We start from the raw sequence: 55620 nt of genomic DNA, 5'->3' as shown, positions 1-55620 counted from the left end.
ACGCCGCGGACGACCGGTACGGAGCGCTTGCCGGCGGCGTACGAGATCGCGAGGCGGTCGACCTGGACGATGCTCACGCGCTGACTCCCTTCGTCGCGCGGTCGACACCGAGCGACTTGCTCAGCCCGTCGGCCGCGAGGTTGAGGCCGACCACCAGGGTCGCGAGCGCCACGATGGGCGCGAGCGTGCCGAGGGGCACGACCGTGAGGGCGGTCCGGTTCTCCTGGACCATGAGCCCCCAGTCCGGTGTCGGCGGGTTCGCACCGAAGCCGAGGAACGACAGCGACGCCACGAGCAGCACGATCCAGGAGGCGCGCATCGCGTACTCGACGAGGACCACGTCGAGGACGTTCGGCAGGATCTCGCGGAACACGATGGACAGGGAGCGTTCGCCCCGGGCGCGCGCGGCCGTGACGTAGTCCTGCGTGATCACCGTCCGGGCCGCGCCGCGCACCACCCGGGTCACGGCGGGCGCGTAGACGATCGTCACGGCGAGGACGATCACCCAGAGCCCGGCGTCGAACACGGTGACGACGACGAGGAGCGCGAGGATCGACGGCACGCTGAGCAGGGCGTCCACGATCCGCATGACGACCTCGTCGAACCAGTTGTCGGCGTACGCCGTGACGCAGCCGAGGACGGTGCCGACCGCCACGGCGATCGTCGTCGCCAGGAAGGTCACGAGCAGGGCGTAGCGGCCGCCGTTGAGCGTCCGGGACAGGATGTCGCGGCCGTACTGGTCGGTGCCGAGCCAGTGCGTCCACGTCGGGCCGGCGAGCACGTCGGCGGAGTTCGTCGCGACCGGGTCGTGGCCGGCGATGACCGGGGCGAGGACGGCGAGCACGAGGTGCAGCGCGATCAGGCCGAGGCCGATGGCCAGCGCGGTGGAGCTGCGCAAGGGGGCGACGGCTGCGCCGATGACGTTCCGGGAACGCGGGGCGATGGCGGTCATGCTGCTGCCTTCCGGGTGGGGCGTGTGCCGGCGTGACTCCGGGTGCGCGCCCGTCGCTGTCGTGTTCGGAGCTTCGGGTCGAGCACCAGCGCGACGAGGTCGGCCGCGAGGTTGCACACGACGTAGACGAGGGCGCTGAGGAGCGCGATCGCCTCGATCGTCGGCAGGTCGCGGTTGAAGACGGACTCGAGCATGAGCTTGCCCATGCCCGGGTAGTTGAAGACGTTCTCGACGACGACCACCCCACCGAGCAGCCAGGCCACGTTGAGCGCGACGACGTTGAGCGTCGGCAGGAGCGCGCTCGGGACCGCGTGCTTCCAGACGACCCGGCGCATCGTCAGGCCCTTCAGCTCCGCGGTGGTCACGAACTCCGACGCCATCACGTCGATCGTCGAGGAACGGGCGGTCCGGACGATGTACGCGGCCATCGCCAGGGTCAGCACGATGATCGGCAGCCAGATCGTCGGCAGGAGCTCGCCGACCGTGGCGTCGCTGCCGCGCAGGACGACGGCGGGGAAGAGCGGCAGCCCGATCGCGAAGAGCAGCACGAGCACGGTGGCGACCATGAACTCCGGCACGCTCATCACGACGAGGCTGACGATCGAGATCACCCGGTCGGACGCACGGCCGCGGCGGACCCCGGCGATGACGCCGAGCGCGAGGGACAGCGTGACGCCCACGACCATCGCGGGGACGGCGATGAGCATGCTGTTGCGGAACGCCGTGAACAGCGTCGGGGCGACCGGCTCCCCGCTGACGAGCGAGGTGCCGAAGTCGCCGTGCACCGCTCCGGCGAGCCACTGCAGGTACCGGAGCCAGACGTTCTGGTCGAGGCCGAGCGACTCCCGGAGCTGCTTGACGGCGTCGGGTGTGGCGTTCTGCCCGAGCAGCTGCTGCGCGACGTCGCCGGGCAGCGCCTGCACGGCGAGGAACACGAACAGCGAGGCGAGCACCACCGTGAGCACGGCGATGCCGAGCCGACGGAGGACGGGGACGAGGACGTCCGACGGCTTGTTCGTGGTCGTCGTCATCGTCGCAGTCCGATCCGGAGGTAGTCGAACTCGAAGCCGTACTCCGAGTAGTTCACGACGTCGCGGGACAGCCCGACCAGGCGGTCGCCGAACATCGGGGTCATGTCCGCGCCGTCCTCGACCACGAGCCGCTGGGCGTCCTGGTACAGGGTCAGTCGCTTCGCGTCGTCCATCTCGGCGCGGGCGTCGTCGAGCAGCCCGTCGAACCGCTCGTTCGACCACGCGCTCTCGTTGTACGACGAACCGGACCGGAAGATCTGGTTGAGCAGCTGGTCGATCGGACGGCCGGTGAACCAGTAGCTCACCATGAGCGGCTTCTGCATCCAGATCTGCGTGTAGTACGAGTCCGAGCTGGCGTTCTTCACCGTCAGGCGGATGCCCGCGTCCGCGACGGCGTCGCGGTAGGCGACGGCCATCGGGGTGAAGACCGACTCGTAGCTCGACGTGTAGATCGACGCGCGGAGGTCCGACCGACCGGCGGCCTTGAGCAGCGCCTTCGCCTTGTCGGGGTCGTACTCGCGGTGGTCGTCCACGAAGGCGGCGAGCTGCGGCGGCACGGGGTTGTCCCAGCCCGGCGACCCGGTGCCCTGCAGGGCGGTGTCGACGATCGTGCGCGGGTCGTAGGCGAGCTTCATCGCCTGGCGGACCCGCGGGTCGCGGAACTCCTCGGAGGTGGCGAGCATCGGGATCGTGTACCACTGCGCGTTCTTCGAGCGGGCGATGGTCGCACGATCGGAGGCGGCGACGACCCGAGCCGTCGCGAAGTCGAGGTTCGTCTGCGAGATGAGGTCGATCTGCCCCGCGAGCAGGGCGTTCACCCGGGCGGTGGTGTCCTGGATCGAGTAGAAGTCGATGCCGTCCAACGCGGGGCGGCCGGCGAAGTGGTCGTCGAACGCCTCGACGCTGCCGGCACCCGCCGGGGTGAAGGACGACAGGCGGAACGGCCCGGTGCCGATGCCCGTCCGGCCGATGTCGGCGATCGCCCCGGCCGGCACGATGTAGCACTGGTACGCGGTGAGCAGCGACGGGAACTCCGCGTTCGGTTTCGTGAGGGCGAACCGCAGCGTGTACGGGTCGACGGCGGTCATCGAGCGGGCGTCCATCACCTCGCCGAGCACCCCGGCCTGCGGGCTGCCGGTCTTCTCGTCGAGGATGTGCCGGATGCTCGCGATCGCGTCGTCGGCCGAGAAGCGCGACCCGTCGTGGAAGCGCACGCCCCGGCGGAGGCGGAAGGTCCACTCCGTGCCGTCCTGGTTCGCCGACCACTCCTCGGCGAGGTCGGGCACGGTCCGGCCCTGCTGGTCGAGCTTGACGAGCCGGTTGTAGAGCGCGCCGAGGTACTCGTACGCGGACAGGGAGCTCGCGGAGTCGAGGGTCTCGGCGGCCGACGCGGCGGGTCGGGCGATCCGGAGTCGACCGCCGCTCCGGGCGGCGCCGGTGGCGGCGGCCTCGGGAAGGTCGGTGGTGCCGGCCGAGGCGCCGGAGCTGCACCCGGTGAGCGTCAGCAGGCCGAGGCCGGCGAGTCCGGCGGCGCCGGTGAGGAGCGCACGACGGCTCGGGCCGCGGGCGTTCCGGGGTTCGGGGACGATGGGCTGCATTCGGGGTGACCCCTCCTGGTAATCGTTCCGGTGAACGATAGAGGGCGGATCGTCCCCGGCCAAGCCCGACGAGACGGACGCCGGTCGCCCTCACGGGGCCCCGATCCGCACGGTGACCGCGATCGAGCGGTCTCCCGCAGCCGCACCCGAGGTACGGGAACGTTTACCAACCCGTTACACGAGCGCCTGCGCGAGGCGGGATGATCGACCAGAGCGGCGCCCGCGTGGTCGCCGGACACGCGACCGAGGAGCACCGATGGCGACGTTCACCCGAGGCTTCGGCGGTCGCCGTGACGACCGCGACGACCCGCGCATCCCACCGGGCCAGACACTCGTCCGCGACTGGCCCGTGCTGTCGGCCGGCGCCACCCCCGAGATCGAACCGTCCGACTGGAGCTTCTCGATCCGCACCGAGTCCGGCCTGCACAGCTGGACCTGGGACGAGGTGCAGGCGCTCGGCGTCGAGGACGTCACCGTCGACATCCACTGCGTGACGCACTGGACGAAGCTGGACATGCCGTGGCGCGGTGTCCCGCTCGACCGGCTGTTCGCCGACGTCGAGACCTCCCTGGACTACTGCATGGTGCACAGCTTCGGCGGCTACACGACGAACGTGCCGCTCGACGAGCTCCTCGACGGGCAGGCGTGGATCGCGTTCGAGGCCGACGGCGAACCGCTCACGCCCGAGCACGGCGGGCCCGCACGCCTGCTGGTCCCCCACCTGTACTTCTGGAAGAGCGCGAAGTGGGTGCGCGGCATCGTCATGCAGTCCGACGACGAACCCGGCTTCTGGGAGAACGCGGGCTACAACCTGCACGGCGACCCGTGGAAGGAAGAGCGGTACTGGTGAGCGCGGTGGAGGGCCTGGAGGAACGGATCACCCCGCCGACGTCGGCTGCCCTCCGGCGGCGGCCGGCCTGGCACGCCGCGACGGTCGCCGCCGTCTCCCCCGAGACCCCGAACGCCAGGCGGATCGTCCTGGACGTCCCGACGTGGCCGGGCAACGACCCGGGCCAGCACCTCGACCTGCGCCTCACCGCCGAGGACGGCTACCAGGCGTCACGCTCCTACTCGATCGCCTCGTCCGGCGCGACGACCTCGGTCGTGCTCGCGGTCGACCGGGTCGAGGACGGCGAGGTCTCGCCCTTCCTGGTTGACGCCGTCGAGGTCGGGGACGCACTCGAGGTGCACGGACCGCTCGGCGGGTGGTTCGTCTGGCGCCCGGGCGTGTCGGAGCGGCCCGTGCAGCTCATCGCCGGCGGCTCGGGGATCGTCCCGCTCGCTGCCGTCGCCGGCGCGCACGCCGACGCCGGTGACGCCGCCCCCTTCCGGCTCCTCTACGCCGTGCGCACGCCGGAGGACGTGTTCTTCCGCACCGAGCTCGCACGTGCCGAGGCCGCCGGGGTCGACACCACCGTCGTGTACAGCCGCCGTGCCCCGGACGGTGCCGCGGTCCCGGCCGGCCGACTCACCCGGGACGCCCTGGCAGCAGCGGTGTTCCCGCCGGACGCCGGCGCCCTCGTCTACGTCTGCGGATCGACGCCGTTCGTCGAACAGGTGCTGACGTGGCTCGGCGAGCTCGGGCACGACACGACCGACGTCCGCGCCGAGCGGTTCGGAGGCAGCGCATGACCGTGTTCGACGGCAACGCGTTGGCCGGGGTGCTCATCGGGTTCCTCGGCTCGGACCCCACGGTGGCCGCGCTCCGGTGCTCGGGGTGCAGGACGGTCGGGGCGCTCGCGGGCACCCGGGTGCACGCCAGCCCGATGGGCTTCGTCGCGCGGTGCCCGCACTGCGACGACGTGCTCGTCACGGTCGTCGATGCTCCGGGCGGACCGTGGGTCGGCATCCCTGGTGCACGGGTCGCGCTCGACGCCGACTGAGGACGCCCATCCGGGCGGAGTACGAGCGACACGCCGAGCACGTGCGAGGTGATGCGGGATCCGTGCGGGAAACCGCACGGTCCGGGGTCCGACCCATCCGGACGGGGCGCCGCTCCGGATCACCGGATGGGCGCCGACCGGACCACCCATCCGCCGGCGCTCGAGTGGGCACGGTGGCCCGCGCGTCCGAGGGGCGCGGGCACCCGAAGCCTGCGCCCCACGGACCGGATCGGGCCACCAGCCCGGACGACGAAGGCCCCGGTCGAGTGACCGGGGCCTTCGCAGTTCCGAGCGGATGACGAGATTCGAACTCGCGACCCTCACCTTGGCAAGGTGATGCGCTACCACTGCGCCACATCCGCGTACACGAGAACACTACCAGGCCGAGGGAGTTCGATCACACCATGAGCTACGTGCACGACAACCCCGGCGGTACCGAGGCCCACGGTGTGGACCTCGTCGACGGCGACGAACCAGCGGCGCGGATCCTCGTGCACGGCGACCTGCCGACGACGATCGAGCACGAGGGTCGGACCTGGCTGTCCTCCGGCGAGAGCCACGACGACGGTGACGACCAGGCGCCCCCGATCGCGATCTACCGGCCGGTCGGCTGAGCAGTGACCACCGCTCTGGAGGACGTCGTCGCCCTCTTCGAGTACGCCACCACGCGCCTCCTGGACCGCGTCGCGGGCCTGACGGACGACGAGTGGTCCTGGGAGCCGATCGGGGACGAACCGCGCGTGTCGATCCGCTGGCGGCTCGACCACATCGCCGAGACGCTCGACGAACCGCGCAACCGGGAGTTCCTCGGCGCCGGACCGTCCGGCGAGGCGACACCCGTCCTCGCGGCGTCGGCGGATGCGGCAGTCGCCGCCGTCCGCGACGCCGCCGCCCGCTTCGCCGCGCTGGCCCGTGGCCTCGGCGACTCGGCGTCCGAGCCCCTCGGTCCGGTCGCGGGTCCGTACGGCGCCGACAGTCGGCTCTCGTTCGTCCTGCACGTCGTCGACGAGCTGGTGCACCACGCCGCCGAGGTCGCGCTGCTCCGCGACCTCCACGCCGGCTGGGAGCGTGCACATCGGGTGGCCCCACACTGACGGCACGGTGTCACCAGGGTGGACCGCGGAACCCCTCGGCCACCCTGGGGAACCGCCGAGGGAGACCCCATGACGAACCCATCCGAGGCGGCCACGACACCCCTCGCACTCACGAGCGTGGTGGCCTCCGGCCTCCCCAGCGAACTCGGCAGCCCCGCGGCAGCGAAGTACTACGACGTCCCGGCCGTGTTCAACCGTCGACCAGACGCCACCGAGACCACGGCGCTGCGCGGTGCCGACGGACACGCCCGGCTCGCCGCCGCCGGGTACCCCGACGTGACACTCGACGTCCAGGACCGCCGCCTGGTGATCGGGCACACGAACCTCGGGCAGCTCGAACGCGGCCTCGCCACCGCCGTGGCGACGATCGTCGACACCGTCAGTCGCGCGTCGCTGGCCGAGAAGGAGGTCGCGCGGGACGCCGCACGGGCCGACTTCGACGACCGGACGGCCCGGGCGCAGGACGTGACACGGGCAGCGGAACGCATCCGCTTCGTCCCGGAGGCAGCACGGGTGCACTAGGGTCTCGGGAAACGGACAATGCATCGACGGCCGGATGGACCGTGCGACGGATCGCACGACGGCGGACGACCGAGAACGGTGTCACCCATGGATCACTTCGCTGCTGCAGCGGCCGCCATGCAGGCCGCGCCGGAGGGTACCGACCTGTGCCCGCCCTTCCTCGCCACCCTCCCCGTGACGAGCGTCGGGATCTCGACGCTCGGCGATCCGTTGGGTTCGGTGACGGTGTGCGCGAGTGACGCGATGGCGGAGCGCGTGGACGAGATCCAACTCGACCTCGGCGAGGGACCGTGCTGGCAGGCGCTCGAGACCCGGCGTCCGGTCCTCGAGGCCGATCTCACCGCCACGACGACCGCGACCTGGCCCGTCGCACTCGAGGAACTCCTCCGGGCCGGGGTCGGTGCGCTCTTCTCCTTCCCGATGCGCATCGGCACGATCCCCGTCGGCGCCGTCGACCTCACGGTCGGCGAGGAACGGACCCTGACCCGCGGGCAGGTCCAGGGGGCGATCGAGCTGAGCACGGTCGCCGCGCGGCGTGTCCTCCGGGACGCCCTGCTCGCCGCTGCCGCCGACGGGCGCGCGGACATGGAACCCGGACGATACTCGAGGCGGGAGGTGCACCAGGCCACCGGCATGGTCGCAGCCCAGCTCGGCGTCAGCGTCCAGGACGCCCTGCTCGTCCTGCAGGCCCACGCGTACGCCACCGAACGCACCGTCCGCGACGTCGCCGCGGACATCATCGAACGCCGACTCGACCTCGCCCGGCCGTACGGTTCCGAGACCTAGGGAGCACGCACCATGGCACCGACCCGCGAGCACCGACTCGTCGACACCTTCGTCGCGCTGACCGACATCCTCGTGGACGACTACGACGTGGTCGAACTCCTGCAGAACCTCGTCGACAGCGTCGTCGACATCTTCGACGCGTCCGCCGCCGGCATCCTGCTCGTCAACCAGTCGCAGGAGCTCGAGGTCCTCGCGTCCACGAGCGACCGGTCGAGCTTCCTCGGACTCCTGCAGCTCGACGCCGGCGAGGGCCCCTGCGTGGAGTGCTTCGCCACCGGGCGCCCGGTGTCGGTACGCGACCACGCCGAGATGGAACGCCGGTGGCCGACGTTCGCCGCGGCCTCGGCCGAGTCCGGCTACGCCTCGGTCCACGCCATCCCGATGCGCCTCCGCGACACCACGCTCGGGTCGCTCAACCTGTTCCGCGAGAGCGAGGGCGCCCTGAACCGCGACGACGCCCTCGCCGCCCAGGCGCTCACGGACGTGGCCACGATCAGCATCCTGCAGCAGCGGTCGCTCGAACACGCCAACCTGGCGCAGCAGCAGCTCCAGCGCGCGCTCGACAGCCGGATCGTCATCGAGCAGGCGAAGGGCTTCCTCGCCCAGACCCACCGGATCGACATGGATCAGGCCTTCGCGAAGCTGCGCACCCACGCGCGGTCCAACCAGGAGCTGCTCGCCGACGTCGCGCGCGCGGTCGTGGAGCGGCGACTCGTCATCCCCTGAGCCGCGCAGGTCGCTCCGCGTACCGTGCAGGACAGCACGTAGCCCCGGTCCCCGGTTACAGCGTCACCGCTGCACCCAGGAGGACACCATGGTCGACGACACGACCGCACCGGTCAGCTACCGGAAGACCACACCGCGCGACGGCCGCCCCGACACGACGTCGACCTACACCGCGCTGCTCGCCCAGGTCCGCACCGCCGGACTCCTCGGTCGTCGGACCGGCTGGTACTGGGGGCTCGTCGCCGTCCTCACGGCGCTGCTCGTCGCCACGGGCACCGCGTTCGCCGTGCTCGGCGGCTCGTGGTGGCAGCTCGTCGTCGCGGGGGTGCTCGGACTGCTCTTCACCCAGTTCGCCTTCCTCTCGCACGAGGCCGCACACCGGCAGGTCTTCGCCAGTCACGACTGGAACGACCGTGCCGCACGGTACGTCGGCACGTTCCTGACCGGCATCAGCTACGCCTGGTGGATGAACAAGCACACCCGGCACCACGCGAACCCGAACACGGTCGGCAAGGACCCGGACATCTCGTTCGACGCGATCTCCTTCCGGGCGGAGGACGCGCGGAGCCGCACCGGGTTCCTGCACGTCCTGGTCCGGGTGCAGGGGTGGGCGTTCTTCCCGATGCTCCTCGTCGAGGGCGCGAACCTGCACTGGCAGTCGATCCGCACCTACACGGGACGCGGAGCCGTCAAGCACCGCTGGGCCGAGGGGTCCGTCTTCGCCGGACGCTTCGTGCTCTACGTCGGAGCGGTCTTCTGGGTCCTGCCGATCGGCATCGCGTTCGCGTTCCTCGGCGTCCAGCTGGCGGTGTTCGGGTTCTGCATGGGGATCGCGTTCGCGCCGAACCACAAGGGCATGCCGATCATCGAGGCCGGACGCCGGGTCGACTTCCTTTCCCGCCAGGTGCTGACCTCCCGCGACATCAGCGGCGGGCGGTGGGTCGAGTTCTTCATGGGCGGGTTGAACCACCAGGTCGAACACCACCTCTTCCCGAGCATGGCCCGGCCGAACCTCCGTGCGGCGCGGGACCTCGTCCGCCGGTACTGCGACGAGCAGGGGGTGCCGTACACCGAGACCACCCTCGTGCACTCCTACGTGATCGTCGTCCGGTACCTCAACGAGGTCGGCCTGGCGGCGAGCGATCCGTTCGCCTGCCCGGTGGTCGAGCGCTTCCGGGCCCCGTGACCGTCGGCGGTCCCCGCTAGGGTCCGGGCGTGAGCACACGCACCACCGGTCAGGGCCGCCCGCTCGTCGCCGTGCACGGCTTCGGCATCGACCACCGCATCCTGCTCCCCCTCGAGCACGCCGTCGCGGACGCGCCGTGGCGGTGGGTGCACCTCGACCTGCCGTGGGTCCGGGAGTCGCCGGGGTACGACCCCTCGGCCTCGAGCGCGCAGGACGTCGCCGACGCCGTCCGGGAAGCGGTCCGTGCGCACCTGGGCGACGAGCCGTTCGCGATCGTCGGCAACTCGTTCGGCGGCATGGTCGCGCGCTCCGTCGCGCACGAGCTCCGCAGCCAGGTGCTCGGCCTCGCCACGATCGTCGGCGTCGTCGAACCGGACCACGCACGCCGACGAGTGCCCCCGCGACAGGTCGTCCTCCCCGATCCGGCCGTGGTCGCCGCGGCCGAGCCCGGTGCCGCCCGCGACGACTTCGCCGCGCTCAGCGTCGTCCAGACCACCGCGACGCTCGAGGCGTACGAACAGTCCGTGCTCCCCGGCCTGCGCGGCGCCGACCAGGCCGTGGTCGACCGGATCGCGACCGACTACGCGCTGCGCACCGAACCCGAGGCGCTCCACCCCGATCCGTTCACGGCGCCGACACTGCACCTCTTCGGCCGTCAGGACGACGTGGTCGGGTACGAGGACGGCTGGGCGCTGCGCGACCACTACCCCCGCGCGACGTACGCCGTGCTCGACGCGGCGGGGCACAACGCCCACCTGGAACGTCCGGCCGTCGCGGCGGCGCTGTTCCGCGACTGGCTCGACCGGATGGCCTGAGCCGGGGCGTCCGCCGCCCAGCCGCCGAGGACTACCGTCGAGCCAGGTGACCCCAGCCCACGGCCGCCGGAACGATCCCATCGTCCAGCGACCGGAAGCACCATGACCTCCCTCTCCAGCACCGAGCACGCCGAGACCGACGACGTCCGCTGGGCGGCGGTCGATCCGCGGACCTGGGAGGCGCGGTGCGGCTCCCACGTGATCGGCACGGTGGTCTTCGGGTCGCGGTACGTCGTGCGGCTGCGGGACGGCGACATGACCGGCTTCCACACCAGTCTCGAGAGCGCGAAGGCACAGCTCGAGGCGTGGGTCCGCTGGCAGTCGGGGCCTCCCGGCGAGCTCTGAGAGGCTGGGTCGGTGCACATCACACTCGACTCCACGACCGCGACCGACGTCGTCACCGACATCCGGTTCCCCGAGGGCAACCGCTGGCACGACGGCCGGCTCTGGTACTCCGACATGCACACGGGCGAGGTGTTCTCGCTGCGCCCCGGCCCGGCCGCGCAGCCCCGGCTCGAGACCACGGTGGACGGGCAGTCCTCGGGCCTCGGGTGGCTGCCGGACGGCCGGTTGATCGTCAGCGCGATGGAGTCCCGCACGGTCGTGGCCGTGGGCGAGGACGGCGCGGCCGAGGTGTTCGCCGACCTGTCCGGGGTCGAGTCCTCGCTGCTCAACGACCTGGTCGTCGACGACGCCACCGGCCGCACCTACATCGGCGCCTTCGGCTACGACCTCTACGGCGGTGAGGAGCTCCGCCCCGGCCCGCTCTGGGTGATCGACACCGACGGGTCGCACCGCCTCGCCGCGGACGGTCTCGTCTTCCCGAACAGTGCGAACGTCCTCCCGGGCACCCGCACGCTCGTGGTCAGTGAGACGTGGGGCGGTCGTCTGACGGCGTTCGACATCGAGCCCGACGGTTCCCTGACCGGACGACGCGAGTGGGCGGCGCTCCCCGCCGGCACCACGCCGGACGGCAGCACCGTCGACCGCGACGGCGCGGTCTGGGTCTGCTCCGTCGACACCGGCGAGTTCCTGCGGGTCGTCGAGGGCGGCACGGTGACGGACCGCATCGAGGCCCCGGGTCGGTGTGCGATCGACTGTGCGCTCGGCGGCGAGGACGGGCGCACGCTCTACCTCGCGACCGCCGACAGCTACGACCCCGCCGTGACGGCACGGACCCGGGCCGGTCGGATCAGTTCCGTGCGCGTCGAGGTCCCGGGGTGGTGACGGCGACCGGTCGGTCGTGACGCCGCGCGGAGATCGCTCCGTGCGGCCGCGGGGTCGCGTCGTCGGCGTCCCGGGTGACCGTCTCGACGACGTCGAAGCCCGCTGCGGAGACCGCTGTTGCCAGTCGGTCCACCGACCACCGGTGGGCGGTGGTGACCGCGTGGTCGAACGGCTCCACGTCCGGTCCGGTGGGGAACCCGACGAGCAGCCGGCCGCCGGGGCGGAGGACCCGCGCGAACTCCTCGAGCGGACGTCGCAGGGCAGCCGGGTCGTGGTGGATCAACGAGTACCAGGCCAGGACGCCTCCGAGGCTCTCCGGCTCGTCGGGGAGCGCGTCGACGTCCGCGACCGCGAACGGGACGCCCGGGTGCGCCTGCCGGGCGTGTGCGACGAACTCCGGGACACGGTCCACACCCCGTGCGTCGTGACCGAGCGAGGCGAGCTGTGCGGTCCAGTGTCCGGGGCCGCACCCGGCGTCGAGCAGGGCTCCGTCGACGGTCGACGCCCACGCCGTCACCAGCGCCTCGTCGGCCGCGTGGACGGACGTCATCGACCCCAGGTGCTCGATGTACTCGGCGGCGCGACGCGAGTACGCCGACGTGACGGGATCCGGGTCGCCGGGACGCACCATCACCACGTCGACGTCGTCCTCGTGGTCACGGACGAACCCGTGCCGCTCGTACAGGCGCCGCGCCGCACTCCCCTGCAGCACGATGAGTCGCGTGTCCCCGGCGTGCGGCTCGGCCAGCACGGTCCGCAGCACCGTCGACCCGATGCCGCGCCCCTGCAGGTGCGGCGCGAGGTAGAGGTGCTCGATCCACCGGTCGCTGCCGTCGACCCGGACCGTGACGGAGCCGACGTCGGCACCGTCGACCACGATGACCCGCGTGCTGTGGGGCAGGAACCCGCGCCGCAGCCGCTCCCGCACGCGCACGTCGTCGTACCGGCCGAGTCGGCGGAGATCGGCTCGGAGCACCTCGGCCCGGAGCTCCGCGACCCACTCCACGTCGTCGGGGGTACCGGGGCGCAGCGAGATGTCCATCCCCGCCATCGTACGGTCGCCGGGACACGTCGTAGCCTGGCCGCGTGGCACCTTCGCGAGCGGTCGGGTTCGACCTCGACGGGACCCTCTTCGACCACCGGGGCGCCGCCCGCACCGGCGCGGAGCAGTTCCTCACCGGGCTGGGCGTCACCGTCACCCCGTCGGTGCTCGACGCCTGGTCCGCCGCCGAGGACGAACATTTCGAGCGCTGGCGCTCCGGCGAGATCGGCTTCCAGGAGCAGCGGCGCGAGCGGCTCCGGACCGTCCTGCCCCCGCTCGGGATCGTGCTCCCCCACGACCCCGACGCTCTGGACAGCGTGTTCGAGCGGTACCTCGACGCCTACCGCGCCGCCTGGCGTGCGTTCCCGGACGTTGCGCCGCTGCTCCGCGAGCTCCGGACGCGCGGCTACCGCCTCGGGCTGCTGACGAACGGGTCCGCGGAACAGCAGTCCGAGAAGCTGGCCGCGACCGGACTCGACACCGCCCTCGACGTGGTGTGCATCTCGGAGCGCATCGGCGTGCAGAAGCCCGACGAGGGAGCCTTCCACGCGCTCGCCGACGCACTGGGGGTGCCCGCGTCGGCGTGCCTCTTCGTCGGCGACGACCCGGTCCGCGACGTCGCCGGGGCCCGGTCCGCAGGGATGCGCACCGTCCTCGTCGACCGGTACGCCCACGGTGCACCCGACGTCCGGCACCAGGTGCTGTCCGCGCTCGGCGAGTCCTGAACGACGCGGCGTCCCGGTCGGCTCGTGCCGTTCCCTAGGCTGGTGCGATGCGCTCCCTGACCCGGCTCGACGACTGGACGGCAGACGAGGTCGAGGAGGTCTTCGCCCTCGCGGACGCGTACCGCACCGGTCAGGGGCCGACGACCGACGGCTCTGCGGTGATGTTCTTCCCCGCGACCAGCCTGCGCACGCGGGTCACGTTCGAGCGCGGGGCCGCGACGATGGGACTGCAGCCGATCGTCTTCCCGGACACCACGCTCGACAAGCCCGAGGCGCTCTCGGACGTCGCCGGCTACCTGGCCTCGTGGGCGGACGTCCTCGTCGTCCGCCACCACGACCTCACCGTCGTCGAGGGCCTCGCGGCTGCCGGAGCACTCCCCGTCGTGAACGCGATGACCGACGAGAACCACCCGTGCGAGGTGCTGTCCGACCTGTACGCCCTGCGGCGGGAGCAGCGCGACCTCGGCACGCTGCGCTTCCGTTTCGTGGGCGCCGACGGCAACATCGCCCGGGCGTGGCAGGAGGCCGCCCGCGTCCTGCAGCTCGACCTGGTGCAGTGCTGCCCCGCCGACCTCGCGACCCCCGGAGCAGCGTGGACGGACGACCTCGCGACCGCCATCCGAACGGCCGACGTCGTCATCACCGACGGGCCCGGTCCGCATGCAGAGGCGCTCGAGCCGTTCCGGGTCACGGCGGACCTGCTCGACACCGCACCGACCGGTGTCCGCTTCGCCCCGTGTCCGCCGTTCGTGCGCGGGCGGGAGGTCAGCGCGGACGCCGTGGCACACCCGGCCTTCGTCGGGCACGGGTTCAAGCGGTCGCTGCTGCCGGTGCAGCAGGCCGTGCTGGCGCACTGCATCGGTCTCGCCTGATCCGGCCCACTCCCTACCGCTCGACTCGCACGGGAGCACGGCCCGACCGACCAGCCCGGACCCGGAGACATCGCACGGAGAGCGCGATGCCCACTCCGTCGAGCAGGACGAGGAGACCGAGCGCAGCGTGTGCGACCACCCAGAGCGCAGCATCGTGCGGCAGCAACTGCGACGGGTCGAACGCACCGGTCGACTCCGAACGGTCGACCGCCTGGTCGTGAGCCTCCGTGTACAACGCGAAGAAGGCGACGAACGCCGCGTTGAACACGGCCGCCAGCGCCCAGATCACCGAGACCGTCACCCGGGAGAGCGGCCGGGGCGCACCGACGTCGGACATGGGGCAACCGTAGACGGGAACGACCGGGCGACCGGCAGGGGAACCGCATCCTGGCGTGAGCGTCCTCGAAGGGACGGAACGACGAAAGCCCCCGGTTTCCCGGGGGCTTTCGTCTGTGGTGGGCGATACTGGGATCGAACCAGTGACCTCTTCCGTGTCAGGGAAGCGCGCTACCGCTGCGCCAATCGCCCAGAGGAGTGTGGAACTGGAGGTGGGGACGGGATTCGAACCCGCGTGGACGGCTTTGCAGGCCGCTGCCTAGCCTCTCGGCCACCCCACCATCGAGGTTCACGTCTCCGTGAGTACCCGAACGGTGGGATACCCTCTGGTGAGTCGTGACGTTCCGGAGAACACCACACTCGAGCGGATGACGAGATTCGAACTCGCGACCCTCACCTTGGCAAGGTGATGCGCTACCACTGCGCCACATCCGCATTTGTCTGACCCGCTGTCGCGGCGACGACGTAAACTCTATACGAACCCGGGGGCATCCACCAAAATCCTCCTCGTTCACCGGGCGTGTCCCCCGTGTTCATGCGGATCGGGCGGGTTCCACCGCCCGCGCCACACCCGGGACGCGCGCCGTGTTCGGCACCGGCCCCGGCATCCGCTACTATCGACTGGCACGCACAGTGCAGGGGGCGATTGGCGCAGTTGGTAGCGCGCTTCGTTCACACCGAAGAGGTCATCAGTTCGAGTCTGGTATCGCCCACCCACCCGCAAGAGCCCGGCGCAACAGCGTCGGGCTCTTCGCATCTGTTGAGACAGTCACCAGCCAGATCGGACGAAGGGGCGCATGACCGACGTCGACCTCGAGTTCGCCCGGGTCCGGGCAGTCCTCGACCGTCCGACCCTCCGGCTGATGTCCCGGCCGACCAGCGCCGTCGTCCTCGCGGTGTTCCGCACGGTGTTCGACCGCGACGTGCAGTACGTCCCCGCGGACCGGATGCACCTGCAGGTCGAGGAGCACGTCGCACGGCTCCAGGCCGCCGGCGCGCGCACCCCCGCGAGCGAGCAGGCGGAGCAGCCCGAGCAGGACGCCCGACCGAACGGCCGCGCCCTCTGCCGCGAGTGGGTCGCCGCGCAGTGGCTCGTCCGTTCGAACTCCCCCGACGGCGACGAGCAGTACTCCCTGACGAGCCACGCGCTCGAGGCCCTGTCCCTCGTCGACGCCCTGTCGTCCGACCGGGCGCTCATCAGCGAGAGCCGGCTCGCGATGATCGTCGACGCCGTGCACCGCTGGGCCGCCCGCGCCGAGCCCGACCCCGACGTGCAGATCCGGCGCATCGACGCGCAGATCGCCGAGCTCCAGGCCGAGCGGGCGCGACTCGAACAGGGTGACGTGGACACCGTGGACGACGCCCGGATGCGGGACGGCTACACGAACATCTCCGACCTGATCCGCCAGCTCCCGAGCGACTTCAAGCGTGTGGAGGAAGCGGTGGCGACGATGCACCGCTCGATCGTCGAGGACTTCCGGCAAGAGGTCCGTCCGATCGGCGAGATCCTCGACGACTACCTCGCCCGCACGGACAACCTCATGCAGGCCACCCCCGAGGGCCGTGCGTTCGAGGGGGCGTTCGAACTGCTCCGCGACGACGCCCTGCTGCTGCGGCTCCGAGACGACATCGCGACGATCCTGGCCCACCCCTTCGCGGACTCCCTCGGGGCGTCCGAGCGCCGGGCCTTCCGCAACACGGTCGTCATCCTCCGCCAGGGCATCGAGGACGTCCTCGCCCAGCGACGACAGCTCACGGCGACCCTGCGCGACCAGATCGTCGCGCACGACGTCGCCCGCGACCGTGAACTCGACGCCGTCATCCGGTCGATCGAGCGCGGGCTCGCGACCTGGATGGAGCAGGGGTCGGCGCGCGACCGGCTGCCCCTCGGCCTCCTGCCGGCGACGGCCGAGGTCGGCACGCTGCGCGAACGGTTCTACGACCCGGACGCCGAGTCCGTGCCGCCCGCGATCGAGGAGCCGGACGACGACGTCTTCGAGGAGCTCGACGTGGAGACGCTCCGGCGACACGGCGGACCGCTCCTCACCGAGCTCCGCGCGGCGCTGCGCTCCGCCGAGGCCGACTCCAGCGTCGACGCCTTCCACGGCCTGCCGCCGGAGCAGCGGCGCCCGGTCGAGCTCTTCGGGCTCGCGCACCTCCTCACCGGTCACGAGGACTTCGAGTCCGCCACGCACCTCGCGGAGCACCGGACGGTCCGTCCCGACGGCAGCCCGGTCACCTTCCACATGCCGACCGCGGCGCTCACCGACGAGCGCCACGACCGGACGCCAGACACGACGAACGACGAACACGCACAGGAGGCGCGGTGAGCGACACGACGCCGGCACCGGTCGACGAGACGGTCCCCTACGACGACCCCGCACCCGTCCTGCGGGACGACGAGCGCGACGAGACCAGCTTCGCCCTCTTCGAGGGCGACGAGGGTCGACTTGACGACCGGCAGCGCCGTGCCCTCGTGGCGCTGCTCCGCAACTCCTACGTCAGCGCACGGACGCACGCCGACGAGTGGCGCGCCGTGCTCGACGCGGAGTACCAGCTCCGCTCGCGCCTCAACGACCTGTTCCTCGAACTGCACGTGGACCGCGACCGCGAGGTCGCCTGGAAGCGTCAGGCCCGCTCCGAGAGCCAGCGCCGCGGCTTCCCCACGCTGCTGCGCGACGTCCCGTACACGCGCGAGGAGACGATCGTCCTCGTCTACCTGCGCATGCGCCTCCGCGCCGACACCCGCCCGGGCCCGGACCAGGTCGTCGTCGACCGCTCCGAGATCCTCGGGCACGTCGCCGGGTTCCGCCCCGCGACGGCGACCGACCGCACCCGTGACGAGGGGCGCGTGGCGAAGGCGGTCGAACGCCTCGTGACCGCCCGGATCCTGCTGAAGACCAGCGACCCGGACCGGTTCCGGGTCGCGAGCGTGGTCGAGGTGCTGCTCCCGCTGGAGCGGCTGCGCGACCTGGACACGTGGTTGGCGAGCACAGCGTCGCGGACCGCCGCCGCGCACGGGGACGCGACCACCCCGAACGGCGAGCCGACCGACGGGGACGACCCGTCCCTCCTGGCCGACGAGACCGACACCGACGACGAAGGCGAGACGGAAGCGTGACCGACACCTTCGAGATCCCGGCCCTGTTCGACACGGTCGCACAGTGGCGCGCCGAGTCGATGCAGGTCGTGAACTGGGGCGGCTTCCACGGCCACCGCCAGGTCGAGCTGTCCGGCACCGCGACGCTCATCTCGGGCGCGTCCGGCACCGGCAAGTCGACGCTGATGGACGCGTACCTCGCCGTGATGATGCCGTCGGACGTGCCGTTCAACGGCGCGTCGAACGACGCCACCACCGGGCGCGCGCGCAGTGCCGACCAGCGGAACCTGCTGACGTACCTGCGCGGCAAGGTGGACACCCGTCGCGACCCCGAGTCCGGTGCCCTGCGCGACGTGAACCTGCGCGGCGACGACCAGACCACGTGGGGTGCCGTCGCGGTGACGTTCCGGAACGACGACGAGCGGCGCTTCACGGTGCTGCGCGCGTACATCGTGCCGAAGCGTGCGCGGGGCGTCGGCGACATCCAGATGACCATGGCGACGGTGGACGACACGTTCGACCTGCGCCGGCTCGAGGAGTTCGTGCCGACGCGGTTCCACCACCTCGAGCTCACCGGACGCGTGCCGGGGCTCGTCATCCGCGACACCTACCAGGAGCTCGCCTACACGCTGCAGACCCGCCTCGGGATCGGCGACTCCGGCGGTGGCAACCGGGCGATGCGGCTCCTCGCGCGCATCCAGGCCGGGCAGCACCTGCCGACCGTCGACGCCCTGTACAAGTCGCTCGTGCTCGAGACGCCGGGCACGTACGAGGCCGCCGACCGTGCCCTCGCGCACTTCTCCGCCCTCGACGAGGCGTACGAGGCGATGGACACCGAGGAGCGCAAGGTCCGCATCCTCTCCCCCATCACCGAACTGCACGCCGAGATCGCGCGCTCGAGGGCCGCGGCCGAGGCGCTCGACGGGATCGCGACCGGCGCCGAGGTCTCCCCGTTCGCGCACTGGACCGCATCGCGCAAGCGAGCGCTCCTGGACGCCGAGGTGGACCGCAACGGGCGCGAACGCACGGCTGCCCGCGCCGAGGTCGCCGCGGCCGAGGCCCGGCACGCCGCGGTCGAGATCGAGCTGCGCGATGCCGAGGCCCGGCTCCGCGACCAGGGCGGGAACGCGCTGGCCCAGCTCGAGGACCGCATCGACCGTCGGACGCGCGAGCGCGACGCCGTCGTCCGCACCCGGGCGACGTTCGACGAGCGGACGGCCGTGCTCGGGTCGCCCGTGTCCACCGAGCAGTCCTTCACCGCCGTGCAGCGGGCGTCGCACGAGTTCCTCGGCACCTACGCCGCGTCGCGCGCGGAGCTCGACGAGCGCCGTGACGCCCTCACCCGCGAGGAGTACCCGCTCCTCGACCGCGAGCGGTCCCTCCGCCAGGAGCGTCAGTCGCTCGAGCACCGACAGGGCGCCATGCCGCTGCCGATGCACGAGGCCCGACTGGCGATGGCCCGCGCCGCCGGCATCGACCCGTCCGAGCTGCCCTTCGTCGCCGAACTGCTCGACGTGCTGCCCGGCGAGGAGCGCTGGCGCACGGCGATCGAGTCCGTCCTGGCGCCCGTCGCCCGCACGCTCCTGGTCGACCAGGACCGCCTCGCCGACTTCAGCGAGGCGATCGACGCGCTCCGCCTGCCGGTGCGCGTGCAGTTCGAGGGCGTCCCGACGGGGCCGCACATCGACGTCGACGGCGACCCGTCCATGGTGTCCGGCAAGCTCGCGATCAAGCAGTCGCCGTTCAGCACCTGGGTGCGCGAGCGCATCGAGTCCGACCGCACCGACGCCCGGTGCGTCGGGTCCGCCGCGGACCTCGGCGGCGGCGGTCGGCGCGTCACCGAGTCCGGGCAGCTCCGCGACGGTCGACGCGGTGCCCACGGCGACCGGCGTCAGGCGAACGTCATCGGCTTCACGAACGAGGCGCGGGTCGCCTCGGTGGAGCAGGAGCTGGCCGCGATCGCCGAGGACCTCGCCACGCTCGAGGCCCGGCGCACCGACGTCGCGCAGGACATCACGGCGCTCGACGTCCTCCGCGCCGCGCACCAGCACATCGTCGACGTCACATGGGAGGCGATCGACGTCGTCGGGCTCGAGGACTCGCTCGCCCGCCTCGACCAGGAACGCCAGGCACTCCTCGCCGCGGACGACGGCCTGCGCACCCTGCGTTCGGCCGTGGGTCGGCTCCGGGCGTCCCTCGACGAGGCGTCGGACCGTCGCGCTGCTGCCCGCCAGTCCGTCGCCCGGCTCGAGGAGCGGCACGCCGTGCTCGTGGACGGTCAGGACGCCGCGGCCGAGATCCTGTCGCGCTTCGAGGACACCCCTGACGCCCTGCCGGACGACCGACAGGCGCAGCTGCTGTCCGAGACGTTCGAGGAGATCGGAGCACCGGACGGCGTCGACGGCTTCGACGACGCCACCCGCCGACTGAAGCGCCGGCTCGAGGAACGCCTCGCGCAGGCGCTCGACGGCGCCGCGTCGGCCTCGACCGCGTTGACGCTGACCTTCCAGCGCTACCAGGACGCCTGGCCGGACCCGAACCTCGGGACCGGCGTCGCGTCCTACCCCGACTACCGCGCCATCCTCGACCAGATCGTCGCGACCGGCCTGCACTCCCGCCGGAGCGAGTGGCGCCGACGCCTGTCGCAGTGGAGCGGCGAGGACCTCGTCCCGCTCGCCGGTGCCTTCGACCGGGCCGTCGTCGAGATCGAGGAGCGGCTCGAACCGGTCAACGAGATCCTCCGCGAGTTGCCCTTCGGTGCGAACCGCGACCGGCTGAAGATCCAGATCCGCCGGGTCACGCGCGAAGAGGTCACGGCCTTCCGCCGGGAGCTGCGGGCACTGTCGGCGTCCGTCGACACCGAGCTGACGGACGACGTGCTCGAGACCCGGTTCCGCCGGCTCCGACGCTTCATGGCCGTCATCCGCCCCGACCCGTCCGTCCCGCGTGGCGGCCGGACCACGCAGCGCGACGCCGTGCTCGACGTCCGGCGGCACATGGAGATCACGGCCGTGCGGTACGACACCGAGGGCAACGACCTCGGCGTGTACTCGTCCCTCGGCGACAAGTCCGGCGGTGAGACGCAGGAGCTCGTGGCGTTCATCGTCGGTGCCGCGCTCCGGTACCAGCTCGGCGACGAGACCCGGCCGCGGCCGCGGTTCGCGCCGGTGTTCCTCGACGAGGCCTTCATCAAGGCGGACTCGGAGTTCGCGGGGCGTGCGGTGACGGCGTGGCTGCGGCTCGGGTTCCAGCTCGTCGTGAGTGCGCCGCTCGACAAGGTCACGGCGCTGGAGCCCTCGATGGAGCGGCTCCTGTCGATGCGCAAGCACCCGGACACCGGGCACTCGTCGATCACCGAGATCGCGCGGGCGGCCGTGGGGGCGTAGGCGCGCCGCCGGGGTCGCACGAACTGCCGCCCGGCGCCGGCAGCAGCGGCACCTCGTGCGACCTCAGCGACGGGCGCACGGCATGTCGTGCGACCGGCGCGAACGTCACCGCCACCCCCGGACTGGGGTGCCGGCAACAGCAGGCCGCCGGGCACTCCTTGACTACGATCGCCAGGAGCTCCACCGACTCCAGCAGGGACCGTACCGTGACCACTCGCACACGCACCGCAGGCGCGATCGTCACCGGGCTCCTCGTCGCCGGCACGCTCGCTGCGTGTGTCCCGTCCTCGACGGCACCGGGGTCGACAGCGGCACCGACCACCGCCACGGCGTCTCCGCTGGTCACACCGACGCCGACGCAGACGCCGACGCCCACACCCACCGCGACCGCGACCCCGACTCCGACCGCGACCCCGACCGCCGTGCCGACGACACTCCCGGTCGGCGACGTCACGGCGAACGGACGCACCTGGCGGCAGTCGTACGCCGAGGACTTCACGAAGCCCGCCGCACTCGGCACGGTGGCAGCCGTCTACCCCGGCATGGGCCTCTACGACGGATTCCAGGACACCAGCGGACTCGGCACGTACGCCCCTGCGAAGGTGCTGTCCGTCGCCGACGGCAACCTCGACTTCGACTTCCACTCCGAGGACGGCCGACCGCTCGTCGCCGCGGTCATGCCGGACGGGTACGCACCGCACACGACGGCACGGGTCAGCATCCGCTACAAGACCACGGTCACCGACGGGTACAAGTTCGTCGGCATGCTGTGGCCGTCCTCCGACGAGTGGAACGACGGCGAGATCGACTGGCCGGAGTCACTCACGCTCGGGGCATCGCCGCGCCCCGCGTCCGCGATCCCGGGAACGTACGCGAACCGTCACGTCAAGTACGACCGCTCAGTGCAGGTCCACGCGAAGACCGACACCACCGAGTACCACGTCGCCACCACCGAGTGGGACACGGGCATCGTCCGCTTCTACTGGGACGGGGAGCTCGTCTCCTCCACCACCGAGGCCGTGCCGACGAAGCCAATGCGCGTGACCCTGCAGGGCGAGACGTGGACCGATCACGGCGCCGTCCCGACGGACGCATCGGGCACCGTGTCCGTCGACTGGATCTCCATCTGGAACTGACCCGCGCGCGGTACGGTGGGCGCGTGTTCGGACGCCGCTCCCCCAGCCCCCGCCCCGACGACCGACCGGGCCTCGGCATCGGCGCCCTCGTGCAGGTCGTCGACACCGACCAGGGCGGCGAGGAGTGGGCCGACGAGCCGATCGGCGTCATCGTCGCACCGGGCGCCAGCCAGCTCGGCGGGACGCAGCGCACCTGGACGGTCGCGTTCGAGGAACCCGTCTACACGAAGGACGGCCGCGGCCCGTTCGAGCGCGCGACCGTCCTGAGTCGTCAGCTGGTGCCGGTCGAGCCGGCACCGGACACCGAGGGCTAGTACTCCTCGTTGCCGCTCTTCATCATGGCCGCGAAGGCCATGCAGACCCCCACGCCACCGAGCACGCCGATGCCGATGATGACGCCTGCGATGAGTTCGAGCATTGGTGACTCCTTGGTTCCGGGGCCGGTCTGGCTGCCCTCAGGTTAGCGGATGCCGCGCATGAGCTTCAGCACCGGCTTGGCGAGGACGAGCAGGACGACCCCGACCGCGACGGCGACGAGCCCGAGGACGGCGAAGTACGGCGCCTCGTCCGTCGGGTCGTAGTACTGCGAGAGCACCCCCGTGACGGCGGTGCCGAGCGACACCGACAGGAAGAACAGGGCCACCATCTGCGTCTGGAACTTCGGCGGTGCGAGCTTCGTGGCCACCGACTGCCCCACCGGCGACAGCAGGAGCTCGGCGATCGTGAAGACGAGCAGGATCCCGACGAGGGCGAGCAGCGGCGTGCCGTTCTGCCCGGTGCCGACGAAGGGCAGGAAGAGCAGGAACGCGACGCCCATGATGCCGGTGCCGAGCGCGAACTTCGTCGGGGTGGACGGCTGACGGTCGCCGAGCTTCGTCCAGATCGCCGCGAACACACCGGACAGCACGATGATGAAGACCGGGTTGATGGACTGCACCCACGAGACCGGCATCTCCCAGCCGAACAGGGACCGGTCGAGGCGCTCGTCGGAGTAGACGGTCACGACGGTGAACTGCTGCTGGTACAGCGACCAGAACACCGCACTGCCGATGAACAGCGGGATGAAGGCGAACACGCGCGACCGCTCCTGCGCGGTGATGCCGCTCGAGAGGATCACCACGAAGTACCCGATCGTGGCGAGGATGACGATGGCGACGACCACGGTGGGCAGGTTGTCGACGTTGAGGAGCCCGGTCAGCACGGCGACCACGATCACCGCGAGTGCCACGAGGACGAGCACGCCGATGAGCGGGAGCCGACGGCGGTCGACGGGGTTCGTGACGTGCCGCACGGACTCCGGCAGCTTGCGGCGGCGGATCGCGTACTGCACGAGCCCGGCAGCCATGCCGACCGCGGCCAGGCCGAAGCCGTAGTGGAAGCCGAGCGAGCTCTGCAGCAGGCCGGTCAGGAGCGGACCGAAGAACGCCCCGAGGTTCACGCCGAGGTAGTACAGGGAGAACCCGGCGTCTCGACGGGGGTCGTCCCGGCTGTAGAGCCCGCCGACGATCGTCGTCGCCGTGGCCTTGAGCCCGCCGGAGCCCAGCGCGATGAGCACGAGGCCGACGCCGACGCCCGCGACACCGGGGATGAGCGCGAGGGCGATGTGCCCGAGCATCACCACGATGGCACTGCCGAACAACGTCCGGTCCGCACCGAGCAGCCGGTCGGCGATCCACGCCCCGATGATCGTGAACAGGTACACGGCGCCGCCGTAGGCACCCATGATCCCGCTGGCGACGCCCTTGTCGATGCCCAGCCCGCCCTGCGAGAGCGTGTAGTACATGTAGATGAGGACGATGCCCTGCATCCCGTAGAACGAGAACCGCTCCCAGAGCTCGACGGCGAACGGCGTCGACAACTCGAACGGCTGCCCGAAGAAGGTCCGCCCGCGTGCGGGCGTGGTGGTACCTGACATGCCGCACATTCTGCCCCTCGGAGCCGGGCCGCGCCGAATCGCTGAACTCGCCTCAGGAACGCCGGGCGCGGTCGTTTGGAGGGTTCCCACGACCGCGGCCGACCCACGGGCCACCCGCGTTGTCAGCCCCGGACGGCGTTCACGCGACTCGCGGGTCCGATCAATAGCGTGGGTTCTGCAACACCGGACAGAGCAGTTCAGGAGGGCTCCGACCATGGTCGACACCGCACCCGTCCACAGCACGAACACGCCCAAGGCCGACGCCGCGGGCGACCCCGCCGCGGGCACGCCCGCCGGCGGGACGGACACCGACGTCCGGATCGACGTCGACCTGCTCGCCGAGCACCTGCTCGGCCGTTGGGCGGACGACCGCCGAGCCTCGCGCCGACTCGCACTCGACCCGGCGATGCACAAGGTCGAGGGCATGCCCTACGCCGACGCCCGCGCCCGGACGCTCGACCAGCTCCGCATCCTCGTCGACGCGGGTGCGATCCAGCGCCCCTACCCCGAGGAGTTCGGCGGCTCGAGCAACCACGGCGGCAACCTCGCCGCGTTCGAGGAGCTCACCACGGCCGACCCCTCGATGCAGATCAAGGCCGGCGTGCAGTGGGGGCTGTTCGGCTCGGCCGTGCACCACCTCGGCACCGAACGGAACCACCGCGAGTTCCTGCCGGGCATCGTCTCGTTCGAGGTCCCCGGCTGCTTCGCGATGACGGAGACCGGGCACGGCTCTGACGTCCAGAGCATCGCCACGCGGGCGACCTACGACCCGGCGACCCAGGAGTTCGAGATCCACACGCCCTTCCGCGGCGCGTGGAAGGACTACATCGGCAACGCCGCCCTGCACGGCAAGGCCGCCGTCGTCTTCGCGAAGCTCGTGACGCAGGGCGTCGACCACGGCGTCCACGCGTTCTACGTGCCGCTCCGCGACGCCGCGGGTGCGTTCCTGCCCGGTGTCGGCGGCGAGGACGACGGCTACAAGGGCGGCCTGAACGGCATCGACAACGGCCGGCTGCACTTCGACCACGTGCGCATCCCCCGCACCAACCTGCTGAACCGCTACGGCGACGTCGCCGAGGACGGCACCTACTCCTCGCCGATCGCCTCGCCCGGTCGCCGCTTCTTCACCATGCTCGGCACCCTCGTGCAGGGCCGCGTGTCGCTCGACGGCGCCGCGGTCGTCGCCCAGAAGATCGGCCTGGAGATCGCGCTGACGTACGCGGCACAGCGCCGCCAGTTCCCGACGGGCGACGGCACCGAGGGTGTCCTGCTCGACTACGGCCGGCACCAGCGCCGGTTGATCCCCCGCCTCGCCACGGTGTTCGCGCAGTCCTTCGCCCACGAGAAGCTCCTCCGCACCTTCGACGACGTGTTCAGCGGGCGTGAGGACACCCCGCAGCGTCGCGAGGACCTCGAGACCCAGGCGGCGGCCTTCAAGTCGATGTCCACGTGGTCGGCCCTCGACACGCTCCAGGAGTGCCGCGAAGCCTGCGGTGGTGCCGGGTTCCTCGCCGAGAACCGCCTCACCGGACTCCGCGCCGACCTCGACGTCTACGTGACGTTCGAGGGCGACAACACCGTGCTGCTCCAGCTCGTCGGCAAGCGCCTGCTCACCGACTTCCGCGCGAAGGCGCCGAAGGACCCGGCGTCGACCGCGAAGTTCGTCGCGGCCCAGGCGGCCACGAAGCTCGCCGACGCCACCGGTCTCCGGCGCCTCGGGCAGACCATGACCGACCGCGGCTCGCTCGCCGCGTCCGTCACGGACCTGCAGGACGCCAAGACGCAGCGCGACCTGCTCGCCGGCCGCGTCGACACGATGGTCACCGAGATCGGCATGCGCCTCGCGTCAGCCGGCAAGGACCGCGCACGCGGTGCCCGACTGCTCAACCGCTCGCAGCACGAGCTCATCGAGGCGGCCAAGGCCCACGCCGAGCTCATGCAGTGGGAGGCCTTCACCGAGGCCATCGACGAGGTCCCGCCGGGAGACACCCGCCGCGTGCTCGTCTGGCTCCGCGACCTGTTCGCCCTCGGCCTGCTGGAGCAGCACCTCGACTGGTACCTCATGCACGGGCGCATCACGGCGCAGCGGGCGCGGGCGGTCTCGGCGTACATCGACCGCCTCGTCGCCCGGGTCCGACCGGTCATCCCGCAGCTGCTCGACTCGTTCGGGTACGAGGCCGGCCACGTCCGCGCACCGATCGCGCTCGGTGCCGAGCAGGCCCGGCAGGACGAGGCGCAGGCCTGGTTCGCCGCCGAGGCGGCCGCGGGTCGCCTTCCCGAGCAGGAGAAGAAGCCCCGCGCCTAGCGCTGGACGTGGGGCGCGTCAGGCGTCGCCGGCGGGCCCGCGGTCCTCGAGGGCCCGGCGGAGCCGCGCCTCGGCGTCGTCCCCGGCGCCGGCGGCAGCGGCAGCGGCCTCGGCGTTGGCCTCGGTCACCGCGCGCACGACCTCTTCGCGCTGGATCTTCACCCCGCGAGGGGCGTCGATACCGATGCGGACGCCGTCCCCGCGGCTGTCGAGCACCGTGATGACGATGTCGTCACCGACGAGGATCCGCTCGCCGACCTTCCGCGTGAGTACCAGCACCCGTTCAGCCTAGCGACACGACGGGGACTCCCAGCAGGTGCACCGACTCCGGCGTGGCGGTCTCCCCCGCGCCGATCGCCACGACCCCGGCCACGTGGGCCCGGTCGGCGACGGCGGCGAGCATGCGGACCGAGTCCTCGTGCTTCCGACCGACGTCCACGACGACCCAGACCTGGTCGGGTGCGAGTCCGGCGGCCGTCGCGACGTCGTCCCAGGCGGCGACCGCGAGCAGCGCGTACCCGTCGCGGACGCCCTCGGCCCGGGCGAGGATCCCGCTCCGCCGGTCGGCCGCGTCGGTCGGCCGGAGTGCGTGCCGGGTCGCGAAGATCCCGGCGGCTGCGTCCACGTCGTTCGGACGCCCGACGAGCAGCACGAGGTCGCCGTCGGCGGACCGGACCGACGGGGCGGGCCGTGTGGGTGCGGTGGCGGCGACCAGCTGCTCGGCCACGACGTCGTCGACGAGCCGAGCCGTCCCTCCAGGAACGACCGACGGACCGGGCACGTCCAGGAGGCGCGACCCACCCTGCTCCTCCGCCCCCGCCTCCGGCAGTGCACGCGTCGGGCGCGGGGCGCTCCCCGTGATCCCGTCGGCGACGAAGCCGTCGAGCACCGACGCGAACGCGTCGGCCCGCGTGGACGCGGTGCCGTCGTGGCCGGCGATGCGCGCCTCCGCGGCTTCGGCGTCGGCCAGGAGCGCGGCGATGCCCACCCGCTGCACCGGAGAGTCGGCGATGGCGACGCGCGCCGTCGGGACGTCGTCGGGGCCGGGGACCTCGACGGTGGCCTCGACGTGCGCCTTGCGGAACAGCCCGCCGATGCCCGGTGTGGTGACGCGCTCGGCGGCGACGATGCGTGCGCCCGGTCCGAACTCCGAGCGGACGGCGTCCCGGAGCTCGTCGAGCGTGGCGCCGTTACGCTGCAATCGGGTCGGCGGCACGGACCACTCCCACGGTCTCGATGGTGGAGCCCGCGGCGGTGGCCTCTTGGTAGGAGAGCACCGGCAGGCCGTTCGACTGCGCGGAGACCATGCGGTGCACGGCCGGGCGGAGCTGCGGGGCGCAGACGAGGACGGCGGAGATCCCCTGGTCCTCGACGGAGCGGACGGCCTCCCGGAGCGACCCGAGCACCTGCTCGATGCGGTGGGCGTCGAGGACGATCTGGGTCCCCTGCTCGGACGGCCGGAGCCCCTCGAGCATCGACTGCTCGAGCAGCGGGTCGATCATGATGACCCGGAGCGTGCCGGCGTCGAGGTACCGGGCGGGCAGCGCGGGGCCGAGTGCGGCGCGGGCGGCCTCGACGAGCCCCTCCGGGTCGGTCGACACCTTGGCGCGGAGCGTGAGGCCCTCGCAGATCCGGCCGAGGTCGTTGATCGGGACCCGTTCGGCGAGCAGGCCCTGCAGGACCCGCTGCAGCTCGGCGAGCGAGAGCATCCCGGGGACGAGCTCCTCGACGGCCGCGGGGTTGACCTGCTTGACGCCCTCGGTGAGGACCTTGACGTCCTCGCGGGTGAGGAGCCGCGCGGCGTTGTCGCCGATGATCGCCTGCAGGTGCGTGACGAGCACGGAGACGCGGTCGATGACGGTCGCGCCGGTCATCTCGGCGGCGTGCCGGAGCTCGGCGGGGACCCACTTGCCGGCGAGGCCGAACACCGGTTCGACGGTGGTCTCCCCCGGGAGGCCCTCGAGGTGGTCGCCGAGCGCGAGCACGCTGCGCGACGGCGCGGTGCCCCGGCCGGCCTCGACACCGGCGATGCGGATGGCGTAGGTCGACGGCGGGAGCTCGATGCTGTCGCGGGTCCGGACGGGCGGGACGACGATCCCCATGTCGATCGCGATCTTCCGGCGGAGGGCACGGACGCGGCCGAGCAGGTCGTCCGACGCGCCGGACACCATGTCGACCAGGTCGGGCGCGAGCAGGATCTCGAGGGCGTGCACGCGCATCTGCTCGATGAGGTCCTCGGGGGTGTCGGCGCTCGGTGCGGCGGCCTCCATGGCCTGCTGCTGGGCGACGGCCGCCTCCTCGCGCTTGGTGTTCTGCCCGAGGCGCCACCCGATGACGAGCAGCGTGGCGCCGATGACCAGGAACGGGACGATCGGCATGCCGGGGATGAACCCCATCGCGATCGCCGCGACGCCCGCGATCGCGAGGGCGTTCCGCGACTGGGTGAGCTGCTGCGACGCCGAGGTGCCGATCTCGGTCTCGGCGCCGGAGCGGGTGACGATCATGCCCGTCGACACCGCCATGAGGAGCGCCGGGATCTGCGTGACCAGCCCGTCGCCGATGGTCAGGATGCCGTACTTCGACAGGGCGTCGGTGATCGACAGCCCGTTCTGCACCATGCCGATGGCGATGCCGCCGACGAGGTTGATGACGATGATGAGGATGCCGGCGATCGCGTCGCCCTTGACGAACTTCGACGCACCGTCCATGGCACCGTAGAAGTCGGCCTCGGCGGACACGGCGGCACGGCGTTCCTTCGCCTGGGCGTCGGTGATGAGCCCCGCGTTGAGGTCCGCGTCGATCGCCATCTGCTTGCCGGGCATCGCGTCCAGGGTGAACCGTGCCCCGACCTCGGCGACGCGCTCGGCGCCCTTCGTGACGACGACGAACTGGATGACGACGAGGATCAGGAAGATGACCGCGCCGATGATGATCGAGCCGGAGACCGCCACGTGGCCGAACGCCTGGATGACGTCGCCGGCGAACCCCTCGCCGAGGACGAGCCGCGTCGACGCGACGTTCAGGCCGAGCCGGAACAGCGTCGCGACGAGCAGCAGCGACGGGAACACCGAGAAGTCGAGCGGCTTCTTCACGAACAGCGTCGTGAGCAGGATCACCAGCGCCAGCAGGATGTTGCAGATGATGAGGAAGTCGAGCAGGAAGGACGGCACCGGCAGGATCAGCAGCAGGATGATGCCGACGATGAAGACCGGGACGACGAGCTTCGGCAGGTCCTTGCGGTTCATGCGGGCACCCCTTCGGGAGTCGAGTTCGGGCGGAGCTTCCGGGGCCGGAGGTCCCCGCTGATCGTGGCGGGGTCGATGACCGTGGCGACCTCGTCCGGGGTGGTCGGCCGCGGCGGCGCGTGCGTCCCGGCCGCCGCTCCCCTGGCCTTGAGCGCCATGACGAACGACAGCACGCGGGCGACCGGCGTGTAGAGGTCGACCGGCACCTCCTGCCCGAGCTCGCACGCGGCGTGCAGCGCACGGGTGAGCGGGACGTCCTGGACGATCGGCACCCGGGCCTCGAGCGCCTTGTCGCGGATCATCGCCGCGACCGGACCGGCGCCCTTCGCCACGACGCGCGGCGCGGACTTCCCCGGCTCGTACGACAGCGCGACGGCGTAGTGCGTCGGGTTCGTCATCACGACGTCCGCGGTGCCGATCGCCTGCACCATCCGGTTCCGGCTCATCGCGAGCTGTCGGGAGCGGCGCTGGGACTTCACGAGCGGGTCGCCCTCGGCGTGCTTGTTCTCGTCCTTGACCTCGCGCTTGGTCATCATCGTGCGCTTGCGGTTGCGGCGGATCACGACGAAGACGTCGAGCGCGGCGAGGACCAGGCCGGCGACGATCGCCGCCCGCAGCAGGGTGCCGGTCCCGGCGGCCGCGGCGTCGAGCACGGCGGACAGCGGCAGCGACCCGCTCGTCATGAGGACGGGGACGAGTGCCTGCACGGCCATCCAGAGGACGAGGCCGACGACGGCGGTCTTGAGGAGCGCCTTGCACCCGTTCCAGAGCGCCTGGGTACCGAACACCCGCTTCAGGCCCTGGATCGGGTCGAAGTGCTCGGGCTGCGGGGTCAGCTTCCGGACGTGCACGCCGCCCTGCGCGACCGCTGCGGCCAGCACGGCGACGGCGACGACCCCGAGCATCGGGCCGAGGGTCCCGCCGAGCGAGCCGAGGGCCTCGTCGAACACGGCGTTCATGGTGCCGATCGTCGGGTCGGCGATGACGCGCTGCACGGCTCGGAGCTGCTCGGAGCCCGCGGCGGCGGCGTTGCCGATCGCGGACGGCATCATGAGTGCCGCGACCGCGATCCCGATCCACGCACCGAGGTCCTGCGACCGCCCGATCTGGCCCTTCTGGTGGACCTCGCGCATCCGCTTCTGGGTCGCCTGCTCGGAGCGTTCTCCGCTGTCGGACACGTCGTCACCCCCGTCCCGTGATCGCGGCCACCGCGTCGCCGGTGAGGGACGAGACGACGGACGGCAGCGCCATGAAGAGCGCGCCGGCGAAGACGACGGTCAGCCCGATCTTGATCGGGAAGCCCATCTGGAAGGCGTTGAGCGCCGGGGCGACGCGCGTGAGCAGGCCCAGGCCGACGTCGGCGAGGAAGAGCACCACCACGAGGGGCCCGGCGATCTGCAGCGACGAGAGGAACATCTGCGTGAGCGCGGTGACGAGCACGGACGCCAGGCCGCCGAGGTCGAACGTGCCCGTCAGCGGCACCGCGTCGAAGGAGCGCACGAGGCCGGCGACGATGAGCTGGTACCCGCCCGAGGCGAACAGCAGCGCGAGCGCCGCCATCTGGAACAGCCGCGTGAACTGGGCGCCGTTCACCTGCGACTGCGGGTCGAAGGCCTGCGCCAGCGTGAACCCGCCGAACAGGTCGATGAGCGCACCGGCCGACTGCACGGCGGCGAACACGAGGAACACGAGGAACCCGAGGGCGAGCCCGACGAGGAGCTGCGTCAGGAGCGCGAGCAGGAACGGTCCGGTGTCGAGCGACTCGTACCCGACCGCGACGCGCGGGGCGACGCCGATCGCCAGCCCGATGCCGAGGATCACCTTCACCGTCGCGGGGAACGCGCGGTACGAGAACGGCGGCGCGATGACGAAGAACGCGACGAGGCGGACGCCGGCGAGCATCGTCGCCTCGAGGCGGTCGCCGTCGATCGACAGCTCCATCAGGCCGTTCCCAAGAGCTTCGGGATCATGTCGAACGCGACGTGCGTGAACCCGACCATCTCCGAGATCATCCAGTTGCCGCAGACGACCAGGGCGATCGCGACGGCGACGGCCTTCGGCACGAAGGAGAGCGTGACCTCCTGGATCTGCGTGACCGACTGGAACAGCGAGATCGCGAAGCCCACGACGAGCGACGTCACGAGCACGGGCGCGGCGAGCTTCGCCGACACCAGGAGCGCCTGGAGCGTGAGGTCGATGACGGCCTGCTGGTTCATCAGTGCACCACCTGGTAGCTCTCGATGAGGGACTTGATGATGAGCCCCCACCCGTCGACGAGGACGAACAGCAGGATCTTGAACGGGAGCGAGATCATGACCGGCGGGAGCATCATCATGCCCATCGACATGAGCGCCGCGGAGACGACGAGGTCGATGACCAGGAACGGGATGAAGATGACGAACCCGATGATGAAGGCGCTGCGGAGCTCGGAGATCACGAACGCGGGGATCACCGTCGTCATCGGCACGTCGGCCATCGACTTCGGGTTGTCCTGACCGGCGGCACGGGTGATGAGCGCCACGTCCTCCTCACGCGTCTGGTGCAGCATGAAGGTCCGCAGCGGCTTCGTCCCGATCTCGACCGCCTGGGTGAAGTCGAGGTGGCCGGCGAGGTACGGCTGCAGGGCGTCGTCGTTGATGTGCCCGAGGACCGGTGCCATCACGAAGAGCGACAGGAACAGCGCGAGGCCGGCCAGCACCTGGTTCGGCGGGATGGACTGCAGCGCGAGGGCGTTCCGCGTCATCGCGAGCACCACGAAGATCTTCGTGAACGACGTCATCATCAGCATGAGGGCCGGTGCGACGCTGAGCAGGGTGATCCCGATCAGGGTGACGACGGCGGACGACGGGGTGCCGTCCGGGCCGTTCACGCTGACGCTGAAGTCACCGGTCGACGGCGGCGTGGGCGTGGCGGGAGCGGTCGGCTGCACGACACCGGCCGCGTGGGCGCCGGTCGCCGTGAGCATGAGGAAGCCGGCGACGATCGTCACCCCCAGCAGGAGGAGGGCGATCAGGCGTCCGGTGCGGGCCGCGGTCACCCGGCCCGCCGGTTCCGGAGCGCCGAGGCTGCCTGCCGCCAGGTGTCGGCGGACAGGATCGACCCCTGCAGCTGCTGCGCCGTGGGCAGCGTGGTGCGCTGCGAGCGGCGGTTGCGGGGACGCATGGGCAGCGGCTGCGCCGCGTCGGACGGGAGGGACGGCTCAGCTGCCGTCTGCTGCTCCAGTTCCTGACGGAAGCGGTCGGCCGACGGGGTCGGACGCACCGGCAGCGTCACCGGCCCGGTCACGATCGTGAGTTCCGGCGCCGGCGCCTGCCCGCTGGTGAGCAGGGCGACACCGTGCTCGGAGACACCGAGCACGAGGCGCTCGCCCTCGACGTCGACGACGACGACGCTCGCCTTGCCGCCGATGCCCTGGCGGCCGACGACCTCGACCGACGCCGAGCGGCGGCCCTTGGCCTTGCCCGCACCCAGGCCGCTCTTCGCGACGCGACGGTGCAGCACCCACATCAGGGCGAGCACGACGCCGAGCGAGAGCGCGACGCGGAGGACGATGACGGCGGTGTCCACGTCGGGGCTCAGACGCTCTCGGCGACGTCGAGGATCTTCGTGATCCGGACGGCGTAGTCCTGGTCGACGACGACGACCTCGCCGTGGGCGATGAGCCGGCCGTTGAGCAGGACGTCGGCCGGGGCTCCGGCGCTGCGGTCGAGTTCGACGACCGCGCCGGGCTCCATGCCGAGCACGTCGCGCACGGACATCCGGGTGCGGCCGATCTCGACGGTCAGGGTCATCTCGACGTTGTTGATCCGGCCGAGGTTCCCGGCGGGCAGGCTCGTCGTCGGTGCCGCGGCGGCCGGTGCGGACACGGTGCCGTTCTCGCGGACGCGCAGCGCGAACCAGCCGCCGGGGACGCCACCGGCGGTCAGCTCGAACACGACCGCGTCCGGGTCGGCCAGGAGCGCCGAGGCCGACTCGCGCCGAGCCTCGCCGAGGACGCCGACGCCGAGGACACCGGCGGCGGCCTCGAGGGACGGACGGAGCACGTCGGTCACGTCGACGATCCCGTGGTCGGTGCCGCCCGCGGCGACGACGGCCTCGAGGTCGGTGAGCACGAGGACGAGGTCGGCCGACAGGCCGCCGACGAAGGACGCGACCACCGCGTCACCGGCCGCCTCGAGGGCGACGGGGGTCGCGCCTCCCGGGACCGCTGCCAGCGGAGCGGCCGTCGGGAGCTGCGCGGCGAGTGCCTCGGCCGCCTGCGTGTGGAGGGTGGTCGTGACGGTCATGCGGGCTGCTCCGATGTGGTGGTGACGACGATGCCGGCGAGGCGCGAGCCGTTCGCGCCGACGGCGGCGGTGCCGACGGGCTCGCCGTCGACCGCGATGGTGAGGGGGCGGTGCTGCGGGTGCGGCAGCGGCAGCACGTCGCCGACGGCGAGGCGCAGGACCTGCGACGGCAGCACGGTCGCCGGGGCGAACCGCAGGCTGACGCCGACCGGGACGCCGGCGAGTTGCGCGTCGACGAGGGCGCGGGCGTCGGCGGGGGTGACGTGGGCGGCGGCCTCGCCGAGCTGCGGCAGGACGGCGTCGGCCGGCAGCGCGAGCGTGCCGGGGGCGACGCGCTCCCCCACGCGGATCGTGAACGAGGCGACGATCATGAGGTCGCCCTTCTGGGCGGCCTGGGCGAACTGCGAGTTGAACTGGAAGCCGCCGGCGGTGACGTCGTGCGCGAGCAGGCCGCCGAACGAGTAGCGGAGGTCGTCGAGGGCGTCCTCGACGATCTTGCGGACGAGCGCCTGCTCGATCGGGGTGAACGTCCGGTCCGGCGTCGGCAGCGGCTTCGAGGCGCCGAGCGCGTGCGAGACCCAGGTGAGCGCGGCGTCGAGCGGGACCTGCAGCACGCCCTTCGGGACGACGTCCGCGATCGGGAGCAGCACCATGCCGGTGAGCGCGGGCAGCGAGGCGGCGTACTCGTCGTACGTCGTCATCTGGACCTGCTCGCACGTGACCTGGCTCACCGCGCGGACCTTGGCCGTCAGCTGGGTGCCCCACTGGCGCGCGAAGGTCTCGAAGGCGAGTTCGAGGACCCGGGCGTGCTCGCGGGCGAGCGTCGACGGGCGCGCGAAGTCGTACACCTCGGGCGCTGGCAGGGTCTCGGTCACGCGTGCGTCTATCGGTCCGCTGTGGAGCACCCGTCAGTACTGTGCCCCTTTCTGGGGCGGTGGTGCGCTCAGCCGGCTCGAGCCCCGTCCTGCGCCTTCGCCAGGGCCGGCATCAGCGCGCTGACGTCCTGGTCCTGGTTCGACAGCACCACGATGTCGACCCGCCGGTTCAGTGTGAGGTCGGCGTCCGTCCCGCCCTTCGCCAGCGGACGGCTCGACCCGAACCCGACGCTCTGGATGTGCTGGGCCGGCATCCCGCCGCGTTCCACGAGGTCGCGGAGCACCCCGGTCGCGCGGGCGGCGCTCAGCTCCCAGTTCGTGGCGTACGGCGCGGTGGAGTTCCGCTGGTCGGCGTGGCCCTCGACGCTGACGTCGTGGCCGCTGGTCTTCAGGACCGGGGCGATGGCGTCCATGATCCGCTTCGCCTGGTCGGACAGGTCGGCGCTGTTCGTGGTGAAGTACGTCTCGCTGCCGACGAGCCGGACCGTGAGCCCACGGGCGTCGACCGTGAACTGCACGTTCGACGTCTGCCCGGCCTTCGCGAGGTTCGCCTTGATCGCCTGCTCGATGGCCTGCAGGTCGTCGAGCTCCTTCTTCGCCGCGGCGACGTCGGCCTCCGTCGCGGTCGTCGGGACCACGGTGGAGGCCGGGTCGACGTTGGTGTCCTTCGTGCCGGACGACGCGGTCGAGTGGTCCGCCTGGGACTTGTCGACGGAGTACCCGGAGCCGTCCTCGACCTCGTCCTTCGTCACGACCGTGCCCGACGCCGTGTCGACCTTCTGCGACTTCACCTCACCGAAGCCCGTGGCGAGCGAGTTCTTCAGCTGGATGTACTTCTGCTGGTCGACCGTGGACATCGCGAAGAGCACGAGGAACATGCACATCAACACGGTGATCATGTCCATGTACGAGGCCATCCAGCGCTCGTCGGGGTGCTCGGCCTCGTCGTGCGACTTCTTCGACCGTCCACGACCGCGCCCGCGGGGGTTGGCGCTCATCGTCAGGCCGCCAGCTGCTGGTCGTCGGCGTCCGCGTCGCTGCCCTTGCCGGCCTTCGCCTTGCCGCCCTTGGCGTCCCCACCGCGCGCCGCGGGCGGGACCATGGCGGTCAGCCGCTCGCCGAGCAGGCGCGGCTGGCTGCCGGCCTGCACCGCGAGGAGCCCCTCCATGAGCAGCGTCTGCCGGTCGGCCTCGAGCTGCGCGAGCTTGCGGAGCTTCCCGCCGATCGGCAGCCACAGGAAGTTGGCGGTGAGCAGGCCCCAGAGCGTCGCGACGAACGCGCTCGCGATGAGCGGACCGAGCTCGTCGGGCTTGCCGAGGTTCGCGAGGACGTGGGTCAGCGACACCACGGTGCCGATGATGCCGACGGTGGGGGCGAAGCCGCCGAGGCCCATGAAGAACGAGCTGGCCGACCGGACCGGGGCGGCGTTCGACTCGATCTCGTCCTCGAGCAGGATCCGCAGCTCGTCGCCGTCCGTGCCGTCCGCGATGTTCTGCAGCGCCTTCTTCATGAACGGGTCGTCGTGCTTGTCGGCCTCCTGCTCGAGCGCGAGCAGACCGTTCGCACGGGCCGTCTCGGCGAGCCCGACCACGTCGTCGATGACCGACTGCGGCGGGGTGACCTTGCCGGTGAACGCCTTCGGCACGGCCTTGAAGCTGGCGATGGCGTCCTTGAGGGTCGTGCTCGCGATGCCGCAACCGATCGTGGCACCGAACACGAGCAGCATCGGTGCCGGCAGGAACAGCCCGGCGAGCTCGACGTGCTCCATCTCGACCATGCCGAACAGGGCGCCGAAGGCGAGCAGGATCCCGATGATCGTCGCGATGTCCACGTCAGCGACCCCCGTCCTGCGTGCGGGGTGCCCGGTCGGTGGACACGGCGTGGATCGGGGCGACCGGTGCCAGCGTCGGCTGCGGGCCGGTGGCGTTCCGCGCGGCGGTGTCCGTGCCGTAGGCCATGCCGACGATGCGTGCGCGGTACGCGGCGATCAGGTCGATGACGTCGGCCAGGGACTCGCGGACGATGTACTTGGCGCCGTCGACCATGATGAGCGTCGTGTCCGGCGTCTCCTGGATGCGCTCCACGAGATCGGGGTTGACAGCGAATCCGCTGCCGTTGAGTCGTGTGACGACGATCATGGCCCGTCCTGGTTCTCGATCGTCCCGCCGCCGTCCGTGGGGCGGGATGCTGCCCGTCCGTGGGCTGCACCGAGGACTATCGGCGGGCCGGGGCCGGTCGTTAGACGTGACCGGCGCGACCCGCGTGATCTGCCGACACCGGATTCCGGATCCACTGCATCCGATCGGCCCCGTCCGCCGGTAGTGCCGGTGTGACGTCGACGACGACGTCGTCCGTACCGGCCCGAAGGGGCCAGAAGGAGACCCGACATGCGCAAGACACTCGCCACCGGCCTCGCCGCCGGTGTGCTGCTCGCCGCTGCTGCGGCCGCGGTCCCGGCGGCCACCGCCTCCGCCGCCACCGGGGACGCGACGCTCTCCGTCCTGCACGCCGTCCCGGACGTCACGGTCGACGTCTACCTGGACGGGAAGCGCGCCCTCGACGACTTCACGCCGGGCACCCTGGCCGGCCCGATGATGGTCCCGGCGGGCGCGCACCAGCTCGCGATCACCGCCTCGGACGCAGCCGATGCGTCAGAGCCGGTCATCGGCCCCGTGGACGTCACGCTCGACGCCGGCGGGAACTACAGCGCCGTCGCGCACGACGACACCAGTGGGAAGCCCACCGCCACGCTCTTCACCAACGACGTCTCGGCGACCCCGGCCGGACAGGGACGCCTGATCGTCCGGCACGTCGCCGCCGCCCCCGCGGTCGACGTGCTCGCCGGTGGCGAGGCCGTCGTCAGCAACCTGTCGAACCCGGACGAGCAGGCACTCGAGCTCCCCGCCGGCACCGTCTCGGCATCCGTCGCCGCCACCGGCACGACCGACCCGGTGATCGGTCCGGCCGACGTCGCGGTCACCGCCGGCGCCGACACGATCGTGTACGCCTGGGGCAGCCTCGACGACCAGAACCTGGCGCTCGCCACCCAGACGATCTCGGACCTCGGCGGCACGCCGAACGGCGTCCCGGCCGGCAACGCCGGACTCGTCGCGACGAACCGGACCGACACCGCCGGGATCGTCGGCGGGACGGCAGCAGCCCTCGCGGCTGCGGTCGCGATCGGCGCGGTGGTGCTCCGGCGCCGCCGCACCGTGACCGGGGACCAGCGGCAGGACTCGGGTCACTGACCGTGCCGTCCCCGGTCCGGACCACCGCGGCGGCGCTCGTCGTCGCCGCGGTGGCCGCGACCATCCTGACCGGGTGCTCGTCGGGCGGCTCCCCCACCCCCGACGGGCACCCCTCGACCGCGATCGTCACCGGTCCGTCGTCGACGCCGACCCCGGTGCCGTCGGCGTTCTCGACCGCGGTGCCGCAGGTCCGCGCCACGGTCCCGCCGGCCGTCCGGGTCCCCGCTCCGTCCCGGATCGCCGTCGACTGGGCCGGGGTGCGGGCCGAGGTCCGTCCCGAGGGCGTCGACGACAAGGGCGCGATGTCCCTGCCGCCCGATCCGGCCGTCGCCGGCTGGTACCGGTACGGCGCAGCACCGGCGTCGACCACGGGGACCGTCGTGATCGCCGCCCACGTCGACGCCGTCGGCTACGGCGTCGGGCCGTTCGCCCACCTCCGGGACGTCCCCGCCGGTACGACCGTCACCCTGACCGACACGGCCGGTGAGCGGACCCGGTGGCGGATCGACTCGGTCGCCCTCGTCGCCAAACGCGGCCTCCCGTGGGCCTCGGTCTTCCGGACCGACGGGCCGCGACGGCTCGTCCTGGTCTCCTGCGGCGGCGTGTTCGACGAGTCCACCCACCACTACGAGAGCAACCTCATCATCAGCGCGACGCCCGCCTGACCGGACCGATCACGACCGCCGTACGATCGGGTCACGGTCGACGACGACCACGCCAGCGACAGGATCCAGTGACGACCACCCTCCCGGACGACAGCGAGCTCTCCGACGCGTTCAGCGCCGGGAGCGAGGACGCCCTGCGCGCCGTCTACGACCGGTGGTCCCCGCTCGTCTACTCGTTGGCGCTCCGCGCGCTGGGCGACCAGTCGGCGGCCGAGGACGTGACGCAACAGGTCTTCGTGAAGGCCTGGCGCCGGAGTGCCAGCTACGACCCGGAGCGGGCCCCACTCGGCGCCTGGCTCGTCGGGATCACCCGGAACTGCATCGCCGACGCCTTCGCGGAACGGACACGGCACGCCAGGACCACCGACCCGAGCGTCGTCGAGGAGACCGCGGCGGCACCGGAGTCCGAGTTCGACCTCGCCGAACGCGCGCTGGTCGCGGGCGAGCTCGACCGGCTCGACGACGTGCCACGCCGGGTCATGCGCTTGGCGTTCTACGACGAGCTGAGCCATCGTGAGATCGCCGAACGGCTCGGACTCCCCCTCGGCACCGTCAAGAGTCACATCCACCGAAGTCTGGCTCGGCTCCGAACACGTCTCGAGGTGATCGAATGAAGCACGTCGACGACGAGACGCTCGCCATGCTCGCGGTCTCCGGTGTCGTGGCCGACGACGCCGTGACGGAGCACCTCGCTGCCTGCGCCCGGTGCCGCGACGAGGTCGCGGACCTGCAGCGCGTGGCCGCCGTGACGCGGTCGTCCTCCCACGTTCGGCTCGACGCACCCCCGGAGGCGGTCTGGGACCGCATCGCTGCGGAGGTCCGGGACGGTCCGCCGCGCGACCTCCCGGCGGAGTCACCCGCACCGGTCGCGGTCTCCGGAACGGGCCGCCCAGGAGGAACGACCCGCCCCCGCGGACGGGTCACCCCCGGTGGGCCCCGCGTCCACCGCCGTCGGCGCGTCCTCCTGACCGTCGCGGCCGTCGTCGGGGCGTTCGCGATCGTGCTCGGGATCGGCGTGGCGACGGGTGCCATGCCCGGGCTCCCCGGCTCGGCGTCCGAGACCGTGCTCGCGCGGGCGGAGCTGGACGCCCTGCCCGGGTGGTCCGGGGCCGGTGGCACCGCCGAGCTGGAGCGGGACCGCGACGGGCGGCTCTCGCTCGTGGTCGACCTGCGCGGCGGGACCGGACGAACGGGTACCGGTGCCCTGCGCGAGGTGTGGATGATGCGCTCTGACCTCGACGGGCTCGTCAGCGTCGGGTTCCTCGACGGCGACCGCGGGCGGTTCACGGTCCCGTCGGGCATGGACACCGCACGCTTCCCGGTCGTCGACGTCTCGGCCGAGGCGGATGACGGCGACCCGGCGCACTCGGGCGACTCGATCGTGCGCGGCCGGCTCGCGCGCCCCTGACCGAGGACGTGCGCAGTAGCCTGACGCCGTGATCACCCCCGAGGACCTGCTCGTGGGCCCCCGAGGCCGACGCTTCTGCTTCGAGCTCCTCGGACACGCGGCCGACGAGTCGTCCGAGGTCGCCCACGCACTCGAGGCGGTCATCGACACGGTCGACCCGCGGTCGATCGACACCACGCAGGTCCTCCGGGCACTCGCGGACACGGCCGACACCGCGATGTCCTGGCAGGAGCCGGACGCGACCGACGTCTTGCTCGCCCGGTCCGAGTTCGCCCCGGCGCTCGCCCGGCTCGCGAGCACCTGGGCGTCCCTCCCCGCGGTGACCGCCGTCGTCGAACCGCCCGGAGCGGTGACGCAGTGGAGCACGGTCCCCGACGGCGAGCTCGGGCGACACCCCGACCGCGGCGCCGGTCCGGGAGCAGCGGCCCGGAGCCTCACTGCGTGGCACCGCGCACTGACGACCGAGGTGGCCGCCGTGCGGCCCCGCGATCGTCGTCGCCCGGCCGCGGCGAACGTGAGCGGCTCCTGGTGGTCGACTCCCCCGTCCGAGCTCCTCACCACCACCGCCGCCGTCGGGACCCTCGGCCCGATCGGGCTCTGGGCCGTGGAGGACGGGCTCGGCTGGGAGCGTGCCACCGTCGCGCCGATCCAGCCGGCACCGGACGTCAGCGTCCTGGTGGTCGACTCCGCGGAGGACTGGGGTGCGCTCTGCCGCCGGTGGTCCTTCGACGTGAGCGACACGACGCGCCGGCACGACTGGTACCGCACCACCGGCCGCGACGGACGGTGGCTGACACCGGACTGGTCCGCGCTCGCCGAGACCCACGACGCCGTCCACGTGACGGTCCGCGCGTGGCTCCGCGCAGCCGGCACCGCGGTCCCGGTCGGCCCCGACACCGCGAGCGTCATCGCCGGGTGGACGCCGGACACCACCGTGTGGCTGCGCGACCCGCAACCGGTGGTGGACGACGACGCCGCGACGGTCTGGACGTTCGACGGCGACGCGCTCCGCTGGACGACAGGTGACGACGAAGTTCTCACAGACGGTGTATTCCCGACCCGATCCTGAGAAGCCTGGGCGTTGTCCCCCGTGATTTATCTCATGAGCGTGTTAGCGTGCCCCTCATGACCGACACCACCATCGTCGCTCCCCCGACCACCCCGGCCCCGCTCCGCGAGGTCGGCGCCCTCATCCGGGGCGCCCGCAAGGGTCGCAGCATGACCCAGGCCCAGCTCGCCGAACGCGTCGGCACGAGCCAGAGCGCCATCAACCGCATCGAGCAGGGCGGGCAGAACCTGTCCCTCGAGATGCTCACCCGCATCAGCGACGCCCTCGACCAGCAGATCGTCTCGATCGGCGGCGCCCCGCAGCGCGCCCACCTCCGCGTGCAGGGCGGCCGCAAGCTCAGCGGCTCGATCGCGGTGAACTCGAGCAAGAACGCCGCCGTGGCGCTCCTGTGCGCCTCGCTGCTGAACCGTGGCGTGACCCGACTGCACAAGGTCGCGCGCATCGTCGAGGTCGACCGCATCATCGACGTGCTCCGCAGCCTCGGTGCGACGGTCACCTGGTCCGAGGACGGCGAGACCCTCGAGATCGTCGCCCCGTCCGACCTCCGCCTCGACGCGATCGACGCCGATGCCGCTCGCCGGACCCGCAGCGTCCTCATGTTCCTCGGTCCGCTCAGCGGCCGGTACGAGTCCTTCCGCCTGCCGTACGCCGGCGGCTGCGACCTCGGCACCCGCACGGTCGAGCCGCACCTCATCGCCCTGCGCCCGTTCGGCGTCGACGTCGAGGCGACGTCGGGCTGGTACGAGGTCGACGTGGCGAACACCGAGGTCCCGACGAAGTCGGTCGTCCTCACCGAGCGCGGCGACACCGTCACCGAGAACGCGATCCTGGCCGCGGCCGCCCGCGACGGCGAGACCGTCATCCGCAACGCCAGCCCGAACTACATGGTGCAGGACCTCTGCTTCTTCCTCGAGCTCCTCGGGGTGGAGATCGAGGGCATCGGCACCACCACGCTCCGGATCACCGGGAAGAGCCGCATCGACGAGGTCGTGGACTACTGGCCGAGCGAGGACCCGGTCGAGGCCATGAGCCTGCTGACCGCCGGCATCGTCACCGACTCCACGCTCACCGTCACGCGCGCACCGATCGAGTTCCTCGAGATCGAGCTCGCGACCCTGGCCGAGATGGGCCTGCGCTTCGACGTCACCGACGAGTACCCCGCCGCGAACGGTCGCACCCGCCTGGTCGACATCACGGTGCACCCGTCCGAGCTGCACGCGCCGATCGACAAGATCCACGCGATGCCGTTCCCCGGCCTGAACATCGACAACCTGCCGTTCTTCGTGGTCATCGCCGCGATGGCGGAGGGCACCACGCTCGTGCACGACTGGGTGTACGAGGGCCGCGCGATCCACCTGCTCGACCTCACCCGCCTGGGCGCGAGCGTGACCCTGCGCGATCCGCACCGGCTCGACGTGACCGGCCCGACGCACTTCTCGGGTGCCGAGGTCAGCTGCCCGCCGGCCCTCCGCCCCGCCGTGGTCATCCTGCTGGCGATGCTCGCGGCCAAGGGCGAGAGCGTCCTGCGCAACGTCGGCATCATCGCCCGCGGCTACGAGCAGCTGCAGGAACGGCTCAACTCGCTCGGCGCGTCCATCGAGACGTTCCACGACTGACGCACCGGAGGCCGCACCCGGCCGCCTGCCGACGTGACCCGACGGCCCGTCCCCGCAAGTGGGGACGGGCCGTCACCCGTCCCGGGCGAAACGAGCCGTTCCTCCAGGCCGATGCCCAGGAGCGCTCCACTGCCCACCCAGGCCGACGGTGCTGGATGGGCTGATGGCCACGAGATCGCTCCTGACCGTCCCCCTGCTCACCACCGTCGCAGCCGCCGCCCTGGCGTGGTTCGTGCTCGGTCCGGCCGCCGCGCTCGCGTTCGTCGCGCTCGCGCTCCTCGAGATCGCGATGGCGGCCGACTCGTCGGTCCCGATGGCCGGCATCGCGTCGCGCCTGCACTCCCCCGCACGGCGGCTGTTCCTGTCGCTCGGCATCGTCGCTGGTGTCCTCGCGATGCGGCTGCTGCTCCCACCGGCCGCGGTGGCGGTCGGCGACGCGACCGACCCGGCGAGCTCGGTGGGCGAGGCCGTGTTCGCACCGGGCTCGTTCTCGGCGCACCTCGCCGAGGTGCGGCCGGCCCTCGCCGCCTTCGGCGCCGCGTTCATCTGGCTCGTGTTCGCCGAGTACCTCTTCAACACGGACCGCGCGTCGCGTCGGTCCTGGCTGGGCCGACTGGAGGCGCGGCTCGCCCGGGTCGCCCGCCCTCGCGTCTGGTCGCTGGTCACCGCCGGCGCCGGGGTGCTGCTGACCTCGGTGCTCGTGGGGGTCGACGCCGGGTGGTCCCCGCCGACGCTGCTGCCGGTGGTCCTCGGCGGGACGATCGGCATCGGCGCGTACCTCGGGTCGAAGCGGATCGCGGCGTGGGCGCTCCGGAGCACGGACGGGACCGACACGGCGTCGATCGGGACCGGGAGCGGCGCCTGGCGGATCCACGCCTACGCCTCGACGGTCGTCTTCGAACGCGGGCTCGTGGTGTTCATGCTGTTCGAGATCCTCGACGGGGTCTACAGCCTGTCCGGCTCCGGTGTGCTCGGCGGTGACGGGCTCGGGGCGCTCGAACAGGCGGCCGTGGCGATCGCCGCGATCGGGGTCGGGGCGGTGTTCCTCGCGCGCCTGACCTCGCGGCTCGACGAGGCGTCGGGGCTGAAGCGGCTCCGGTACCTCAAGGCGGGGGCGGCGTACGTGCTGGGCATCCTCTCGGTGCTGCTGTGGACGAGCCTGCTCGTGCCGATCCCCGGCGTCGTCGTCGGGTGGTTCGGCAGCGTCGTGATCGGCCTGGCGCTCGCGACCTCGCTGCCGTGGGGTGCGTGGTGGCGCCGGGCGCGGCGGTCGTTGCCCGGTGGGGCGCGCGCCGCGCGGGGCTGAGCGGTCCGGTGTCAGCCGCGACCGACGAACGGCATGGCGGTCGGCATGACCGTCAGGTTCGGCACGTTCGTGCCGGCCGGCATCCCGGCCATGTACGCGACCGCTCGGCCCGTCTCGGCGACGTCCATCGTCGGTTCGGGGCGGATCGAGCCGTCCGCCTGCATCGTCCCGTCCGCCGCGCCCGACCCCATCGTGGTGGCGGCGTTGCCGATGTCGAGCTGCCCGCAGGCGATGCCGAACGCCCGACCGTCCAGCTGGAGCTGCTTGGTCAGGCCGGCCACCGCGTGCTTGGCGACCGTGTAGGGCGCGGAGAGCGGACGCGGTGCGTGCGCGGAGATCGAGCCGTTGTTGATGATGCGGCCGCCCTGCGGTGTCTGGGTCCGCATGATCCGGAACGCCTCGCGGGCGCAGAGGAACGAACCCGTGAGGGTCACGGCCAACACCTCGTCCCAGGTGTCGAGCGTGATCTCGTCGAACTGCGTCGCCGGCGCCCCGGTGCCGGCGTTGTTGAACAGGAGGTCGAGTCGGCCGAACCGCGCGACGGCCTCGTCGAAGAGCCGTCGGACGTCCGCCTCGACCGAGACGTCGGCGACGACCGGCACGATGCGCTCCGAGACGGCCGCGACCTCGTCGAGCGGGCCACGCCGCCGTCCGGCGATCACGACCGTCCACCCGTCGCCCGCCAGCGCGAGTGCGGCGGAGCGGCCGATCCCGCTGCCGCCGCCGGTCACGACGGCGATGCGGGAGTCACGCGCGGGGGCGGGGGTCGTGTCGTCGCTCATGGCGGCACGCTACCGCGGACGTCCGTCCCCGTGCGTCATGCGTCGACCACCCCGTCGGGCACCGGTGCGACCAGGCCCGCTCGCCGACGGAGGTCGAACGCGGCCGCGACCAGCTCCCGCGTGCGCGGGTGCCGTCCCGCGTCGAACAGCTGCTCGGCCGGACCGACGTCGACGATCCGCCCGGCGTCGAAGACCGCGATCCGGTCGGCGACGCGACGCACCACCGCGAGGTCGTGCGACACGAAGACGCACGTCGTCCCGGTGGTGCGCTGCAGGTCGAGGACGAGGTCGAGGATCCGCGCCTGCACGGACACGTCGAGCGCCGAGGTGGGCTCGTCGCACACGACCAACGGGACGGGACCGGCGAAGGCCCGGGCGATGGCGACGCGCTGCTTCTGTCCGCCGGAGAGCTGCGCCGGCCGGCGGTCGAGGACCTCGGCGTCGAGCCCGACCCGGGCGGCGAGGTCCTCGGCGCTGCCCTCGCCACCGAGCAGTCGGATCGCTCGGCCGAGCACCTGCCGGACGGTCCGCCTCGGGTTGAGCGACGCGTCGGCGTTCTGGAACACGACCTGCACGGGCGGGGTCCGTCGCCCGGGGCCGTCGCCCGCGGCGGAGGCAGCCGTGGTCACCGTGCCGTCGTAGCGGACGAGGCCGGCGAGGGCGCGTCCGAACGTGGTCTTGCCGGAGCCGGACTCCCCGACGACGCCGAGGACCTCGCCCCGGTGCAGGTCGAGGTCGATGCCGTCGAGGGCGACCGCACCGTCGTACTCCTTGCGGAGGCCGCGGACCGACACGAGCACGTCGTCCTCCGTGGTGCCGCGTGCGGCCTTGCCCGCGGTGATGTCCGGCAGCGCCTCGACGAGCTGCACCGTGTACGGCTCGGACGGCGCACCGAGCACCGTTCGAGCGGAGCCCTCCTCGACGAGCACGCCGTGCCGGAGTACACCGACCCGCTCGCAGTGCGCGGCGACGAGCGGCAGGTTGTGGCTGATGAGGAGCGTGGCGAAGCCGGTCTCCTCGCGCAGTTCGTCGATGAGCGCCATGATCCCCGCCTCGACGGTGCTGTCGAGGCCGGTCGTGGGCTCGTCGAGCACGAGCAGCCGCGGCCGGGAGACCAGGGCCATCGCGATCGCGACGCGCTGCTGCTGCCCGCCGGACAGCTCGTGCGGGTACCGGACGCCGATCGTGTCCGGGTCGGGCAGTCCGACGCGGGTGAACGCCTCGACCGTCCTCGACTCGGCCTCGGCCCGCCCGGACCCGGTGGCACGGAGCACCTCGGCGACCTGACGGCCGACGGGCATCGTCGGGTTCAGCGCGAGGCCCGGCTCCTGGTGCACGACCGCGACCACGTCACGCCGGAAGCGCCGGAGCCGTTCGCGGCGGAGCGTGGGGACGTCCGAACCGTCGACGACGATCGCCGCCGCCGAGACGTCGGCATCCGGACCGAGCGAGGCGGTGAGGGTCCCCGCCACCGTGCTCTTGCCGGAGCCGGACTCGCCGACGAGGCCGTACGACCCGCCCGCCTCGATCGTGAACGACACCCCGTCGACGACCCTGACACCGCGGTACGCGACGGTGAGTCCCTCGACGCGGACCAGCGGTTCGCTCACTCGGCGACCTCCTTGAGGTTGTCCGCGATGAGGTTCGCGGCGACGACGATCGACGCCACGGCGACGCCCGGGAAGACGACCGTCCACCAGGCGGCCTGCAGGTAGGCGCGGTTCGCGTTGATGTCGAGGCCCCAGTCGGCGGCCGGAGGTTGCGACCCGAGGCCGAGGAAGGACAGCGACGCGGTGATGAAGATGGCGGCACCGAGGCTCAGGACGGCCTGCACGACGAACACCCCGACGACGTTCGGCAGGAGCTCGGTGAGCATCGCCCGGAGCGCGCTCTCGCCCTGGAGCCGGGCCGCCTGCACGTAGGACTTGCCCATCTCGACGAGCACTGCGGCGCGGACGATGCGCGCGATGCCCGGAGCGAACAGCACGCCGACGATGAGCACGAGCGCCGGGGTCGAGACGCCGAACGCCCCCACGAGCACCACCAGGAAGATGAGGCTCGGCAGCGCGAGGAGCACGTCGAAGAACCGCATCAGGGCGGTGTCGACCCAGCCGCGGTGGAAGCCCGCGACGAGTCCGAGCGTGCCCCCGAGGACGGTCGCGAGCGCGGCGCCGAACGGGCCGATCACGAGCGCCGGGCGGGCTCCGGCCGCGACCCGGGCGAAGACGTCGCGCCCGAGCGAGTCGGTGCCGAACCAGTGCGCCGCACTCGGCGCCTGCAGGAGTTCCCCGGTCTTCGCGAACGGCTGCAACCCGAGCGCGTGCCACCCGACGGCGAGGACGACCCACCAGACGAGGATCGCGACCGAGACCAGGAAGGTCGGGCGACCCAGCAGCGCGCGCCAGCCACGACGGGCACGGCGCGATCCTGCGGTCTGCTCCGGCCCGGTGACGACCGGGGCGTCGGTGGCGAGGGCTCCGGGGACGACGGCGGTCATGCGGTGACCCGCCGTTCGAACCGGATCCGGGGGTCGACCACGACGAACAGGAGGTCGGTGAGCAGCAACGCGCCGAGGGACAGCGCTCCGGCGAGCATCACGCCGCTCTCGAGCAGGAGCGCGTCCTTCCGCTCGGCGGCCGACACGAGCAGCGCGCCCAGCCCCGGGTACGAGAAGAGCGTCTCGACGATCACGCTCCCGCCGAGCAGGGTGCCGAGGTAGATCCCGAGCACCGAGAACGTCGGGATGAGCGCGTTGCGGACGACGTGCCGCCGGACGATCTGACCGGTCGTCAGCCCCTTCAGCACCGCGGTCCGGTGGAACTGCGACCGGATCGTCTCGATGACCCCGGCCCGCACCATCCGGGTCAGCACGGCGAGGTACGCCAGGGCCAGCACGACGGCCGGCAGGGTGAGCACCCGGAGCCGCTCGCCGAACCCCGCGTCGAGCGCGCCGGACGCCTGCACGGGCACGACGCGGAGCCAGACCGCGAAGACCAGCAGCAGGACGATCCCGACCACGAACTCCGGGATCGCGGAGACGGTCAGCAGGCCCACCGTCACGGCACGGTCGGACCGGCGCCCCTGGCGGTAGGCCTGCACGGCGCCGAGGACGAGGGCGACCGGCACCATGATGACGAAGGCGTACGCGCCGAGCAGGAGCGAGTTACCGAGCCGTCCGAGCACCAGGTCCCGCACCGGCTCGGAGTACACGAAGCTCGTGCCCCAGTCGCCGGTCACGAACCCGCCGATCCAGTGCAGGTACCGGCTCACGAGGGAGCCGTCGAGTCCGTGGTCGACGTTCCAGGCCTGCACCTGCGCCGCCGTCGCGTACTGCCCGAGCGCGTTCCGACCGGGGTCCCCCGGGACGACCTGGACCAGCCAGAACGTGAGGATCGAGACCACGACCAGGACGAGCGGGATCTGGACGACCCGCTGGCCGACGAGGGACAGCAGACGACGGCGGCGCGCGGTGCTCATGACGAGGTGACCCCGATCCCGCGGAAGTCGAACCCGCCCGGGAAGTCCTGCCCGGACCGGAAGGTCCCCGTCACGCGCTTCTGCAGCAGGATGCTGCTCGACGCGAACGCCGGCACGATCACCGGCAGGTCCGTCCACTCGATCGTCGCGATCCGGTCGGCGAGGTCCTGCCGCTCGGACTCCGACGTGGTCGACTCGTACTGATCGACGAGGGTCTCGAGCTCCGGGTTCGAGTACTTCGACGCGTTCCAGGCGGCGCCGGACCGGTAGATCAGGTCGACGTACTGGGCCGGCAGTCGCTGCGCCCAGTTCGTGATCGTCACCGGGGCGTTGAGCCACGGCGTGTCGGCCCCGTCGGCGTAGTACTGCGCGCTCGTGAGGACCTTGAGCGTGACGTCGAACCCGCCGACGGCCTCGAGCTGCTGCTGCACCACCTGGGCGAGCGCCTTCTCGGCGTCGAGCGTGGTGATCTCGAACGACACGGTCTTGCCGCCGAGGAGCTCCCGCACCTTCGCCGCGTCCTGCGACCGCTGCTCGAGGCCCTTCGGCTGGATCGCGGAACTCGGGAAGAACGTGGTGTCGTTGCCGACCTCGGCGTTCCCGCCGTAGACCGTCTTGACGATCTCCTTCCGGTCGAGCGCCAGGGCGAACGCCTCGCGGACGTCCGGGTCGTCGAACGGCGCCTTGGTCACGTCGAGGAAGATGCCGTCGAACTTGTTGTAGTACGGCTTGGTCTCGTTGTAGTCGGAGGCCTGCAGCGTCGAGGTCGCGGTGGGGCTCGACGCGATCTGGTCGATCTCGCCGCTCTGGAAGGCCAGCAGCTGTGCCTGGTCGTCGGCGTAGAACTTCACGTCGACCTTGTCGAGGTCGACGTCCTTCGCGTCCCAGTAGTCGGGGTTCTTCGTGAACGTCGCGCCCTGCCCGGCGGAGTACTTCGACAGCACGAACTGGCCGGCACCGACGGGCTGCTTCGCCCAGTTCGTCGACGCCGTGAAGCCGGCGGGCTGGATCGTCGTGTTCGAGCCGGTGAGCAGGTACGGGAAGTCGGCGTAGGGCTTGTCGAGCGTGAACTCCACGGCGGAGTCGCCGTCCGCGGCGACGGACCCGAGGATGCCCTCGAAGCTCGACTTGCCGGGCGACTGGCTGTCCGTGCCGATGATCGAGTCGAACGTCGCGACGACGTCCTTGCTCGTGAGGGCGGCGCCGTCCGAGAACTTCAGGCCGTCGCGCAGGGTGACGGTCCAGGTGCGCCCGTCGGACGAGGCCTTCCAGGAGTCGGCGAGCCGGCCCTCGAGCTTGCCCTGCGCGTCCTGGCTGAGGAGTCCCTCGGATGCCAGCCCGACGATGAACATCGCGTTGTAGTCGGACGTGGTGAGGGGGTTGATGGTGCTGTCGGGCTCCTGGAGGCCGAGCGTGTAGGTGCCGGCGTCCGACGAGCCGGACGAGGCGTCGCCGCCGGACGAGCACGCGGCGAGGGTGAGGGCGAGGGCGGACGCGGTGGCCGCGAGGGCGAGGCGCTTGAGGCGACGCCGCCGCGACGTGAGGTCGACGGTCATGGTTGGCTCCTGGGGTTCGGGGTGCAGGGGGTGGTGCGGTCAGCGGTGCGCGCGGTCGGGCACGCGGGGGTGTCCGAACCGCTCGCGCAGGGTGAGGTCGTCGTACGTGGTGGCGGTCCGGCCGCGGCGCTGCAGCTCGGGCACGACGTGGTCGACGAAGCGGTCGATGCCACCCGGCAGGTACGGGAACTGCACGATGAAGCCGTCCGCTCCGCCGTCGTCCGCGAGTTCCTCGAGCCGGTCGGCGATCTCCGGCCCGGTGCCGGTGAGCAAGCTCCGCCGGTACGACCACGAGTAGACGTCGCGGGGCGTCGCCGGCCCGTCCGCGAGGAGGCGCTCGACCGCGGGCTTGGGCGACCGGGTCTCGTTCGAGGTGTCGAACTCCTCGGCGTAGTCGAACGGCACGTCGACGTCGCGCCCCGACAGGTCCTGGCCGATCTGGTGCGACACGTCCTCGAGGATGAGGGCGTCCGGGGTGAGCGCCAGGATCGCGTCCGCCTCGGCCCGGGCGTCGGCGGCGGTCTCCCCCACGACCGGCATGACCGAGGGCATGATCTTCACGGCGTCGGCAGCGCGACCGTGTCGGACCGCCCGGGCGCGCAGGTCGTCGACGAACCGACGGACGTCGGCCGCGGACCCACCCCGCGTGAACACGGCGTCCGCGGTGTCGGCGGCGAGCTCGAGGCCCGACTCGGAGCCGCCGGCCTGGAACAGCAGCGGGTGGCCCTGCGGCGGCCGGGCGATGTTGAGCGGACCGCGCACCCGGAAGAACTCCCCGTCGTGGTCGAGCCGGTGCAGCCCGTCCCGTTCGGCGAAGATCCCGGACGCGGCGTCCGCACGGATCGCGTCGTCGTCCCAGCTGTCGAGCAGACCGTGGACGACGTCGACGAACTCGCGGCCGCGCTCGTACCGGCGGGAGTGGTCGATGTGCGCGTCGCCGCCGAAGTTCCGGGCCTCTTCGTCGTAGCGGCTCGTGACGAGGTTCCACGCCGCGCGGCCCCGGCTGATGTGGTCGAGGGAGGCGATCGTCCGCGCCACGTGGTACGGCTCGTTGTAGGTGGTCGAGACCGTCGCCGCGAGCCCGATGCGGCTGGTCACCTGGGACAGCGCCGCGAGCAGGGTGAACGGCTCCGGGCGGAGCGCGCCGTAGTGGTCGACGCCCGACGGGTACCGGTCCCAGAAGTACAGGCCGTCCGCCAGGAACAGCGTGTCGAAGAACCCGCGCTCGGCGCTCTGCGCGATGTGGCGGTGGTGGCCGATCGTCAGGTGCTCGGCCGGCCGCGACGACGGGTGCCGCCAGCCGGTGACGTGCGCGCCGCCGGGGTGGAAGGCGAACGCACCGAGCAGGATCCGGTCGCTCATGCCGAGACCTCCGCCGTCCGGAGCGTGCTCGCCGGTCGCGCCAGCCCGAGGTGCTCGCGCAGGGTGTCCCCGCGGTACGTGCGGTCGTACACGCCGCGGCGTTCGAGCTCCGGCACCACCTGGTCGACGAACCGGTCCACGCTCACCGGGATCGACGAGAACGCGAGCATGAAGCCGTCCGCGGCGTCCTGCTCGTAGCGCTCGGTCAGCCAGTCCGCGATCTGCTCGGGTGTCCCGGGCAGGAACCGGCGCCGCAGGATCGTCCGGTAGACCTCGCGCAGCGTCGTGGCGTCCGCGGCGATGCGTCGGATCGACTCGTACACCGACTTCGACTGGGTGATCGACGACTCGTCGAAGACGTGCTCGAACGGCGCGTCGAGCGGCCGGTCGGACAGGTCGGTCTGCAGGTAGTGGGAGAGCAGGTCGAGCGAGACGCGGTCCGGCGTGAGCTCCTCGATCTCGTCGAGCTGGCGCAGCGCGTCCGCCTCGGTGTCGCCGATGACTGGTGACACGGCCGGCAGGATGAGCATCGACGACGGGTCGCGGCCGTTGTCGACGGCTCGGCGCTTGTAGTCGGCGTACAGCGCCTGCGCGTCGGCGAGCTCGTCCTGCCAGAGCGTGAACACGCCCTCGGCCTTCGCCCCCGCCAGCGCTCGGCCGGCCTCGGACGCGCCGGCCTGGAACAGCACCGGGTGTGCCTGGGGCGGACGGGCGATGTTGAGGGGTCCCCGCACCCGGAAGAACTCACCCTGGTGGTCGAGGACGTGCAGGCCCTCGCGCTTGGCGAAGTACCCGGACTGCTTGTCGTGGAGGAAGGCGTCGTCGTCCCAGCTGTCCCAGAGTCCCTGCACGACGTCGACGAACTCGGCCCCGCGCCGGTAGCGCACCGCGTGGTCGAGGTTGGCGTCGCGCCCGAAGTTCCACGCCTCTTCGTCGGAGGCGCTCGTGACGAGGTTCCACGCGGCGCGGCCCTCGCTGAGGTGGTCGAGCGAGGCGAGCTTCCGTGCGACGTGGTACGGCTCGTTGTACGTCGTCGACACCGTGGCGGCGAGTCCGATGTGCTCGGTCCGCTGCGAGAGCGCGCCGAGCAGCGTGAAGGGCTCGGTGCGGATGTTCACGACGTGGTCGATGCCGGAGTCGAAGCGGTCCCAGACGTAGAGCTCGTCGGCGATGAAGAGCGTCGCGAACCCGCCGCGCTCGAGCGTCTGGGCGAACCGGACGTAGTACTCCACGTCGAGGTACTGCTCCGGTTCGCTGCCGGGCAGCCGCCAGCTCGTGACGTGTTCACCGCCCGGGTAGAAGACCATCCCGCCCAGCACGAGGCCGCCGTCGCGCGTCATGCCGTCACCGCCTCTCGTGTCCGTGCCGGTGCGACCGGCCCCACCGTCGCCCCGATGCGTGGCGCGACGTCCTCCGCGAAGAGCGCGAGGGCCTCGCGCCGACGCTCCTGGTCGGCGTAGCCGTGCTCGACCTGCACGTTGAGCTGCGTGGCGTACCGGGAGTACGGCTTCGACAGGATCGACTCGGCGATGTCCTCGGCGGTGCCGTAGTGCAGGTTCAGCGACGCGGCCTTCTCGGCCAGGGTCGACGCCGGGGGCAGGAACGACTCGCCCCACGCGTACTTCGCCTCGATGCCGGCACGGGCCTCGCGCAGCGCCGTGGCACGGTCACGGGCCGGGTAGATCGCGGTGGAGAGCGCCACCCGCGGGACCGCGCCGTCGGGCAGCGCGTCGAGGTAGGCGGCGGCGGTGACCTCGGCCGGTACCGTCTGGGTGGTGCCGACCAGGACCCCGTGTCCCCGGGTGGCGGCGATCGCAGCGCTACCGGCGGTGAGGGTGGCGTCCCAGAGCCGGTCCAGCAGTGCGCTGCCGTCCGGGTTCAGTCGGGCCGTGCCGGTCCCGAGCGGCTCCCCGCGGAGCGCACCGAGCAGCGTGTCGAGCTGGGCGTCGAAGGCCGCCCGACGTGCCTCGTGCTCGGCGTGGGCGAGGTCCGGCGCGAAGACGTCGAGGGTCTCCGGGCCGCCGCCGTTCGCGACGCCGAGCTCGACCCGGCCGTCGCTGAGCGCGTCGAGCACCGCGGCGTCCTCGGCGACGCGGACCGGGTCCTCGTGCGGGAGCGTCACCGCACCGAGTCCGAGCCGCAGGGTCGAGGTGCGCTCGGCGAGGGCGGCGAAGAAGACGAACGGTGACGGCAGCCCGCCGCGGGTCGGGTCGTCGTCGTGCCGGAAGTGGAACTGCCGGACCCACGCGCCCTCGTACCCGAGTCGTTCCGCGGCGGCGAACAGGTCCAGCTCGTCGCGGTACGCCCGGCTCGCCGGCGGCGCTTCCGTCCCGTGCGAGAACACCGCGATCCGCAGTGGCACCGAGGCCACGCGGGCGGCCCGTTCGACGTGCGTCATGGAACACTCCCTCGTCAGTGGAGTGATGCAAACACGCACCACCGACGGTCCACGAGCGGCGACGTAACGGAGCGTTGCGCGACGTCACACAACGTAGGAGTGCGCACGGACCGCGTCCGAGGAGCATGATCGCCCCGTGCCGCAGCCCGCCGAATCCGACACCCTCAGCCGTCGTCACCCCGCCCTGCCGGACCACCTCACGTGGGAGCCGAGCAGCCGCTGGGTCCGCGCGGTCGTCGACGGCCTGACGGTCGTCGACACCCGTGCGCCGATCCTCGTGTGGGAGGCCGGCCACAAGGTCCCCGAGTACGGGATCCCGCGAGCCGACGTCCGCACCGACCTCCTGTCGCCGGCGGACGACGCACCCGCACCGGGTCGGTCCTGGCGCCCGGTCCGACCGGCCCGACGCTGGTACCACCTCCGGCTCCCCGACCGGGTCGTCCCGCACGTCGCCTGGTCGTGGGACGACGACGGCCTCGACGGGTGGCTCGGCGTCACGTGGACCCCCGGGGTCCTGGACGCCTGGTACGAGGAGGACGAGCGCGTCATCACCCACCCCCGTGACCCGCACAACCGGGTGGACGCACTGCCGAGCAGCCGGCACGTCGTGGTCCGCGACGGCGACCGGGTGCTCGCCGACTCCCGTTCGCCCGTCGCCGTGTACGAGACCGGCCTGCCGACGCGCTGGTACCTGCCCCGCGAGGACGTCCGGTTCGACGAGCTCGTCGCCACCGACACCGTCAGCGAGTGCCCGTACAAGGGCCACGCGACCGCGTACTGGGGCGTCCGGCGCGCGGACGGCACCGTCGAGGACGTCGCGTGGTCCTACCCGGACCCCTTCCCCGCGGTCGCCGCCGTCCGCGACCGCGTCGCGTTCTGGGGTGAGCGGGTGGTCGTCGAGGTGGACGGCGTCCGCGCGTCGTCCGCGGTGGACCTGCGCGTCTGACGGACGGGAGGCGCGGGTCGGGCCCGACCCGCGCCTCCCGTCCGACACTGGTCGCGACCACCGCCCGGAGCGCGTGTGCGCTGTCAGCGCCCACCGCGTTGACTGGGGTGTCGGTCGATCGAGGAGTGCGTGTGCTGGGACCTGAACTGGTGGTCGTGCTCGGCCTCGCCATCGCCCTGACGGCGGGCATCGCCGACCGCATCCGGGTCGCCCCGCCGGTGCTGCTGCTCGTCTTCGGCGCGCTGCTCGCCCTCGTGCCCGAGTTCGCGGGTGTGCAGCTCCCCGCCGACGCCGTCCTCCTGCTCTTCCTGCCGGCGCTGCTGTACTGGGAGAGCCTGACGACGTCCCTGCGCGAGATCCGGAAGAACCTGCGCGGCATCGTCCTGATGGGCACGCTGCTCGTCGTGGTCACGGCCGGCGCGGTCGCCGTCCTGCTCCACCTGCTCGGGATGCCGTGGGGTCCGGCCTGGGTGCTCGGTGCCGCCGTGGCCCCGACCGACGCCACGGCCGTCGGGGTGCTCACGAAGATGCTGCCGCGCCGGAACGTCACGGTGCTGCGTGCCGAGAGCCTCGTCAACGACGGCACCACGCTCGTGGTCTACGGGATCGCCGTCGCGGTCACGGTCGGCACGCAGGAGCTCACGTTCTGGGGTGTCTCGGGCATGCTCGCGCTGTCCTACCTCGGCGGCGTGGCAGCCGGTCTGGTCGCGGCGTGGCTCGGCACGCAAGTGCTCCGGCGCGTCG

General features: G+C 72.1%; 57 protein-coding genes and 5 tRNA genes (2 of these 62 running past the window's edge). 30 read left to right on the top strand and 32 right to left on the bottom strand.

Features of this window, described 5'->3' with window-relative positions:
* The 4 genes in view from ACIPEP_RS14355 to ACIPEP_RS14340 are tightly spaced (each overlapping or abutting the next) and all read right to left on the bottom strand, a layout consistent with a single transcriptional unit that may run on beyond the window.
* Positions 1-77, bottom strand: the start of a protein-coding gene (locus tag ACIPEP_RS14355; protein ID WP_402717628.1) for a dipeptide ABC transporter ATP-binding protein. Its footprint begins 1720 nt before the window's first position; only the first 77 of its 1797 coding nucleotides appear in the window; it begins with the start codon at positions 75-77; its stop codon lies beyond the left edge, outside the window.
* On the bottom strand, positions 74-952 hold the full coding sequence (locus ACIPEP_RS14350) for an ABC transporter permease (RefSeq protein ID WP_071294646.1): 879 nt from the start codon (positions 950-952) through the stop codon (positions 74-76). Before ACIPEP_RS14350 ends, ACIPEP_RS14355 begins: the two co-directional genes overlap by 4 nt.
* Positions 949-1983, bottom strand: a complete 1035-nt coding sequence (locus ACIPEP_RS14345; RefSeq protein WP_402717627.1) for an ABC transporter permease — start codon at positions 1981-1983, stop codon at positions 949-951. Before ACIPEP_RS14345 ends, ACIPEP_RS14350 begins: the two co-directional genes overlap by 4 nt.
* Entirely contained in the window at positions 1980-3581 is a 1602-nt protein-coding gene (locus tag ACIPEP_RS14340; RefSeq protein ID WP_402717626.1) for an ABC transporter substrate-binding protein, read from the bottom strand. The genes ACIPEP_RS14345 and ACIPEP_RS14340 overlap by 4 nt, the downstream gene beginning before the upstream one ends.
* Positions 3582-3837: 256 nt before the next feature.
* Between ACIPEP_RS14340 and ACIPEP_RS14335 the strand changes: the two genes are divergently transcribed.
* The 3 genes from ACIPEP_RS14335 to ACIPEP_RS14325 are packed head-to-tail and all read left to right on the top strand — an operon-like array spanning position 3838 to position 5464.
* Complete coding sequence (locus tag ACIPEP_RS14335) at positions 3838-4431, top strand: molybdopterin-dependent oxidoreductase (protein WP_070418930.1); 594 nt, start codon at positions 3838-3840, stop codon at positions 4429-4431.
* Entirely contained in the window at positions 4428-5213 is a 786-nt protein-coding gene (locus tag ACIPEP_RS14330; RefSeq protein ID WP_402717625.1) for an FAD-binding oxidoreductase, read from the top strand. Before ACIPEP_RS14335 ends, ACIPEP_RS14330 begins: the two co-directional genes overlap by 4 nt.
* Positions 5210-5464, top strand: coding sequence for a DUF6510 family protein (locus ACIPEP_RS14325; RefSeq protein ID WP_402717624.1), 255 nt, complete (start codon positions 5210-5212; stop codon positions 5462-5464). Before ACIPEP_RS14330 ends, ACIPEP_RS14325 begins: the two co-directional genes overlap by 4 nt.
* A 290-nt stretch (positions 5465-5754) precedes the next feature.
* Here the strand turns inward: ACIPEP_RS14325 and ACIPEP_RS14320 are convergent.
* Positions 5755-5826 (bottom strand) — tRNA-Gly (locus ACIPEP_RS14320).
* A 42-nt stretch (positions 5827-5868) separates the two neighbouring features.
* On the opposite strand from ACIPEP_RS14320, the gene ACIPEP_RS14315 reads away from it, so the two are divergent.
* The 9 genes from ACIPEP_RS14315 (at position 5869) to ACIPEP_RS14275 (ending at position 11820) form a co-directional block, all read left to right on the top strand.
* The gene (locus ACIPEP_RS14315; protein ID WP_070418928.1) at positions 5869-6078 is read left to right on the top strand and encodes a hypothetical protein; all 210 of its coding nucleotides are present in this window, start codon (positions 5869-5871) and stop codon (positions 6076-6078) included.
* A 3-nt stretch (positions 6079-6081) separates the two neighbouring features.
* Positions 6082-6558: a DinB family protein gene (locus ACIPEP_RS14310; protein ID WP_402717623.1), complete on the top strand. Its 477-nt coding sequence runs from the start codon at positions 6082-6084 to the stop codon at positions 6556-6558.
* Between the two features lie 69 nt (positions 6559-6627).
* Positions 6628-7080 (top strand): hypothetical protein, encoded by a 453-nt coding sequence (locus ACIPEP_RS14305; protein ID WP_261646693.1) that lies wholly within the window; start codon positions 6628-6630, stop codon positions 7078-7080.
* Between the two features lie 87 nt (positions 7081-7167).
* Positions 7168-7866 carry a GAF and ANTAR domain-containing protein gene (locus ACIPEP_RS14300; RefSeq protein WP_402717622.1) on the top strand — a complete coding sequence of 233 codons (699 nt, stop codon included), beginning with the start codon at positions 7168-7170 and terminating at the stop codon, positions 7864-7866.
* Positions 7867-7878: 12 nt separating this feature from the next.
* Positions 7879-8592, top strand: coding sequence for an ANTAR domain-containing protein (locus ACIPEP_RS14295; RefSeq protein WP_402717621.1), 714 nt, complete (start codon positions 7879-7881; stop codon positions 8590-8592).
* A gap of 88 nt (positions 8593-8680) precedes the next feature.
* Positions 8681-9778, top strand: a complete 1098-nt coding sequence (locus ACIPEP_RS14290; protein WP_402717620.1) for a fatty acid desaturase family protein — start codon at positions 8681-8683, stop codon at positions 9776-9778.
* A gap of 29 nt (positions 9779-9807) precedes the next feature.
* Positions 9808-10593: an alpha/beta fold hydrolase gene (locus ACIPEP_RS14285; RefSeq protein ID WP_402717619.1), complete on the top strand. Its 786-nt coding sequence runs from the start codon at positions 9808-9810 to the stop codon at positions 10591-10593.
* A gap of 102 nt (positions 10594-10695) precedes the next feature.
* A complete protein-coding gene (locus ACIPEP_RS14280; protein WP_402717618.1) occupies positions 10696-10938 on the top strand; it encodes a hypothetical protein in 243 nt (80 codons plus the stop codon).
* A 12-nt stretch (positions 10939-10950) separates the two neighbouring features.
* A complete protein-coding gene (locus ACIPEP_RS14275) occupies positions 10951-11820 on the top strand; it encodes an SMP-30/gluconolactonase/LRE family protein (RefSeq protein ID WP_402717617.1) in 870 nt (289 codons plus the stop codon).
* Here ACIPEP_RS14275 and ACIPEP_RS14270 read toward each other — a convergent pair.
* A complete protein-coding gene (locus ACIPEP_RS14270; protein WP_402717616.1) occupies positions 11786-12862 on the bottom strand; it encodes a GNAT family N-acetyltransferase in 1077 nt (358 codons plus the stop codon). The genes ACIPEP_RS14275 and ACIPEP_RS14270 overlap by 35 nt on opposite strands.
* Positions 12863-12906: 44 nt before the next feature.
* On the opposite strand from ACIPEP_RS14270, the gene ACIPEP_RS14265 reads away from it, so the two are divergent.
* Positions 12907-13587 carry an HAD family hydrolase gene (locus ACIPEP_RS14265; RefSeq protein WP_402717615.1) on the top strand — a complete coding sequence of 227 codons (681 nt, stop codon included), beginning with the start codon at positions 12907-12909 and terminating at the stop codon, positions 13585-13587.
* 47 nt (positions 13588-13634) lie between these two features.
* Positions 13635-14459 (top strand): ornithine carbamoyltransferase, encoded by an 825-nt coding sequence (locus ACIPEP_RS14260; protein ID WP_402717614.1) that lies wholly within the window; start codon positions 13635-13637, stop codon positions 14457-14459.
* A 13-nt stretch (positions 14460-14472) separates the two neighbouring features.
* Here the strand turns inward: ACIPEP_RS14260 and ACIPEP_RS14255 are convergent, their stop codons facing one another.
* The 4 genes from ACIPEP_RS14255 to ACIPEP_RS14240 all read right to left on the bottom strand — a co-directional run bounded on the left by ACIPEP_RS14255 (position 14473) and on the right by ACIPEP_RS14240 (position 15230).
* Positions 14473-14796 carry a hypothetical protein gene (locus ACIPEP_RS14255; protein ID WP_402717613.1) on the bottom strand — a complete coding sequence of 108 codons (324 nt, stop codon included), beginning with the start codon at positions 14794-14796 and terminating at the stop codon, positions 14473-14475.
* 116 nt (positions 14797-14912) lie between these two features.
* Positions 14913-14987: transfer RNA gene (locus tag ACIPEP_RS14250), tRNA-Val, on the bottom strand.
* A 15-nt stretch (positions 14988-15002) separates the two neighbouring features.
* Positions 15003-15076 (bottom strand) — tRNA-Cys (locus ACIPEP_RS14245).
* Between the two features lie 82 nt (positions 15077-15158).
* Positions 15159-15230: transfer RNA gene (locus tag ACIPEP_RS14240), tRNA-Gly, on the bottom strand.
* 205 nt (positions 15231-15435) lie between these two features.
* Here ACIPEP_RS14240 and ACIPEP_RS14235 point away from each other — a divergent pair.
* The 6 genes from ACIPEP_RS14235 to ACIPEP_RS14210 all read left to right on the top strand — a co-directional run bounded on the left by ACIPEP_RS14235 (position 15436) and on the right by ACIPEP_RS14210 (position 22731).
* Positions 15436-15508 (top strand) — tRNA-Val (locus tag ACIPEP_RS14235).
* Positions 15509-15592: 84 nt separating this feature from the next.
* The gene (locus tag ACIPEP_RS14230) at positions 15593-17125 is read left to right on the top strand and encodes a DUF3375 domain-containing protein (protein WP_402717612.1); all 1533 of its coding nucleotides are present in this window, start codon (positions 15593-15595) and stop codon (positions 17123-17125) included.
* Positions 17122-17916, top strand: coding sequence for a DUF4194 domain-containing protein (locus ACIPEP_RS14225; protein WP_402717611.1), 795 nt, complete (start codon positions 17122-17124; stop codon positions 17914-17916). Before ACIPEP_RS14230 ends, ACIPEP_RS14225 begins: the two co-directional genes overlap by 4 nt.
* Positions 17913-21281: an ATP-binding protein gene (locus tag ACIPEP_RS14220; RefSeq protein WP_402717610.1), complete on the top strand. Its 3369-nt coding sequence runs from the start codon at positions 17913-17915 to the stop codon at positions 21279-21281. The genes ACIPEP_RS14225 and ACIPEP_RS14220 overlap by 4 nt, the downstream gene beginning before the upstream one ends.
* A gap of 206 nt (positions 21282-21487) precedes the next feature.
* Positions 21488-22417 (top strand): glycoside hydrolase family 16 protein, encoded by a 930-nt coding sequence (locus ACIPEP_RS14215; protein ID WP_402717609.1) that lies wholly within the window; start codon positions 21488-21490, stop codon positions 22415-22417.
* 23 nt (positions 22418-22440) lie between these two features.
* The gene (locus ACIPEP_RS14210) at positions 22441-22731 is read left to right on the top strand and encodes a hypothetical protein (protein ID WP_254789589.1); all 291 of its coding nucleotides are present in this window, start codon (positions 22441-22443) and stop codon (positions 22729-22731) included.
* Positions 22732-22877: 146 nt separating this feature from the next.
* On the opposite strand, the gene ACIPEP_RS14205 is transcribed toward ACIPEP_RS14210, so the two are convergent.
* Entirely contained in the window at positions 22878-24341 is a 1464-nt protein-coding gene (locus ACIPEP_RS14205; protein ID WP_336698837.1) for a peptide MFS transporter, read from the bottom strand.
* A gap of 205 nt (positions 24342-24546) precedes the next feature.
* Between ACIPEP_RS14205 and ACIPEP_RS14200 the strand changes: the two genes are divergently transcribed.
* Positions 24547-26637, top strand: a complete 2091-nt coding sequence (locus tag ACIPEP_RS14200) for an acyl-CoA dehydrogenase (protein WP_402717608.1) — start codon at positions 24547-24549, stop codon at positions 26635-26637.
* Positions 26638-26655: 18 nt separating this feature from the next.
* Here ACIPEP_RS14200 and csrA read toward each other — a convergent pair whose 3' ends face one another.
* The 13 genes from csrA to ACIPEP_RS14135 form a co-directional block, all read right to left on the bottom strand.
* On the bottom strand, positions 26656-26916 hold the full coding sequence (csrA, locus tag ACIPEP_RS14195) for a carbon storage regulator CsrA (protein WP_070418910.1): 261 nt from the start codon (positions 26914-26916) through the stop codon (positions 26656-26658).
* A 4-nt stretch (positions 26917-26920) separates the two neighbouring features.
* Positions 26921-27853: a hypothetical protein gene (locus ACIPEP_RS14190; RefSeq protein ID WP_402717607.1), complete on the bottom strand. Its 933-nt coding sequence runs from the start codon at positions 27851-27853 to the stop codon at positions 26921-26923.
* Positions 27828-29882 carry a flagellar biosynthesis protein FlhA gene (locus tag ACIPEP_RS14185; RefSeq protein WP_261646680.1) on the bottom strand — a complete coding sequence of 685 codons (2055 nt, stop codon included), beginning with the start codon at positions 29880-29882 and terminating at the stop codon, positions 27828-27830. The genes ACIPEP_RS14190 and ACIPEP_RS14185 overlap by 26 nt, the downstream gene beginning before the upstream one ends.
* Entirely contained in the window at positions 29879-31060 is a 1182-nt protein-coding gene (locus ACIPEP_RS14180; protein ID WP_402717606.1) for a flagellar biosynthesis protein FlhB, read from the bottom strand. The genes ACIPEP_RS14185 and ACIPEP_RS14180 overlap by 4 nt, the downstream gene beginning before the upstream one ends.
* A 4-nt stretch (positions 31061-31064) precedes the next feature.
* Positions 31065-31823, bottom strand: a complete 759-nt coding sequence (locus ACIPEP_RS14175; RefSeq protein ID WP_070418906.1) for a flagellar biosynthetic protein FliR — start codon at positions 31821-31823, stop codon at positions 31065-31067.
* Positions 31823-32098: a flagellar biosynthesis protein FliQ gene (fliQ, locus tag ACIPEP_RS14170; RefSeq protein WP_070418905.1), complete on the bottom strand. Its 276-nt coding sequence runs from the start codon at positions 32096-32098 to the stop codon at positions 31823-31825. The genes ACIPEP_RS14175 and fliQ overlap by 1 nt, the downstream gene beginning before the upstream one ends.
* Positions 32098-32919: a flagellar type III secretion system pore protein FliP gene (gene fliP, locus ACIPEP_RS14165; RefSeq protein WP_070418904.1), complete on the bottom strand. Its 822-nt coding sequence runs from the start codon at positions 32917-32919 to the stop codon at positions 32098-32100. Before fliP ends, fliQ begins: the two co-directional genes overlap by 1 nt.
* A complete protein-coding gene (locus ACIPEP_RS14160) occupies positions 32916-33449 on the bottom strand; it encodes a flagellar biosynthetic protein FliO (RefSeq protein ID WP_071294622.1) in 534 nt (177 codons plus the stop codon). Before ACIPEP_RS14160 ends, fliP begins: the two co-directional genes overlap by 4 nt.
* 8 nt (positions 33450-33457) lie before the next feature.
* Positions 33458-34168: a flagellar motor switch protein FliN gene (gene fliN / locus ACIPEP_RS14155; protein WP_402717605.1), complete on the bottom strand. Its 711-nt coding sequence runs from the start codon at positions 34166-34168 to the stop codon at positions 33458-33460.
* Positions 34165-35043: a flagellar motor switch protein FliM gene (locus ACIPEP_RS14150; protein ID WP_083403170.1), complete on the bottom strand. Its 879-nt coding sequence runs from the start codon at positions 35041-35043 to the stop codon at positions 34165-34167. Before ACIPEP_RS14150 ends, fliN begins: the two co-directional genes overlap by 4 nt.
* A gap of 68 nt (positions 35044-35111) precedes the next feature.
* Entirely contained in the window at positions 35112-36041 is a 930-nt protein-coding gene (locus ACIPEP_RS14145; RefSeq protein WP_402717604.1) for a flagellar motor protein MotB, read from the bottom strand.
* 2 nt (positions 36042-36043) lie between these two features.
* Positions 36044-36874 carry a motility protein A gene (locus tag ACIPEP_RS14140; RefSeq protein WP_071294618.1) on the bottom strand — a complete coding sequence of 277 codons (831 nt, stop codon included), beginning with the start codon at positions 36872-36874 and terminating at the stop codon, positions 36044-36046.
* Between the two features lies 1 nt (position 36875).
* Positions 36876-37181 (bottom strand): flagellar FlbD family protein, encoded by a 306-nt coding sequence (locus tag ACIPEP_RS14135; RefSeq protein WP_070418899.1) that lies wholly within the window; start codon positions 37179-37181, stop codon positions 36876-36878.
* Positions 37182-37430: 249 nt separating this feature from the next.
* On the opposite strand from ACIPEP_RS14135, the gene ACIPEP_RS14130 reads away from it, so the two are divergent.
* The 7 genes from ACIPEP_RS14130 (at position 37431) to ACIPEP_RS14100 (ending at position 44355) form a co-directional block, all read left to right on the top strand.
* The gene (locus ACIPEP_RS14130; RefSeq protein WP_402717603.1) at positions 37431-38291 is read left to right on the top strand and encodes a DUF4397 domain-containing protein; all 861 of its coding nucleotides are present in this window, start codon (positions 37431-37433) and stop codon (positions 38289-38291) included.
* A 2-nt stretch (positions 38292-38293) separates the two neighbouring features.
* On the top strand, positions 38294-38956 hold the full coding sequence (locus ACIPEP_RS14125) for a class F sortase (protein ID WP_402717602.1): 663 nt from the start codon (positions 38294-38296) through the stop codon (positions 38954-38956).
* Between the two features lie 68 nt (positions 38957-39024).
* The gene (locus tag ACIPEP_RS14120; protein WP_070418897.1) at positions 39025-39570 is read left to right on the top strand and encodes an RNA polymerase sigma factor; all 546 of its coding nucleotides are present in this window, start codon (positions 39025-39027) and stop codon (positions 39568-39570) included.
* Positions 39567-40364: an anti-sigma factor domain-containing protein gene (locus tag ACIPEP_RS14115; protein WP_402717601.1), complete on the top strand. Its 798-nt coding sequence runs from the start codon at positions 39567-39569 to the stop codon at positions 40362-40364. Before ACIPEP_RS14120 ends, ACIPEP_RS14115 begins: the two co-directional genes overlap by 4 nt.
* 28 nt (positions 40365-40392) lie before the next feature.
* On the top strand, positions 40393-41433 hold the full coding sequence (locus tag ACIPEP_RS14110) for a hypothetical protein (RefSeq protein WP_402717600.1): 1041 nt from the start codon (positions 40393-40395) through the stop codon (positions 41431-41433).
* A gap of 56 nt (positions 41434-41489) precedes the next feature.
* Entirely contained in the window at positions 41490-43049 is a 1560-nt protein-coding gene (locus tag ACIPEP_RS14105; RefSeq protein WP_070418895.1) for a UDP-N-acetylglucosamine 1-carboxyvinyltransferase, read from the top strand.
* 163 nt (positions 43050-43212) lie between these two features.
* Positions 43213-44355, top strand: coding sequence for a DUF475 domain-containing protein (locus tag ACIPEP_RS14100; RefSeq protein WP_402717599.1), 1143 nt, complete (start codon positions 43213-43215; stop codon positions 44353-44355).
* Positions 44356-44366: 11 nt separating this feature from the next.
* Here the strand turns inward: ACIPEP_RS14100 and ACIPEP_RS14095 are convergent, their stop codons facing one another.
* From ACIPEP_RS14095 to ACIPEP_RS14060, 8 genes are read right to left on the bottom strand one after another with little or no spacing between them, the layout of a single operon-like run.
* On the bottom strand, positions 44367-45137 hold the full coding sequence (locus ACIPEP_RS14095; protein WP_402717598.1) for an SDR family oxidoreductase: 771 nt from the start codon (positions 45135-45137) through the stop codon (positions 44367-44369).
* Between the two features lie 35 nt (positions 45138-45172).
* Positions 45173-46747, bottom strand: coding sequence for an ATP-binding cassette domain-containing protein (locus tag ACIPEP_RS14090; RefSeq protein ID WP_402717597.1), 1575 nt, complete (start codon positions 46745-46747; stop codon positions 45173-45175).
* A complete protein-coding gene (locus ACIPEP_RS14085) occupies positions 46744-47634 on the bottom strand; it encodes an ABC transporter permease (protein WP_309779498.1) in 891 nt (296 codons plus the stop codon). The genes ACIPEP_RS14090 and ACIPEP_RS14085 overlap by 4 nt, the downstream gene beginning before the upstream one ends.
* Complete coding sequence (locus ACIPEP_RS14080; RefSeq protein WP_070418892.1) at positions 47631-48614, bottom strand: ABC transporter permease; 984 nt, start codon at positions 48612-48614, stop codon at positions 47631-47633. Before ACIPEP_RS14080 ends, ACIPEP_RS14085 begins: the two co-directional genes overlap by 4 nt.
* Complete coding sequence (locus ACIPEP_RS14075; RefSeq protein ID WP_402717596.1) at positions 48611-50170, bottom strand: ABC transporter substrate-binding protein; 1560 nt, start codon at positions 50168-50170, stop codon at positions 48611-48613. Before ACIPEP_RS14075 ends, ACIPEP_RS14080 begins: the two co-directional genes overlap by 4 nt.
* Before the next feature lie 39 nt (positions 50171-50209).
* Positions 50210-51532, bottom strand: a complete 1323-nt coding sequence (locus tag ACIPEP_RS14070) for an NtaA/DmoA family FMN-dependent monooxygenase (RefSeq protein WP_402717595.1) — start codon at positions 51530-51532, stop codon at positions 50210-50212.
* Complete coding sequence (locus ACIPEP_RS14065) at positions 51529-52872, bottom strand: LLM class flavin-dependent oxidoreductase (RefSeq protein ID WP_261647247.1); 1344 nt, start codon at positions 52870-52872, stop codon at positions 51529-51531. The genes ACIPEP_RS14070 and ACIPEP_RS14065 overlap by 4 nt, the downstream gene beginning before the upstream one ends.
* Positions 52869-53930 carry an LLM class flavin-dependent oxidoreductase gene (locus tag ACIPEP_RS14060; RefSeq protein ID WP_402717594.1) on the bottom strand — a complete coding sequence of 354 codons (1062 nt, stop codon included), beginning with the start codon at positions 53928-53930 and terminating at the stop codon, positions 52869-52871. Before ACIPEP_RS14060 ends, ACIPEP_RS14065 begins: the two co-directional genes overlap by 4 nt.
* A 136-nt stretch (positions 53931-54066) precedes the next feature.
* Here ACIPEP_RS14060 and ACIPEP_RS14055 point away from each other — a divergent pair, with 136 nt between their 5' ends.
* Together ACIPEP_RS14055 and ACIPEP_RS14050 are read left to right on the top strand one after the other, a co-directional pair.
* Positions 54067-54876 carry a DUF427 domain-containing protein gene (locus tag ACIPEP_RS14055; RefSeq protein WP_402717593.1) on the top strand — a complete coding sequence of 270 codons (810 nt, stop codon included), beginning with the start codon at positions 54067-54069 and terminating at the stop codon, positions 54874-54876.
* A 131-nt stretch (positions 54877-55007) separates the two neighbouring features.
* On the top strand, positions 55008-55620 hold the start of the coding sequence (locus ACIPEP_RS14050; RefSeq protein WP_402717592.1) for a Na+/H+ antiporter. 968 nt of this gene lie beyond the right edge of the window; 613 of the gene's 1581 nt are visible here — the first part of the coding sequence; it begins with the start codon at positions 55008-55010; its stop codon lies beyond the right edge, outside the window.

The organism is Curtobacterium sp. NPDC087082, from assembly GCF_044745045.1.
Lineage (GTDB): Bacteria > Actinomycetota > Actinomycetes > Actinomycetales > Microbacteriaceae > Curtobacterium.
This window is presented reverse-complemented; position numbering and strand designations above follow the sequence as displayed.

Excerpts from the sequence above, each read along its gene's own strand:
- ACIPEP_RS14350 (WP_071294646.1), bottom strand. The coding sequence starts at position 952 with ATGACCGCCATCGCCCCGCGTTCCCGGAACGTCATCGGCGCAGCCGTC.
- ACIPEP_RS14345 (WP_402717627.1), bottom strand. The coding sequence starts at position 1,983 with ATGACGACGACCACGAACAAGCCGTCGGACGTCCTCGTCCCCGTCCTC.
- ACIPEP_RS14340 (WP_402717626.1), bottom strand. The coding sequence starts at position 3,581 with ATGCAGCCCATCGTCCCCGAACCCCGGAACGCCCGCGGCCCGAGCCGT.
- ACIPEP_RS14335 (WP_070418930.1), top strand. The coding sequence starts at position 3,838 with ATGGCGACGTTCACCCGAGGCTTCGGCGGTCGCCGTGACGACCGCGAC.
- ACIPEP_RS14325 (WP_402717624.1), top strand. The coding sequence starts at position 5,210 with ATGACCGTGTTCGACGGCAACGCGTTGGCCGGGGTGCTCATCGGGTTC.
- ACIPEP_RS14315 (WP_070418928.1), top strand. The coding sequence starts at position 5,869 with ATGAGCTACGTGCACGACAACCCCGGCGGTACCGAGGCCCACGGTGTG.
- ACIPEP_RS14305 (WP_261646693.1), top strand. The coding sequence starts at position 6,628 with ATGACGAACCCATCCGAGGCGGCCACGACACCCCTCGCACTCACGAGC.
- ACIPEP_RS14300 (WP_402717622.1), top strand. The coding sequence starts at position 7,168 with ATGGATCACTTCGCTGCTGCAGCGGCCGCCATGCAGGCCGCGCCGGAG.
- ACIPEP_RS14295 (WP_402717621.1), top strand. The coding sequence starts at position 7,879 with ATGGCACCGACCCGCGAGCACCGACTCGTCGACACCTTCGTCGCGCTG.
- ACIPEP_RS14290 (WP_402717620.1), top strand. The coding sequence starts at position 8,681 with ATGGTCGACGACACGACCGCACCGGTCAGCTACCGGAAGACCACACCG.
- ACIPEP_RS14280 (WP_402717618.1), top strand. The coding sequence starts at position 10,696 with ATGACCTCCCTCTCCAGCACCGAGCACGCCGAGACCGACGACGTCCGC.
- ACIPEP_RS14270 (WP_402717616.1), bottom strand. The coding sequence starts at position 12,862 with ATGGACATCTCGCTGCGCCCCGGTACCCCCGACGACGTGGAGTGGGTC.
- ACIPEP_RS14260 (WP_402717614.1), top strand. The coding sequence starts at position 13,635 with ATGCGCTCCCTGACCCGGCTCGACGACTGGACGGCAGACGAGGTCGAG.
- ACIPEP_RS14255 (WP_402717613.1), bottom strand. The coding sequence starts at position 14,796 with ATGTCCGACGTCGGTGCGCCCCGGCCGCTCTCCCGGGTGACGGTCTCG.
- ACIPEP_RS14230 (WP_402717612.1), top strand. The coding sequence starts at position 15,593 with ATGACCGACGTCGACCTCGAGTTCGCCCGGGTCCGGGCAGTCCTCGAC.
- ACIPEP_RS14205 (WP_336698837.1), bottom strand. The coding sequence starts at position 24,341 with ATGTGCGGCATGTCAGGTACCACCACGCCCGCACGCGGGCGGACCTTC.
- ACIPEP_RS14200 (WP_402717608.1), top strand. The coding sequence starts at position 24,547 with ATGGTCGACACCGCACCCGTCCACAGCACGAACACGCCCAAGGCCGAC.
- ACIPEP_RS14185 (WP_261646680.1), bottom strand. The coding sequence starts at position 29,882 with ATGAACCGCAAGGACCTGCCGAAGCTCGTCGTCCCGGTCTTCATCGTC.
- ACIPEP_RS14175 (WP_070418906.1), bottom strand. The coding sequence starts at position 31,823 with ATGGAGCTGTCGATCGACGGCGACCGCCTCGAGGCGACGATGCTCGCC.
- fliQ (WP_070418905.1), bottom strand. The coding sequence starts at position 32,098 with ATGAACCAGCAGGCCGTCATCGACCTCACGCTCCAGGCGCTCCTGGTG.
- fliN (WP_402717605.1), bottom strand. The coding sequence starts at position 34,168 with ATGACCGTCACGACCACCCTCCACACGCAGGCGGCCGAGGCACTCGCC.
- ACIPEP_RS14145 (WP_402717604.1), bottom strand. The coding sequence starts at position 36,041 with ATGAGCGCCAACCCCCGCGGGCGCGGTCGTGGACGGTCGAAGAAGTCG.
- ACIPEP_RS14135 (WP_070418899.1), bottom strand. The coding sequence starts at position 37,181 with ATGATCGTCGTCACACGACTCAACGGCAGCGGATTCGCTGTCAACCCC.
- ACIPEP_RS14130 (WP_402717603.1), top strand. The coding sequence starts at position 37,431 with ATGCGCAAGACACTCGCCACCGGCCTCGCCGCCGGTGTGCTGCTCGCC.
- ACIPEP_RS14115 (WP_402717601.1), top strand. The coding sequence starts at position 39,567 with ATGAAGCACGTCGACGACGAGACGCTCGCCATGCTCGCGGTCTCCGGT.
- ACIPEP_RS14105 (WP_070418895.1), top strand. The coding sequence starts at position 41,490 with ATGACCGACACCACCATCGTCGCTCCCCCGACCACCCCGGCCCCGCTC.
- ACIPEP_RS14100 (WP_402717599.1), top strand. The coding sequence starts at position 43,213 with ATGGCCACGAGATCGCTCCTGACCGTCCCCCTGCTCACCACCGTCGCA.
- ACIPEP_RS14095 (WP_402717598.1), bottom strand. The coding sequence starts at position 45,137 with ATGAGCGACGACACGACCCCCGCCCCCGCGCGTGACTCCCGCATCGCC.
- ACIPEP_RS14085 (WP_309779498.1), bottom strand. The coding sequence starts at position 47,634 with ATGACCGCCGTCGTCCCCGGAGCCCTCGCCACCGACGCCCCGGTCGTC.
- ACIPEP_RS14080 (WP_070418892.1), bottom strand. The coding sequence starts at position 48,614 with ATGAGCACCGCGCGCCGCCGTCGTCTGCTGTCCCTCGTCGGCCAGCGG.
- ACIPEP_RS14075 (WP_402717596.1), bottom strand. The coding sequence starts at position 50,170 with ATGACCGTCGACCTCACGTCGCGGCGGCGTCGCCTCAAGCGCCTCGCC.
- ACIPEP_RS14070 (WP_402717595.1), bottom strand. The coding sequence starts at position 51,532 with ATGAGCGACCGGATCCTGCTCGGTGCGTTCGCCTTCCACCCCGGCGGC.
- ACIPEP_RS14065 (WP_261647247.1), bottom strand. The coding sequence starts at position 52,872 with ATGACGCGCGACGGCGGCCTCGTGCTGGGCGGGATGGTCTTCTACCCG.
- ACIPEP_RS14060 (WP_402717594.1), bottom strand. The coding sequence starts at position 53,930 with ATGACGCACGTCGAACGGGCCGCCCGCGTGGCCTCGGTGCCACTGCGG.